The 57,671-nt window shown below is 72.3% G+C and carries 37 protein-coding genes; 7 read left to right on the forward strand and 30 right to left on the reverse strand.

Translation table 11 applies throughout. The features are described 5' to 3' along the window. Positions 1–745 precede the first annotated feature (745 nt). Entirely contained in the window at positions 746–1,354 is a 609-nt protein-coding gene (locus H291_RS0123805; protein WP_020017533.1) for a GNAT family N-acetyltransferase, read from the forward strand. Positions 1,355–1,439: 85 nt separating this feature from the next. Here H291_RS0123805 and H291_RS0123810 read toward each other — a convergent pair whose 3' ends face one another. From H291_RS0123810 to H291_RS0123850, 9 genes are all read right to left on the reverse strand, one after another. Continuing rightward, positions 1,440–2,459 (reverse strand): sugar phosphate isomerase/epimerase family protein, encoded by a 1,020-nt coding sequence (locus H291_RS0123810; protein WP_020017534.1) that lies wholly within the window; start codon positions 2,457–2,459, stop codon positions 1,440–1,442. Continuing rightward, positions 2,459–5,122 carry a PQQ-dependent sugar dehydrogenase gene (locus H291_RS31475; RefSeq protein ID WP_020017535.1) on the reverse strand — a complete coding sequence of 888 codons (2,664 nt, stop codon included), beginning with the start codon at positions 5,120–5,122 and terminating at the stop codon, positions 2,459–2,461. The genes H291_RS0123810 and H291_RS31475 overlap by 1 nt, the downstream gene beginning before the upstream one ends. A gap of 168 nt (positions 5,123–5,290) precedes the next feature. Further along, positions 5,291–6,292 (reverse strand): sugar phosphate isomerase/epimerase family protein, encoded by a 1,002-nt coding sequence (locus tag H291_RS0123820; protein ID WP_020017536.1) that lies wholly within the window; start codon positions 6,290–6,292, stop codon positions 5,291–5,293. A gap of 44 nt (positions 6,293–6,336) precedes the next feature. Beyond that, on the reverse strand, positions 6,337–6,957 hold the full coding sequence (locus tag H291_RS0123825; RefSeq protein ID WP_020017537.1) for a hypothetical protein: 621 nt from the start codon (positions 6,955–6,957) through the stop codon (positions 6,337–6,339). 110 nt (positions 6,958–7,067) lie between these two features. Further along, positions 7,068–12,665, reverse strand: a complete 5,598-nt coding sequence (locus tag H291_RS0123830) for a ThuA domain-containing protein (protein WP_232216161.1) — start codon at positions 12,663–12,665, stop codon at positions 7,068–7,070. A 129-nt stretch (positions 12,666–12,794) separates the two neighbouring features. Continuing rightward, positions 12,795–13,973 carry a Gfo/Idh/MocA family protein gene (locus tag H291_RS0123835; RefSeq protein ID WP_033327884.1) on the reverse strand — a complete coding sequence of 393 codons (1,179 nt, stop codon included), beginning with the start codon at positions 13,971–13,973 and terminating at the stop codon, positions 12,795–12,797. 75 nt (positions 13,974–14,048) lie between these two features. Continuing rightward, entirely contained in the window at positions 14,049–15,101 is a 1,053-nt protein-coding gene (locus H291_RS0123840) for a substrate-binding domain-containing protein (RefSeq protein ID WP_020017540.1), read from the reverse strand. Positions 15,102–15,166: 65 nt separating this feature from the next. Then, positions 15,167–16,144: an ABC transporter permease gene (locus tag H291_RS31480; protein ID WP_051109622.1), complete on the reverse strand. Its 978-nt coding sequence runs from the start codon at positions 16,142–16,144 to the stop codon at positions 15,167–15,169. Then, positions 16,141–17,670, reverse strand: coding sequence for a sugar ABC transporter ATP-binding protein (locus tag H291_RS0123850; protein ID WP_020017542.1), 1,530 nt, complete (start codon positions 17,668–17,670; stop codon positions 16,141–16,143). The genes H291_RS31480 and H291_RS0123850 overlap by 4 nt, the downstream gene beginning before the upstream one ends. Positions 17,671–17,745: 75 nt before the next feature. On the opposite strand from H291_RS0123850, the gene H291_RS0123855 reads away from it, so the two are divergent. Then, positions 17,746–18,927 carry an ROK family protein gene (locus H291_RS0123855; RefSeq protein ID WP_026366065.1) on the forward strand — a complete coding sequence of 394 codons (1,182 nt, stop codon included), beginning with the start codon at positions 17,746–17,748 and terminating at the stop codon, positions 18,925–18,927. 65 nt (positions 18,928–18,992) lie between these two features. Here H291_RS0123855 and H291_RS0123860 read toward each other — a convergent pair whose 3' ends face one another. Both H291_RS0123860 and ligA read right to left on the reverse strand, forming a co-directional pair. After that, positions 18,993–22,028 (reverse strand): family 16 glycoside hydrolase, encoded by a 3,036-nt coding sequence (locus tag H291_RS0123860; RefSeq protein WP_084468398.1) that lies wholly within the window; start codon positions 22,026–22,028, stop codon positions 18,993–18,995. Between the two features lie 202 nt (positions 22,029–22,230). Continuing rightward, positions 22,231–24,639, reverse strand: coding sequence for an NAD-dependent DNA ligase LigA (ligA, locus tag H291_RS0123865; protein WP_051109623.1), 2,409 nt, complete (start codon positions 24,637–24,639; stop codon positions 22,231–22,233). Between the two features lie 157 nt (positions 24,640–24,796). Here ligA and H291_RS31485 point away from each other — a divergent pair, with 157 nt between their 5' ends. Next, positions 24,797–26,329: a flavin-containing monooxygenase gene (locus H291_RS31485; RefSeq protein WP_020017546.1), complete on the forward strand. Its 1,533-nt coding sequence runs from the start codon at positions 24,797–24,799 to the stop codon at positions 26,327–26,329. A 114-nt stretch (positions 26,330–26,443) separates the two neighbouring features. Here H291_RS31485 and H291_RS0123875 read toward each other — a convergent pair whose 3' ends face one another. The 5 genes from H291_RS0123875 to H291_RS31490 all read right to left on the reverse strand — a co-directional run bounded on the left by H291_RS0123875 (position 26,444) and on the right by H291_RS31490 (position 30,830). Further along, the gene (locus tag H291_RS0123875) at positions 26,444–27,691 is read right to left on the reverse strand and encodes a cytochrome P450 (RefSeq protein ID WP_157237302.1); all 1,248 of its coding nucleotides are present in this window, start codon (positions 27,689–27,691) and stop codon (positions 26,444–26,446) included. A 2-nt stretch (positions 27,692–27,693) separates the two neighbouring features. Beyond that, positions 27,694–28,224: a GTP-binding protein gene (locus H291_RS0123880; RefSeq protein ID WP_020017548.1), complete on the reverse strand. Its 531-nt coding sequence runs from the start codon at positions 28,222–28,224 to the stop codon at positions 27,694–27,696. A gap of 61 nt (positions 28,225–28,285) precedes the next feature. Further along, positions 28,286–28,639: a DUF742 domain-containing protein gene (locus H291_RS0123885; protein WP_020017549.1), complete on the reverse strand. Its 354-nt coding sequence runs from the start codon at positions 28,637–28,639 to the stop codon at positions 28,286–28,288. Between the two features lie 113 nt (positions 28,640–28,752). Further along, on the reverse strand, positions 28,753–29,166 hold the full coding sequence (locus H291_RS0123890) for a roadblock/LC7 domain-containing protein (RefSeq protein ID WP_020017550.1): 414 nt from the start codon (positions 29,164–29,166) through the stop codon (positions 28,753–28,755). Continuing rightward, on the reverse strand, positions 29,163–30,830 hold the full coding sequence (locus H291_RS31490) for an ATP-binding protein (protein WP_157237303.1): 1,668 nt from the start codon (positions 30,828–30,830) through the stop codon (positions 29,163–29,165). Before H291_RS31490 ends, H291_RS0123890 begins: the two co-directional genes overlap by 4 nt. Before the next feature lie 322 nt (positions 30,831–31,152). On the opposite strand from H291_RS31490, the gene H291_RS0123900 reads away from it, so the two are divergent. Beyond that, the gene (locus tag H291_RS0123900; RefSeq protein WP_033327913.1) at positions 31,153–33,303 is read left to right on the forward strand and encodes a prolyl oligopeptidase family serine peptidase; all 2,151 of its coding nucleotides are present in this window, start codon (positions 31,153–31,155) and stop codon (positions 33,301–33,303) included. Positions 33,304–33,414: 111 nt separating this feature from the next. Here the strand turns inward: H291_RS0123900 and H291_RS0123905 are convergent, their stop codons facing one another. The 9 genes from H291_RS0123905 to H291_RS0123945 all read right to left on the reverse strand — a co-directional run bounded on the left by H291_RS0123905 (position 33,415) and on the right by H291_RS0123945 (position 45,368). Then, positions 33,415–34,452: a hypothetical protein gene (locus H291_RS0123905; protein WP_020017553.1), complete on the reverse strand. Its 1,038-nt coding sequence runs from the start codon at positions 34,450–34,452 to the stop codon at positions 33,415–33,417. Between the two features lie 113 nt (positions 34,453–34,565). Further along, a complete protein-coding gene (gene mnmA / locus H291_RS0123910; RefSeq protein WP_026366070.1) occupies positions 34,566–35,744 on the reverse strand; it encodes a tRNA 2-thiouridine(34) synthase MnmA in 1,179 nt (392 codons plus the stop codon). Continuing rightward, positions 35,741–37,027: a cysteine desulfurase family protein gene (locus H291_RS0123915; RefSeq protein ID WP_020017555.1), complete on the reverse strand. Its 1,287-nt coding sequence runs from the start codon at positions 37,025–37,027 to the stop codon at positions 35,741–35,743. Before H291_RS0123915 ends, mnmA begins: the two co-directional genes overlap by 4 nt. A gap of 91 nt (positions 37,028–37,118) precedes the next feature. Further along, entirely contained in the window at positions 37,119–38,699 is a 1,581-nt protein-coding gene (locus H291_RS0123920; protein WP_033327887.1) for a coenzyme F390 synthetase, read from the reverse strand. After that, positions 38,696–39,724 (reverse strand): hypothetical protein, encoded by a 1,029-nt coding sequence (locus H291_RS0123925; RefSeq protein WP_020017557.1) that lies wholly within the window; start codon positions 39,722–39,724, stop codon positions 38,696–38,698. The genes H291_RS0123920 and H291_RS0123925 overlap by 4 nt, the downstream gene beginning before the upstream one ends. Positions 39,725–39,885: 161 nt before the next feature. Next, positions 39,886–42,051, reverse strand: a complete 2,166-nt coding sequence (locus tag H291_RS0123930) for a PhoX family protein (RefSeq protein WP_020017558.1) — start codon at positions 42,049–42,051, stop codon at positions 39,886–39,888. 134 nt (positions 42,052–42,185) lie between these two features. After that, the gene (locus tag H291_RS31495; protein ID WP_232216162.1) at positions 42,186–43,316 is read right to left on the reverse strand and encodes a HesA/MoeB/ThiF family protein; all 1,131 of its coding nucleotides are present in this window, start codon (positions 43,314–43,316) and stop codon (positions 42,186–42,188) included. 153 nt (positions 43,317–43,469) lie between these two features. Beyond that, on the reverse strand, positions 43,470–44,447 hold the full coding sequence (locus H291_RS0123940) for an electron transfer flavoprotein subunit alpha/FixB family protein (protein ID WP_020017560.1): 978 nt from the start codon (positions 44,445–44,447) through the stop codon (positions 43,470–43,472). Between the two features lie 108 nt (positions 44,448–44,555). Beyond that, positions 44,556–45,368 carry an electron transfer flavoprotein subunit beta/FixA family protein gene (locus H291_RS0123945; RefSeq protein ID WP_020017561.1) on the reverse strand — a complete coding sequence of 271 codons (813 nt, stop codon included), beginning with the start codon at positions 45,366–45,368 and terminating at the stop codon, positions 44,556–44,558. Positions 45,369–45,439: 71 nt separating this feature from the next. Between H291_RS0123945 and glgX the strand changes: the two genes are divergently transcribed. Further along, complete coding sequence (glgX, locus tag H291_RS0123950; RefSeq protein WP_084468400.1) at positions 45,440–47,755, forward strand: glycogen debranching protein GlgX; 2,316 nt, start codon at positions 45,440–45,442, stop codon at positions 47,753–47,755. Positions 47,756–47,764: 9 nt separating this feature from the next. Beyond that, positions 47,765–49,480: an FAD-binding dehydrogenase gene (locus H291_RS0123955; RefSeq protein ID WP_020017563.1), complete on the forward strand. Its 1,716-nt coding sequence runs from the start codon at positions 47,765–47,767 to the stop codon at positions 49,478–49,480. A gap of 91 nt (positions 49,481–49,571) precedes the next feature. Here the strand turns inward: H291_RS0123955 and H291_RS0123960 are convergent, their stop codons facing one another. From H291_RS0123960 to H291_RS0123980, 5 genes are all read right to left on the reverse strand, one after another. Then, on the reverse strand, positions 49,572–50,582 hold the full coding sequence (locus tag H291_RS0123960; RefSeq protein ID WP_232216163.1) for a prephenate dehydrogenase: 1,011 nt from the start codon (positions 50,580–50,582) through the stop codon (positions 49,572–49,574). Continuing rightward, the gene (locus H291_RS0123965; protein WP_033327916.1) at positions 50,579–51,562 is read right to left on the reverse strand and encodes a prephenate dehydratase; all 984 of its coding nucleotides are present in this window, start codon (positions 51,560–51,562) and stop codon (positions 50,579–50,581) included. Before H291_RS0123965 ends, H291_RS0123960 begins: the two co-directional genes overlap by 4 nt. Further along, entirely contained in the window at positions 51,559–52,398 is an 840-nt protein-coding gene (locus H291_RS0123970; protein ID WP_026366072.1) for a hypothetical protein, read from the reverse strand. Before H291_RS0123970 ends, H291_RS0123965 begins: the two co-directional genes overlap by 4 nt. A 40-nt stretch (positions 52,399–52,438) precedes the next feature. Beyond that, positions 52,439–56,182, reverse strand: a complete 3,744-nt coding sequence (locus H291_RS32950) for a VanW family protein (protein WP_020017567.1) — start codon at positions 56,180–56,182, stop codon at positions 52,439–52,441. 450 nt (positions 56,183–56,632) lie between these two features. Continuing rightward, positions 56,633–57,031 carry a hypothetical protein gene (locus H291_RS0123980; RefSeq protein ID WP_020017568.1) on the reverse strand — a complete coding sequence of 133 codons (399 nt, stop codon included), beginning with the start codon at positions 57,029–57,031 and terminating at the stop codon, positions 56,633–56,635. Between the two features lie 56 nt (positions 57,032–57,087). Here H291_RS0123980 and H291_RS0123985 point away from each other — a divergent pair, with 56 nt between their 5' ends. Beyond that, entirely contained in the window at positions 57,088–57,657 is a 570-nt protein-coding gene (locus H291_RS0123985; protein WP_020017569.1) for a hypothetical protein, read from the forward strand. Positions 57,658–57,671 lie beyond the last annotated feature (14 nt).

A 57,671-nucleotide genomic window follows, 5' to 3' on the forward strand; every position in this document is an offset into this window, starting at 1 on the left:
AGGATCAAACTCTCCGTAAAAGAGAAACATCCACACCCACCAGGTGGGTGCGAACAATGATACTGGCCAGATCAAAACCAAAACTGGTTTATTGTTGATCCGATCCAAAAAAAGACCCTCGTCATCCCTGTCCACGCCACCATGTGGTGGAGCGACCTGAAACGCTGAGAGTCAAATGATTGGCATTGACTATCAAGCACACTGTTGAGTTCTCAAACAACCGACGCACACCGTCAGGACCGCGATCTTTTCGTTCGCTTCCCTGTCCGGGGCAGTTCCTTAACCTTACCAGATTCTTTCGGCCGATCAAATTCGCTTCAGTTTCTGAAAACCGGAAGGAATTGCAACCCGCCTGCCGAAAATGGCGACCCTATCGACGGATTCTGGGGAACACAAAGTTCCTCGATTCTGCGATGTGGGTTTCAACCCCGGCGCGGCCACCCGGTCCCTTTCGGGCCCCGTGTCCGTCTGCCCGTCGGGCTGACCTGGAGAACATTACACACGATCCCGCGAACGCGCCAACTCAGCGGGAGTGGCCTGGGGCACACGGTGTTTTCGCAGGTCAGAGGCCATTTGAACGGGCTCTTGCGCAACCTCGGACGGCACTTGTGACCGGGGCCACGCCATTTGACGCACAGGTTCCCCGCATGTGCACCTCGACGAAGGTTTGTTACCCGAGTCCGCACCGGCTTTTCCGCTTCCCTGCCCCAGGGGCGCTCGTGGGAGCGCGTACTACGTTCGTGTCGTGACTCCTGAGTACTCACCGGCGTCGGACGCCGGCAGCGGCACCGCCCTGCGCACCTCCACCGGCGTCGTGCGCCGGGCGACCGTCGACGACGCGGCCGAGACCGCCTGGCTCGCGGCCCTCACCTTTCCGCTGGCCTGCCCGCCCGGCACCCCGGTGTCCGACATGGCCGTCCACATCGCGCACAAGCTGACCCCCGGGCACTTCCGCGAGTGGGCCACCAGCACGGAGCACGCGCTGCTCGTGCACGACGACGGCACGCGCCTGCTCGGCTACGTGCTCCTCGTGCTGGGTGCGCCCGGCAGCGCGGCGGAGACCGACGCCGTCCGCGCCGCGAGCGGGCACGAGGCGCCGTACGTCGAGCTGTCCAAGATCTACGTGCATCCCGACGTCCTGGGCGGCGGGGTGGCCGGCGCCCTCATGCGGGGCGCGGTCGAGGCCGCGGCCGAGCTCGGCCCGGGCCTCCCCCTCTGGCTCGGCACCAACGCGCGCAACGAGCGCGCCCAGGCCTTCTACCGCAAGAACGGCTTCGAGGTGGTCGGTAGGCGCACCATGCGGGTGGGCGACCTGGACCACGACGACGTCGTGCTGCTGCGCACCCAGGCGTAGTCCACCGGCAGCCCGAGAGCAGAAAGGTGGGGCCGACGCCCTCCGGCGTCGGCCCCACCTCACCTACCTGGCTGCGCGGGACCGGTCAGCAGCGCTTGGCGCGCAGCGACCGGATCTCGACGTACGACCGCTCGGCGTTGCCGAACGAGTCGACCGGGAAGCCCGGCGCGGCCACCGAGGCGGCGTTGTCCTGCTCCCAGATGCCGTGCCGCCGGCCCGAGCCCGCGAGCGCCGACAGGAACTCGGTGTACGGCAGGTCGCCGGCCCCGAACTCCACGATGTCGTAGCCCCCGGTGTTCGCCGGGTTCGCGTCGCCGTCCTTGAGGTGCAGGAGCGGGTAGCGGTGCGGGTTGCGCTTGACGTAGTCCACCGGCTCGAAGCCCGGGTAGCGGTGCTTGCCCACGAACGCCCAGTAGACGTCCATCTCGAGGAAGACCTTCCTCGGGTCGGTGTTGTCGTAGAAGACGTCGTAGAGCCGGACGTCCGGGTCGTCGGTCGCGAAGCTGAACTCGCCGTCGTGGTTGTGCTGGTAGAACTTCAGGCCGCGGGCGCGGGCCGCCGCGCCGAAGCCGTTGAACTGCTCGGCGGCGGCGAGGTAGCCGGCGACCGTGCGGTCGTTGGTCGGAGCCTGCGCGGTGCCGACGTGCTCCATGCCGAGGGTCTCGGCGATGTCGAGCTCCTGCTCCATGTTGTTGGCGAAGTCGGAGATCCCGCGGTGGGAGCCCACGGCGCGCAGGCCGTTGTCGTCCAGCAGCTGCCGGATCTCCTGCGGGGTGATCGCCCCGACCTGGCCCTGCGTGTAGCCGGCGAACTCGACCTCGGCGTAGCCCATGTCGGCGAGCCGCTCGAACACGGTGCGGAAGCCGAGCGAGGAGACCTTGTCCCTGATCGAGTACAGCTGGATGCCGATGTGGCCTGCGGGCACGAGCACGCGGCCCCCGCCCTTGCCGGCGGCCGCTGCCCCGGTCGCCGCCGCCGGGGCGAGCGTCGCCGCGGCGGCGCTGCCCGCGAGACCGGCACCGGCCAGCGTTGCCGCACCCACGGCCACGGTGCCGCCGGCCAGCCTCAGAAAGTTCCTGCGGTTGACGTCAGTGCGTGATTCCATCACTGCTCTCCTTCGGTCCGAGCGGCCCCGGTCGGGCCGGTCGAGTTCTGTGCGGCGGCCGGGGGCGTGCCCACGCCCTCGCCAACCATGGTGAGCGCGTCGAGGTCGAGGCCCCCGGTCGCGGTGATGTAGAGCGTCCCGGTGTCCGACCGGTCGCGGAAGGACAGGGCGACGTCCTTCCACGTGCGGGCGTTCACCTTCGCCGTGGCGAACGGCTTGGCCTTGGGCGAGCCCCAGCGGAGCTCGATCTTGCCCTTGCCGCGCACGGTCGCCGTCGCACTGTCGATCCCGGCGAGGCTGACGCGTTCGAGGGCGACCGAGTCCTTCTTGGCCAGTCCGGTCACGTACGCGCCGGCCGAGGCCGCCTCGTCCTCGACCACCTCGACGCCGGTGAGCTCGCCGTGCTCGGCCTGCTGCAGCTTGGGGTTCAGGCGCAGGGTGGCCTCGCCGGCGGCCGGCGGCAGGCCGTTGGCCCCGTTGTCGGTGTAGGTGATGACGACGGCGCCGTACAGGTGCGCGCCCGCTCCGTGCTCCGGGGAGTTGGGGTCGGTCGGGAACACGCCGGTGCAGCCCGTGCCCGAGACCTCGGGGTGCGCGTGCTCGTCGTGGCCCAGGCCGTAGGACCAGGCGACCCGCTCGCAGACGGTCTCGGTGCCGTCCTCGGCGTCGTTCGTGGTCACCTCGAAGGCGACCTCGTCGCCCCAGTCGAAGAACCCGCCGTCGGCCGGGAAGTCGACGGTGATCTCGGGCGCCTCGTTGCCGACGCTGATCGACGTCGAGGTGAGCGCGCGCTTGCCGCTGCCGTCGGTGACCCGCAGGCGAGCGGTGTAGACGCCGAGCTCGGTGTAGGTGTGGGTGACCTGCGGCCCGGTGAGGTCGAAGGTGCCGTCGCCGTCGATGTCCCACTCGTAGGTGAGCGCGTCGCCGTCCGGGTCGCTGGAGGCCGACGCGTCGAGCTCGACCTCGACCGGCGCGGACGTGGACGACTCCGGCGTCGCCGTGAACTGCGCCTGCGGCGCCTTGTTCCCCTCGGCGTGGTCGATGCGGTAGAGCCCGGAGTCCGGGTTCTGCCGGAAGAACCCGTCGCCGTACTCCAGGACGTACAGCGAGCCGTCCGGGCCGAACTCCAGGTCGATCGGGTTGTCGTTGATCGGCATGCCCGCGGCGGTGAGCGCCGAGTTGGGGAAGAAGTCCTCGATCTCCCCCACGTCGAACGTGGACCAGTCCACGCTGAACGCGGCGAGGTAGTCCTGCGAGAACTCGCCGAAGAACGCCTTGCCGTCCCAGTACTCCGGGAGCTTGCCGGGCGCCGTGCTGTCGGCGTCGTAGTGGTAGACCGGGCCGCCCATCGGGGCCTGGCCGCTGCCGGAGCCGAAGTTGACGAGCTCGTCGCGCGGCTGCTGGCCCGGCTGGTCGCCGTAGTACAGGGTGGCCGCCCGCGACGGGGGCAGGTCGGTCAGGCCCGTGTTCCAGCGCGAGTTGTTGACGGGTGCGGCGCAGTCGAAGAACTCGCGCGGCGTGGCGGTCTCGAAGTTCCACTCGTTGTAGGCGGCGTTCGGCCCGTGGCAGTACGGCCAGCCCGCGTTGTGCGGGTCGTCGAGGCCCACGGCGTTCCACTCCACGTAGCCCATGGGGCCGCGGTCCGCGTTCGCCGCACCGGCGTCGGGCCCGTAGTCACCCCAGGTCAGGGAGTTGGTCTCGGGGTCGACCTCGATGCGGAACGGGTTGCGCACGCCCATCACGAAGATCTCGGGCCGCGTGTTCTCGGTGCCCGGGGCGAACAGGTTGCCCGCGGGGACGTCGTAGGTGCTGCCCTCCCCCGGTGGTGTGCCGGCGGGGATCTCGTCCTTGACGTCGATCCGCAGGATCTTGCCCCGCAGGTCGTTCGTGCTGCCCGCCCCGCGTCGCGAGTCGAAGCCCGGGTTCATGTTCGGGGCGTCGTTGTTCGGGGCGTAGCCGTTGGCGCCCGGCGTGCCGGCCGGGGTGTTGTCGCCGGTGGACAGGTAGAGGTTGCCCTCGCCGTCGAAGTCGATGTCGGCACCGACGTGGCAGCACTGGCCGCGCTGCACCTCGATGTCGAGGATCGGCTGCTCCGAGTCGAGGTCGAGCGCGTCGCCGGTCCAGGTGTACTTGGCCAGGCGGTTCACGCCCACCCACTGGTCCCAGTAGCTCTCGTCCTCGCCCGCGGGCAGCGTGTTGGGCGCGTTGCCCGCCGGGGTGTCCGCCGCGCCGTCGCCGTCGGCGTCCCGGGGCGCGTACACGAGGTAGACCTCGTTGCTCTCCTCGAAGTCCGGCGCCAGGGCGATGCCCTGCAGGCCGTCCTCGGAGTTGGCGTAGACGTCCAGGGTGTTGGTCACCTTGGTGACGCCGGTCGCGGGGTCGGTCACGCGCACCTCACCGTTGCGCGCCGTGTGCAGCACCCGGAGGTCGGGCAGCACCGCCATGTCGATCGGCTCGCCGACGTCCTTGGTGAGCAGGATCTTCTCGTAGTTGGCCCAGTCGGTGTCGGCCGCCGCGGCGGCCTCGCCGTCGTGCTCGTCGTGCCCGGGGTGGGCGGACGCCGCCGGCATGGCGACGAGCGCCGTGCCCATCAGGGCGGCCGCCGCGAGCGCCGCGAGCGTTCTCTTTCGGCGCGCGTGCGCGCGCGTCTCGATAGTCTTCATTCGTGATGCAGCTCCTCGTCGAGTTGGTCACGCCGACCGGGCCTCGTTCGCATCCCATTCGTCCGGGGCCCGGTCTTCATGCGGTCCGGTGCCGTACGGCGACACCGGGGTGGTGCGGGTAGCTCTGTTCCTTGCCTCCCAGTCAGCGCGCTCGCCGGCGCGCGGGGTTCAGCGGGTCGAGAAGGCGGCGTCGAACGCGGAGTCCGGCGCGTCGTACGCGTGGGAGCGTACGAACTGGAGGGCTTCCGGAGCGCCCACGAGGCGGTCCATGCCGGCGTCCTCCCACTCCACGGAGATGGGGCCGTCGTAGCCGATGGTGTTGAGCATGCGGAAGGCGTCCTCCCACGGGACGTCGCCGTGCCCGGTGGAGACGAAGTCCCAGCCGCGGCGGGGGTCCGCCCACGGCAGGTGGGACGACAGGCGGCCGTTGCGGCCGTTGGTCATCCGCTTCTTCGTGTCCTTGCAGTCCACGTGGTAGATCCGGTCCTTGAAGTCCCAGAGGAAGCTGACCGGGTCGAGGTCCTGCCAGACCATGTGGCTGGGGTCCCAGTTCAGCCCGAAGGCCTCACGGTGGCCGATCGCCTCGAGTGTCCGGACGGTGGTCCAGTAGTCGTAGGCGATCTCGCTGGGGTGCACCTCGTGGGCGAACTTGACCCCCACCTCGTCGAAGACGTCGAGGATGGGGTTCCAGCGGTCGGCGAAGTCCTGGTATCCGGCCTCGATCGCGGCGTCGGAGACCGGCGGGAACATCGCCACGTACTTCCAGATCGCGGAGCCGGTGAACCCGATGACGGTCTTGACGCCGAGCTTGGCGGCGAGACGCGCGGTGTTCTTCATCTCCTCCGCGGCGCGCTGTCGCACGCCCTCGGGGTCGCCGTCGCCCCAGACGCGGTCGGAGACGATGTCGCGGTGGCGCTGGTCGATCGGGTCGTCGCAGACGGCCTGGCCCTTGAGGTGGTTGGAGATCGCCCACACCTTGAGGCCGTGCCGCTCCAGCAGCTCGAGGCGCCCGGCGACGTACTCGTCGTCGTCCCAGCGCCACGGGTCCAGGTGGTCGCCCCAGCAGGCGAGCTCGAGCCCGTCGTAACCCCATTCGGACGCGAGGCGTGCCACCTCCTCGAGCGGTAGGTCGGCCCACTGGCCGGTGAACAGGGTGATGGGTCGTGCCATGGTGCTTCCTCCTGTAGGTGACGATCCGGCGTCTCCGGTCGTGCTCATCGGGGTTCGGTCCGCGGCGTGCGCCTGCGCAGGACGACGGCGGTCACCGCTCCTGCGGCCACGAGCGCGCCGAGCACCCAGCCGGCCCAGACCGGCAGACCGCTCGACGCCGGCGAGACGTCGTCGGCCTGCGCTGCCGTGCCGGCGCCGTCCGCTCCGGCGGCCCCGGTGGTGGTATCGGCCGACGGCGAGTCGGCCGACCCGGCCTCGGACCGCTCGGGCTCTGCTTCCTCGGCGACCGGCGGTGCCACCACGTCGACCTCGGTCTCGGCCTTCGCCTTCTTCGGCTCCTTCACCTGCGCGGTCACAGTCCAGTGCCCCTCGTCGAGCACCGCGGGTTCCGAGCGGTACCAGCCGACGCCCTCGGACGCCGAGACAAGGGTGATCGGTCCGACCTCGTCACCGGCGTCGGAGACCGCCCGCACCTCCACCACGGCCGACTCCTCGACGGGGTGCTTGTCGCCCGCCCAGACCAGTGCGGCGGAGATGCCGCCGGCGCCGTCCGTGCCGAGCTCGATGTCGACCTTGCCGCCGTGCGCGGCGGCCGGAGCCATGGCAGGCACGGCAAGCCCGAGCGCCAGCAGGAACGCCGCGCCGAGGCGGGTGAACTGTTTCAAGATCGTTCCTCTCCGATTCACAGGGGCCCGGGGGTCACCGGCTCTGCCACTGACCCCCGGCCAGGGTGTGACGGGGCGTGCACCGGTAGCCGGTGCACGCCCCAGGTCCGTCAGTCGCACCTCTCTTCGACGGTCACGATGACGTAGGCCTTCCCGGACGGGCTGAGCACCCAGTCCCCGACCGGCGTCAGCTTCGTGTCCTTGTTCGGCGTCGCGATCACCCGGTAGTCACCCGGGGCGAGGTCGCCCAGGTCACGCGGCTTGCCGTCCGCCTCGCCGTCGACCCAGTTGTGCACGACGTAGCTCTTGACCCCGGGGAGCTCGACCGGGTCGATCGATCCCCCGGCGTCGCACGACGCCGGCGTCACCACGACGGCGGGCGTGCTCGGGTCGGGGCACTCGGGCTCCTCGAGCGTCACGAAGAGCACGGCGAGGCCGTTGGCGTTGACCTTCCAGCCGTCCTCGGCGACGAGGACGTACCCGTCGGCCGGCCGGGCCGCGACCCGGTACCTCCCGGGAGCCAGGTCGTCGAGGTCGGTCACGGCGTCACCGGCGGCGCCGTCGACCCATTCCCGCACCACGTAGGACCGCACCCCCTCCACGTCGACCGTGGAGAGCGCACCGCCGGTCACGACCTCGTTTCCGGACCGGTCGTAGGAGCACGTCGGCTGGACGACCTCGACCTTCGGCGTCGCCTCGCTGACCGCCGGCTCCGCGATGGTGAACTCGAGGGTCTCGCCGACCACCGTCTCGCCGTCGGCCGACGCCCGCACCTGGACGGTGTGGGCGCCCGGTGTCGAGACCTCGACCGGCGCCGTGTACTCGGTCCAGCCGCCGTCGTCGACGTTGACCTCCCGGTACACCGTCGCGCCGTCCGGACCGCCCGTGGTCTCCACCGTGACCGTGACCGGTCCGAGCCACTGCCCGTCCGGGCCGTCCGGCTCACCCGGGGACAGCGCACCGGTCACCTGGAGCGGGTCGGCCGCGCCCACCACCCGGAAGTGGTCGAACGACGCCGTGGCCGCCGACTGCTGGGAGGCGCCCAGCGCGTACAGCCCCACCCGGGCGTCCTGCAGCCCGTCGTGGGTCACCGGATCGGCGAGCGCCGTCCAGTCCTCACCGTCCGCACTGTACGCACCGGTGAACGTCGACCCCTCCTTCGACAGCCGCAGGTGCCACACGGCCGACGTCAGCTCGTTCGCGTTCGGCTGCGGGTCCTGCACCACGGAGTCGACCTCGCTGCGCAGCTCGATGCGCTGTGCGACGGCCGCTCCCGCCGCGTTGTCGGTGACGAGGTCGAGCTTGACGTAGTTGTCGTCGTCCCCGTACACGATGAGACCGCCCTGCTGGTACTGCTGGTCGAAGTCCGACCCGTCCACCAGGGTCTCGACGGTCCAGTCGTCCTCCGGCAGGTCCTGCACGACGATGTTCGGCGTGCCGGTGTTGCTGCCGGTGTAGATGTCCGTGGCCGTCGTGTCGATCTCGAGCGCGCCGCCGGTCACGCGGTGACCCGCCGGGTCCTCGCGCACGATGTCCCACCGGCAGCCGTCGAGCCCGTCACCGTCGAACTCGTCGTCCGGGGCGGGAGCCTCGGCCGTGTCGTCCGGGGTGATGTGGAACCAGTCGAACTCGGCGTCCACGACGTCCGCGGCCGAGCCGGCGCCCGCGAGGGCGAAGAGCCCGATCCGTGGGTCGTCGATGCCGGCGAGCGACTTGGTCTGCGGCATGGCCGTGAAGGTCGACCCGTCCGGCGAGTACGACGCCGTCAGGTCCTCGCCGTCGCTGCTGGACAGGCGGACGTACACGGTGTCCGGGTACGCCTGCCCCAGGGCAGCGGTGTTGGAGTCCCCGACCTCGTTCGGTGTGCCGTCCTCCTCACGGATGTACTGGAAGATGCGGGTCGCCGGGTCGGCTGGCGCCGAGCGTCCCTGGATCACCATCTTCGCGTAGTTGTCGGCGTCGCCGTAGACCACCAGGCCGGCCTGCTGGTACTGGGCGTAGGCCGGGATCGTGACCTTCGCCGTCGCGGTGAACGGGCCGTCCGGCAGGTCCTGCAGGACGATGTTCGGGACGGTGGAGTTACCCGTCCCGTAGAAGTCCGCGGCGGCCGCCGGGATCGTGAGCGTCCCGTCGGCGACCCGCAGGTCCTGGTTGCGGTCGAGCACGGTCCAGCGGTCCGGGTCGACGTCGTCCCCGAGGAAGTCGTCCGAGCGACCCGACAGGCACAGGTCCGGCTCCGCGACGACCCCGGTGACCTCGACCATGACGTACTCGACCGCGTAGGCGCCGCCCTCGTCGGTGACGCGCACCTGGAGGCGGTAGGTCCCCGGCTCCTCGTAGGTGTGCTCGAACGACTGGGTGCCGTCGACGAACCCGTCACCGAGCCCGGCGTCCCAGGCGTAGGTCAGGTCGCCCGAACCGTCCGGGTCGGTGGCCTCTGCCGTCGCGGTGACGGTCAGGGGCGCGTCGCCCGCGACCGGGTCGACCGTCAGCGTGACCTCGGGCCGCTCGTTGTCGGTCACCCCGCGGCCCTCGATCTCCATCCAGTTGGCATTGACCCCGCCGGAGAGCAGGACGAAGTGGAGCGAGCCCGAACCGGACGGGACGTCCGTCAGCGCGGTGGCGACGTCGGTGTACTGCTGCCAGCCGCCCGTGTCGGGCACCGTGATCCGGCCGATCTCCGGGCCGTCAGGTGCGTCCCAGCGCAGCGACACCTCACCGCCACCGGCCCCGGAGGCCGCACGCAGCGAGATCTCGTCGACGTTCGCCAGGCTCACCGGTTCGTGCGCCCAGTAGTCACCGGGCTCGATGTACCCGATGTTCTGGCCGCCGCCGGCGGTGTCGCCCGTCTCCTCGATCTGGACTCCCGGGTCACCCGCCCCCTCACCGATGCCGTCCACGCGGCCGGTACCGGTGAAGAACTCCGACTGGACCAGCTTGGGCTGCAGCACCTGCAGGTCGGTCGCCGTCAGCGGTGCGCCGGCGGCGCCGCCGTCGTCCGTGTAGAAGCCCTCGATCACCCAGAAGATGTTCGACTCGATGCCGTGACCCTCGTCCCGGGCGGTCTGGATGACGCCCTCGCAGCCGGTCAGCTCGTCGAACGGGTGCGCGTGGGAGTCGTGCCCGAGCGAGGTGAACAGCGTGACGTCCGCGCAGTCGACCTCGCCGTCCGGGTCGTCGACCTCGATCTCGTACCGCACCTGGTCGCCCCACTCGAAGAAGCCGCCGTTCTCCGGGAAGGTGATCGACACCTCCGGGGCGACGTTGCCGACCACGATCGTCACGTTCGCGACGCCGGTCTTGCCGGCCGCGTCGGTGGCGACGAGCTGGGCGGTGTACCTGCCGTTCTCGGTGTAGGTGTGGGTCGGGTTCGCCTCGGTGCTGGGCTCCGAGCCGTCGCCGAAGGTCCACTGCAGGGTGAGCGGCTCACCGGCCGGGTGCCGGGTGCCCTCCGAGGAGAACTGCACGGTCAGCGGCGCCAAGCCGTTCGTCACGTCGGCGGACGCCTGCGCGATGGGTGTCGGGTCGCCCTCGACGTAGTCGACCCGGTACACGCCCGAGGTGTCGTTGTTCCCGCCGAAGCCCGAGCCCCAGTCCACGACGTACAGGGCGCCGTCGGGGCCGAAGTCGAAGTCCATCGGCCGGTCGAACCCGACGCTCGGGTCGAAGACCCCCGGCAGGACCCGGTTGATGTCCACGAGGTCGTCCCGCTGCTCGCCCGCGAGCTGGAACGAGTACATCCGGCCCTGGTTCCACTCGCCGAACAGCGCCTTGCCGTCCCAGTAGGCGGGCCACTTCGTGTCGGACTCCAGCTCCGGGTCGTAGGTGTAGACCGGGCCGCCCATGGGCGCCCCGCCACCGCCGATCTCCGGGAACAGCGGGTTGGTCCCGTACCCGTACCAGACCTCGGCCTCCACGGCCGGCGGCAGCTGGTCGATCCCGGTGTTGTTCGGCGAGTCGTTCACCGCTCCGCCCGCGCAGTCGTACGCCGCGCCCGACTGGCCCGTGGCGAAGTCGTAGGCCCGGTAGGCGTTGTTGGCACCCGTGCAGTACGGCCAGCCGTAGAACCCGGGCTCGCTCACGACGTTCCACTCGACCGTCCCGGCAGGACCGCGGTCCGCGCTCGCCGAGCCGGCGTCCGGGCCGTAGTCGGCGACGAGCACGTTGTCGTTCGCCGGGTCGACGCCGATCCGGAACGGGTTGCGGAAGCCCATCGCGTAGATCTCGGGCAGCGTGTCCGCCGTGCCCGGGGCGAACATGTTGCCCTCGGGGATCGTGTAGGAGCCGTCGTCCTGCGGCGTGATCCGCAGGACCTTGCCGCGCAGGTCGTTGCTGTTGGCCGACGTGCGCTGGGAGTCGTAGTTCGCGCGGCCGGAACGCTCGTCCAGCGGGGCGTACCCCTGGGACTCGAACGGGTTCGTGTTGTCGCCGGTGGCCACGTAGAGGTTTCCGGCGCCGTCGAAGACCATGTCGCCGCCCGCGTGGCAGCAGGTCTGCCGCTGCGTCGGGATGATCAGCACCGTCTCCTCGGAGGCCTGGTCGATCGTGCCCGAGTCGGCGTCGTAGTCGAACCGGGAGACGCGGTTGTGCGGTCCGTCGTCGCCCACGTCCTGCGGGGACCAGAACAGGTACACCCATCTGTTGGTCGAGAAGTCGGGGTCGAGCACGACGCCGGTCAGGCCGTCCTCGTTGGACTGCGTCACCGGCAGCGTCATCGCGGTGCTGGTCGTGTTCGACTCCGGGTCGATCGTCTGGACCCGCCCGTCCCGCTCGACGTAGAAGACGGTGCCGTCGTCAGCCACGTCCAGCATCATCGGGTTGGCGGTGTCCTCGTCCAGGGGCACCATCTCGTAGCTGTCGCTCTGCGTGGCGTTGCAGTCCGAGTCGACGACACCTGCCGCCGTCTGCAGACCGCCCAGCAGGTGCTCGACGAACTCGGGCTCGCTGTACGACGCGTCCGTGTGACCGCCGCCCGTGTACCAGGACCGGCCTCCGTCGTAGGCCTGGCACCAGGCGATCGGGTGGTCGGCGCCCATCGCGCCCGTCCCCGCGTCGTAGCTCGTCTCGTCCAGGGAGGCGAGGACGTGCACCTCGTCGCGCGGGTTGGTCCGGAAGTTGTACCACTCGTCGTGCCGGTCCCAGCGGTCCGGCAGGTGTGCTGTGGAGTCGTGCGCGTGGTCCTCGACCTTGACGGTGGCGTCCTGGTTCTGCGGGTGCGAGCTGAAGTACGCACCGACGAGCTCGCCGTACCACGGCCAGTCGTACTCCGTGTCGGACGCCGCATGGATGCCGGCGTAGCCGCCACCGCCCTGGATGTAGCGCTCGAACGCGGCCTGCTGCTGCTCGTCCAGGACGTCGCCCGTGGTGGACAGGAAGACGACCACCTCGTAGTCGGCGAGCCCTTCGTCGCTGAAGACGCTCGCGTCCTCGGTGGCGGTGACCGTGAAGTCGTTCTCCGCGCCGAGCTGGGTGATCGCCTCGATGCCCGCGGGGATGGAGCCGTGCCGGAACCCGGCCGTCCGGGAGAACACGAGGGCGTCGAAGGGTTCGGCCGCCGCCTCGGCGGCTGCCGGGGGCGCACCGGCCTCGACCGCGACGCCGGGGGAAGCGAAGGACGGTTCGGCGGCCGCCACCAGGGCCGGGACACCGAGCGCGGTCACGGCCGTCGCCGCGACCACCGACCGCAGCACGCGGCGGGTTCGTAGCACTTTTCTCACCTGGAGCTCCTCATTGAGTCGGGTCAGTACCAGTGCATTGCGGTAGTGCTCTCCCCCGGCCCGCGGTGGACCGGCCCGAGCGCATCGCTCAGGCCGGTCCTTGTGCTGGTCCGGGTCCGATCAGGCGAGGGGCACCCACCCTCCACCGCCGGCGGCGCTGCGCTCGACGGCGTCCAGCACCCGCTGGACGCGGAGTCCGTCGGCGAACGACGGCGTCGGCTGGCGACCCGCGGCCAGGTCCCCCATCAGGTCCACGACCTGGTGCGTGAACGCGTGCTCGTAGCCCAGCCCGTGCCCGGGCGGCCACCAGGCCGCGACGTACGGGTGCTCCGGCTCGGTCACCACGATCCGGCGGAAGCCCGCGATCGCCGACTCGTCCGTCGCGTCGTAGTAGTGCAGCAGGTTCATGTCCTCGAAGTCGAAGGCCAGCGAGCCCTTCGACCCGTTGACCTCCAGCCGGATCGCGTTCTTGCGGCCCCAGGCGAAGCGCGTCGCCTCGAAGGTCGCCAGCCCGCCGCCCGACAGCCGCCCGAGGAACACCGCGGCGTCGTCCACCGTGACCTGGCCGGTGCGGCCGGCGTCGGCCACCCCCGACAGGCCCGACGACGACACGGCCTCCGGACGCTCGTGCACGAACGTCTCGAGCAGGCCGCTCACCCCGGTGAGCGACTCGCCCGTGACGAACTGCGCCAGGTCCACCACGTGGGCGCCGATGTCGCCCAGGGCGCCCGAGCCCGCCTTCTGCTTGTCGAGGCGCCACGACATCGGCGCCTGCGGGTCCGCCAGCCAGTCCTGGAGGTACTGCGCGCGCACGTGCCGCACCTGGCCGATGCGCCCCTCCTGGACGAGCTGCCGGGCCAGCGCCACGGCGGGCACGCGACGGTAGGTGAACCCCACCATCGCGCGCACGCCGTGCTCGGCCGCGGCCTCGGCGGCGGCGGTCATCGCCTCCGCCTCGGCCACGGTGTTCGCCAGCGGCTTCTCGCACAGGACGTGCTTGCCCGCCTCCAGGGCGGCGACCGCGATCTCCACGTGCGTGTCGCCCGGCGTGCAGACATCGACCAGCCCGACGTCGTCCCGGGTCAGCAGGTCCTGCCACCCGACGACGGCGTCGTCCCAGCCCAGCCGGTCGGCCGCCGCACGGACCGCGGCCCCGTCCCGCCCCGCGACCGCGCGCATGCGCGGCACGATGGGCAGGTCGAAGAACCGCGGCGCCGTGCGCCAGGCCTGCGAGTGCGCCGCACCCATGAACGCGTAGCCGACCATGCCGACGCCGAGCTCGCTCGTTCCCGTACTCATACCGCGCCTCCCCCCACTGTGGTCTCACCGCCGTGTTGCACGCCCGAGCGGGCGTCGTCCCGATGTGTCACAGCGTCAGGAGTCGAAGCCGATGGGCAGGTACTCCTCGACGTTCTCCTCCGTGACGACGGGCGCGTAGAGCTGCACGGTGCGGGGGACGCCGATGGAGGCGAGATCGCTCACGGTCTTGTTCTGCGCGATCAGGCGGGCGAACTTGACGCCGTCCGCGGCCTGCGTGGACGGGTAGATGACCGTCGCCTTGACGACGCTCTCCGGGTCCTGGATCTCCTCCATCATGTTGTTGGAGCCCGCACCGCCGACCAGGAAGAACTCGTCGCGGCCCGCGTTCTCGATGGCGGCCAGGACGCCGATGCCCTGGTCGTCGTCGTGGTTCCAGATGGCGTCGATCTTGGGCTCGGCGGACAGCAGGTTCGCCGTCTGCTCCTCGCCGGACTCGACGGTGAACTCGGCCGCGACGCGGGCGTCGACGTCGAGCCCGCAGTCGTCGAGGGCGTCCGCGAAGCCCTTGCTGCGGTCCTGCGTGAGCGGGAGCGAGTCGATGCCGGCGATCTCGGCGACCACGGCGTCCGGGTTGTCGCCGAGCTGCTCGCAGATGTAGGTGCCGGCGCTGACGCCCATGCCGTAGTTGTCGCCGAGCACGGTGGCCCGGGCGGCGAACGGGCTGCTGAACTCGCGGTCCACGTTGATCACGGGGATGCCGGCCTCCATGGCCTCCAGGGCCACGTCGGTCAGGGCGGCGCCGTCGAACGGCAGGAGCACGATCGCGTCGACGCCCTGGTCGATGAAGCCCTCGATCTGGCTGATCTGCACGTTGACGTCGTTGGTGCCCTCGGCGACCTGGAGGTCGACGTCCTCGTACTTGTCCGCCTCGGCGCGGGCGGCGCTGGTGATGGCGCCCATCCAGCCGTGGTCGGCGGCGGGGGCGGAGAACCCGATGACGACCTCGTCACCGGGCTCGTCGTTCTCGGTCGTCGTGACGGGGCCGGTGGCGGCTGTCTCCTCGTCACGGGGCTCGTTGCTGGTGCAACCGGCGACGACGAGCGCCGCGCAGGCCGCGGCGATGAAGGCGCCGGAGACCCGGCGCGTGCGAACGATGGACGAGGTCATGGTGATCTCCCTTGATCCTGGGTGGGAATGCTGGGCTGGCTTGTGGGGTGTCTGGGTGGTCGGCGCTAGGTGGTCGAGACGCGCTCGCGCGAGGCGAACCACTGCTGGAGCAGCACGGCGCCGACGATGATCGCGCCCTTGGCGATCGCCTGGACCGAGCTGTCGATGTTGTTGAGGACGAACACGTTGGTGAGCGTCGAGAAGATGAGGACACCGAGGACGGTGCCCGTGACAGTGCCTCGGCCACCCGCCAGCAGCGTGCCGCCGACGACGACCGCGGCGATGGCGTCGAGCTCGTAGAGCGAGCCGTTCGTGGAGGACCCGGCGGTGGTGCGGGCCAGGATCATCACGCCGCCGATACCCGCCGCCAGGCCGGAGAGGCCGTACAGGTACAGGGTGTGGCGCTTGATCTTGATGCCCGCCAGACGGGAGGCCTCGGCGTTGCCGCCCACCGCGACGGTGCGGCGGCCGAACGTGGTGCGGTTCAGCAGGAACCAGCCGGCCGCGGCGACCACCACGAAGATCCAGACGATCACCGGGAGGCCCAGCGGCTTGGCCTGGAAGACGTCGAAGAACGCGTCCACCTCGACCACCTGGGTCTGCCGGCCGGCGATGATCTCGGCGAGGCCGCGGGCCGCGGCCAGCATGGCCAGCGTCGCGATGAACGCCGGGACCTTGCCGTACGCGATGAGCAAGCCGTTGATGAGGCCGGCACCGAGTCCGACGGCCATGGCGGTGACAGCGATGACCCACCAGCCGTAGTCCTCGGCCGCGTACTGGGTCGCCAGGGTGGAGGCCCAGATCGACGCCAGGCCGAGCACGGAGCCGACCGAGAGGTCGATGCCACCGGAGGTGATGACGAATGTCATGCCGATGGCCACCACACCCCACACCGCCGCAAGGCTGAGGATGGTGGTGAGGTTGCCGAAGCTCCAGAACCGCTCACCGCCGGTCGCCACACCCACGACGATCAGCAGGACGAGGGCGAGCACGAGGCCGCCCATCCGCAGGGCTGGGCCGGTGAGGCCCGATCGTGCGCTCACGCCACACTTCCTTCCATGACCAGGTCGAGCACGGCGTGCTCGTCGATTTCGCGGGCGGAACCCTCGTGGACCGCCTTGCCGTCGGAGATGACCAGCACGCGGTCCGCGAGGCCGAGCACCTCAGGGATCTCGCTGGACACGACGATCACGGCGGCGCCGTCGTCGGCCAGGCGGCGGATCAGGTTGTAGATCTCGGCGCGGGCGCCGACGTCGACGCCCCGGGTGGGCTCGTCGAGCAGCAGGACGCGGCAGCCGTGCACGAGCCAGCGTGCGAGCAGCGCCTTCTGCTGGTTCCCGCCGGACAGCGTGCGGGCGTTCCGGTTGACGCCGGCGGGCCGCAGGTCGAGAGCCTCGACCTGCTCGCGGGCCGCGGCCCGCTCGGCGCCCTCGTCGAGCAGCCCGCCACGCGCGATGCGCGAGAAGGTGGACAGGGTGATGTTGCGGTAGACGGGCTCGTCCAGGAGCAGGCCCTGGCTCTTGCGCTCCTCGGGACACAGGCCGATGCCGGCGGTCACCGCGGCGTCCACCGCACCGGAGCGCAGGCGCTTGCCGCCCACGCGGACGGTGCCCGACGTCGCGCGCCGGGCGCCGTAGATCGTCTCCAGGATCTCGGAGCGGCCCGAGCCGACCAGGCCCGCCAGGCCGACGATCTCGCCGGCGCGGACCGTGAGGGAGACGTCGGAGAAGACGTTGCCGAGCCCGAGGCCGTCGACCTCCAGCACCGGGTCCGCGTCCTCGGCCACGCCGGGGCGGTCCGGGAACGCGTACTCGACGGTCCGGCCCGTCATGAGCTGGATCAGCTCCTTGGTCGGGGTGTCCGCCACGACCAGGCTCTCGGCGACCGTGCGGCCGTCCTTGAGCACCGTGATGCGGTCGCCGAGCTGCCGGATCTCCTCCAGGCGGTGCGAGATGTAGACGACGGCGACGCCGTCGGCCGTCAGCTCGCGCACGATGCGGTGGAGGTTGCCGACCTCCTCGGAGTCCAGCACGGCGGACGGCTCGTCCATGATGACGACCCGCGCGTCACGTGAGAGCGCCCGGGCGAGCTGCACGATCTGCTTGCCCGCGGCGGGCAGCGAGCCGACCTCGCGGTGCGGGGAGATCTCCTTGTGACCGAGCCGGTCGAGGATCTTGCGGGTGTTCCGGGCCGCCTCGGACCGGCGGGTGACTCCGCCCGACGCGAGCTCGTGGCCCAGGTAGATGTTCTCGGCGACCGTGAGGCCGTCCACGACGTCGAGCTCCTGGTAGATCGTCGCGATACCGAGCCGCAGGGCGGCCACGGGGTCCGCGATGACCACCGGCTCCTCGTCGATCAGGATCTCGCCCGCCGTGGGCTGGTGGGCGCCGGCCAGGGTCTTGATCAGGGTGGACTTTCCCGCCCCGTTCTGTCCTAGCAGGCAGTGCACCTCGCCGGGACGGACCTCGAGGTCCACGCCGTCGAGCGCTCGCGCGCCAGGGAATTCCTTCACGATGCCACGCATGCGCAGCAGGGGCTGCTCTACCCCGGAGGGGTCCACGTCGACCATGTATCGAACGTAGTTGGACTTCTGCCGACGGTCAAGCAAAAGTCGCGACTTCGCCCGCCATGATTCACTAGAGGCATGGTGGAAGTGGCACGGGAAGTATTTCAGCAGGTACCCAAGGTGTCCGGCGCGGGCGATATGTTCCAGCTCCTGCGTGATGGAAGACCCCGCACGCGCGCGGACCTCGCGGCCGTCACGGGGCAGGCACGCTCCACGGTGGCGGCGCGGATCGACCTGCTCATGGCGGCGGGACTCATCGCGCCCGCGGGCGAGGCGACGTCGACCGGTGGCCGACCGCCCGCGACCTTCGCGTTCGCCCCCTCGGCCCGGGTGGTGCTGGGGGTGGACCTCGGCGCGACGCACGCGCGGCTCGCCCTGACCGACCTCGCCTCGACCGTGCTGGCGCAGCGCGACCTGCCGCTGGTCATCACGGACGGCCCGGACCTCGTGCTCGACCGCGTGGCCGAGAGCGGGGCCGAGCTGCTGCGCGAGGCCGGACGGTCGGCGACGGACCTCGCCGGCGTCGGCGTCGGCCTGCCAGGGCCCGTGGAGCACGCGACCGGCAAGCCGAACAACCCGCCGATCATGCCGGGCTGGGACAACGCGGACGTGCCCGCGATCCTCGGCGCGCGGTTCCACGCGCCCGTCCTCGTGGACAACGACGTGAACATCATGGCGCTGGGCGAGCACCGCGCCGCCTGGCCCGACGTGGCCGACCTGCTGTTCGTCAAGGTCGCCACCGGCATCGGCGCGGGGATCATCGCCGACGGCGCGCTGCGGCGCGGCGCGCAGGGCTCGGCGGGCGACATCGGGCACGTGGCCGTGCCGGGAGTCACCGACGTCGTGTGCCGCTGCGGCAACGTCGGCTGCCTGGAGGCCATAGCCAGCGGGCAGGCCGTCGCGAGCAGGCTGAACGGCGCGGCCTCGGCCGCCGACGTCGTCGCCCTGGTGCGGGCGGGCGACGTCAACGCGAGCCAGGCCGTGCGCCAGGCGGGCCGCGACATCGGCGCGGTGCTGGCCACGAGCGTGAGCCTGCTCAACCCGTCGATGATCGTGATCGGCGGCATCCTGGCCGACGCCGGGGAGCACATCGTGGCGGGCATCCGCGAGGTGGTCTACCAGCGGTCCCTGCCCCTGGCGACCCAGCACCTGCGGATCGTCACGGCCCGCACCGGCACCCAGGCGGGCGTGCTCGGCGCGAGCGCCATGGCCGTGGACCAGGCCCTCTCCTCCGACGCGGTGGACCGCCTGGTCGCCTGACCCGGTCCACCACGTGTCAGACGCTCAGATCCCTCGGGGGATCTGAGCGTCTGACTTCTGTGGGTCTAGCTCAGGTCCTTGACCCGGACGTCGCGGTAGCTCACCGCCTCACCCTGACCGTGGTTCTGGAGCCCGATGAACCCCTGGGCGAGGTCACGCGCAGGGTCGGTGCTGACGAAGTCGTTCACCAGCTCACCGTTGAGGATGACCTTGATGGTCTGCCCCTCCACCCGGATCTCGTAGGAGTTCCAGGAGCCGACCGGCTTCAGGGCCCGCTCCACGGCCTCCGGGTCGGCGCCCTGGAAGGTGTAGATCGCGCCCGTGGTGCGGTCGGGCTCGTCGGTGGCGTCGATCTGGATCTCGTATCCCTGGTTGACGGCGATCCACGGGTCGTTGCCCGGGTCGGGGAACCCGACGAAGACACCGCCGTTGTCGTCCTTCTTGAGCTTCCAGTCGAGCTTCAGGCTGTACTCGTTCAGCTCCGTCGAGTGCCAGAGCAGGCCCATGCCCCCGCTGCCGCGCAGGGTGCAGTCGCTCTGTCGGCCGAACGAGCCCGGGCCGGCCATGTTCCAGCCGTCCAGCGAGGCCAGCGTGCCGTCGAACAGCGCGGTGTAGCCACGCTCGTACCGCTTCGGCGCGCAGATGTCGGCGGCCCCGCCACCGACCTTGAGGAGGTCAAGGTTGACGTTGCCGTCGTCGTCCTCGTCGTACCGCAGGGTGATGGTGTTGACGCCCTTCTGCAGTCGCAGGTCGCGCGTCGCCGTCGCCCAGGTCTTCCAGTCACCCGTCGACTCGAGCGCCCACGGCTCGACCTCCTGGCCGTTGACCAGCACCGAGACCGTCTTGGTCCCTTCGAACGGGTTGGGCCCGTTCGAGTAGCGCAGGCTCACGGGCTGGGTGCCCGCGCGCTTGACGGTGGTGGTGAAGGTCGCGGACGCGCCCACGTCGGTGAAGCCGGCCGCGAACCCGGAGCCGGAGTAGCCGTTGTGCTCGTTGGCCACGTTCGCGCTGCCGCGGAGCGTCGCCTCCTCGGCCTCCTGGAAACCGGTCGGGGCCTTGTACCCCGGGATCGCATTGAGGGTGTACCAGGCCTCGGTGTTCCACAGCTCGCGGCCCTCTGCGTCCGCGAACGGACGCGGGCTGCGCAGGTGCACCACGTAGCCGGGCTGGCGCCCGTCCACCGTGAGCGTCACCTTCGTGCGGTCGCGGGAGACCTTGGCGTCCGACACGAACAGCTGCTGCTCGTCGACCTTCGGTCCGCCGTAGGCGCGCGTGGGCACGTAGCGCCAGTGGTCCATGCGGAACGCCGCGTTCGGGTCCTCGGCGATCTTGTCCACCGTCTCCTGCGAGAGCGGCTGCGTGTACTCGACCTCGAAGCCCTTCTTGGTGACCCGCATCTCGGTCATGTCGAAGGCGTCCTCGCCGTTGGGGCTGAGCTTCTGCAGGCCGTAGCGCAGCTTGCCGGGCTCGCTCCAGTTGCCGCCCTCGCCGATGCCGCCCACGTACAGGGCGCCGTCGGGCCCGACGACGGTGCGGTTCACGCCCGCCTCCAGGCCGGCCGAGTGCCGGAAGACGGCGCCCTGGTACTCGCCGTCGACCTTCTCCAGGAAGCCGCGCTGCAGCCCGCCGTAGGTGACGTCACCGAACACGAGCTGGCCCTCGTACGGGCCGTCCTCGATCTGCACCGGGGCGCTCGGCGAGTTGCCGATCTCGTTCTGCGGTACCCACAGCGCCGGGGCGGAGACGGGCTTGTCGTCGTACGGGCCGGCCGGGTTGGTGAAGTGGTTGAAGAACTTGCCCTGCTCGATGTGCACGAGCTTGGAGCTGGGCAGCCAGGCGCCCTGGTTGTCCATCACGAACAGCTCGCCGTCCGGGCCCTTGACCATGCCGTTCGGCGTGCGCAGGCCGCCGGCCACGAACTCGACCTCGCCGGTCCTGCGGTCGACCCGGATGGCCGTGCCGCGGTTCTCCGCGGGCTGCGGGTCCGTGGTGGCTCCGCCGTTGTTGATGGCGACCGACAGGTTGACGTAGAAGTACTTGCGGTCGTGCAGCAGGCCGAAGGCGAACTCGTGGAAGTTGCCGCCGAACGGCCACTCGGCCACCGTGTGGTGGTCGTCGTAGAAGCCGTCACCGTCGGGGTCCGTGAGCTCGGTGAGCTTGTCGCGCTCCGAGACGTAGATCGAGTCCCCGATCACGGCGATGCCCATCGGGTTGAACAGGTCGGTGGCGACCTTCTCGTACGTGACCTGGTCCTTCGAGGTCTCGCCGGTCACGTTGTCCAGGAGGAAGACCTCGCCGGGCTCCGGGTCCTCGACCCAGCCGCCGGGGCTCACCGAGCCGGACGTGACCACGGCGAGGCGGTCGTCGTCGGTCCAGTCGAGGCCCGCGACCATGGGCTCGAAGCCGTCGGGCCGCAGGTCCGTGAGGGTGTAGCCCGGGTAGACGGAGTCCAGGCGCATGCCGTCGCCGGCCGAGTCGTCCTGGCCCTCGCAGTACTTGGTGCCCGGGGCGGTCACGCGCACGACGCCGGCCTCGGTGCTCAGCACGGTGGACGGCACGACGACGAAGTCGCTGGTGCCCGGCGTGCGCCACTCGAGCTTGAGGATGTTGTCGTTCGTGTTGTCGAAGTACTCGACGCGCAGGTCGTGGTACCCGGCGGTGAGCGCGACGGTGCCCTCCTTCGACTCCGCGCCGTGCAGACCGTCGTTGTCGATCACCTCGGCGTCGTCGATCACCAGGCGCGAGCCGTCGTCGCTGGTCAGGCGGAACTCGTAGTTGCCGTCCGCCGGCACCTCCAGGTTGGCCAGCGCGTGCGCGATGAAGCGCTCGCCCATGCCGAAGTCAGCCTCGGTCGAGTAGTCGATCGTGGGCTTGAGCTGGTCGACGTTCGGCGTCTGGCCCGAACGGAGCGTGCACAGCTCGCTGAGGTCGCGAGCCAGGTCGTAGGTGCGGAGGGTGACGCCCGGTTCCTGCGGCGGGAGGTCGTCGACCGCCGCCGTCGCGGCGGGGACCGTCCCCGCGAGCGTGACCGCTGTCAGTGCCACGGCGGTCGCGGCTGCGGCTGCCTGTCTCGTGCGGGTCTTGGTACCACGTTGACGCATGAGCTCTCCTCGGTCGGCGTTGACCTTGCGGAGAGAACCTACGGGGGACTTCTGTCGGACGTCAAGCAAAAGTTGTCAGGTGGTCAGCGTTATAGGGAGGCCGAGGTCGTGGCGCGAGCAGGCCAGGCCGGTCCGTGTTCGGCAGTTGGCATCGAGCTCGGCACAGGCCTGTGCCGAGCTCGATACCAACTGCCGACTTCGACTACAGCGCCTCGGGGCCGCCCTCCAGCAGCGCCTTGAACCCGTCCTCGTCCAGGGTCGGGATCTCCAGCGCCTCGGCCTTGGCCGCCTTGGTGCCGGCGTTCTCCCCCAGCACCACGTAGTCGGTCTTCTTCGAGACCGAACCGGAGGCCTTGCCGCCCGCGGCGATGATGGCCTCCTTGGCGCCGTCGCGCGTGAAGTCCACCAGGGAGCCGGTGACCACGACGGTCAGGCCCGCCAGCGGCCCGGTGGGCTCGGTGTCGGCCTCGGCCATCGCGGCCGGACCCGGGTGCCCCGGAGTGGCGAGCTGGACGCCGGCCTCGCGCCAGGCGGTGAGGATGCCCTGGTGCCAGTCGACCGCGAGCCAGGCCTTGATCTCGGCGGCGATCACGGGGCCCACGCCCTCGACGGCCGCGAGCTCCTCCTCGGAGGCCGCCTCGATCGCGTCCACGGACCCGAACCAGCCCGCGAGCGCCCGGGCCGCGACGGGCCCGACGTGCCGGATGTTCAGCGAGACGAGCATGCGCCACAGGTCCTTGGTCTTGGCACGCTCGAGCTCCTCGAGGAGCTTGGTCGCGTTCGCCGACGGCGCCCAGTCCAGCAGGGTCTCCCCTGCCTCCTCGGCGGCGGCGCGCTGCGCCTTGCCGTGCGTGAGCTTGCGGCGGAACGGGGCGCGGCGGCGCACCACGCCGTCGTCGTCCATCTTGGGGAGGCCGGTCTCGGAGTCGCGGACCACCGCCTCGATGGGCAGGAGCTGGTCGAGCGTGAGGGAGAACAGGCCGGCCTCGGTGACCAGCGGCGGGGTCTCGGGCACGTCGGGGTGGGTGAGCGCGGCGGCGGTCACCTCGCCCAGCGCCTCGATGTCGAGACCGCCGCGCGAGCCGATGTGCTCGACGCGCCCGCGCACCTGCGCGGGGCAGGACTCCGCGTTGGGGCAGCGCAGGTCGACGTCAGCCTCCTTCATGGGGCGCAGGGGCGTGCCGCACTCGGGGCAGTTCGCGGGCATCACGAAGTCCTCGCGGGGGTAGCCGTCGTCCGCGAGGGCGGACACCGGGCCGATGATCTCGGGGATCACGTCGCCTGCCTTGCGCAGGACCACCACGTCGCCGATACGCACGCCCTTGGCCTTGACCACGTCCTGGTTGTGCAGCGTGGCCTGGCGCACGGTGGAGCCGGCCACCAGGACAGGTTCCATCACCGCGTACGGGGTGGCACGACCGGTGCGGCCCACGCCGATCTGGATCGCCAGGAGGCGGGTGTTGACCTCCTCCGGCGGGTACTTGAAGGCGATCGCCCAGCGCGGCGCGCGGCTGGTCGAGCCGAGCTTGCGCTGCTGCTCCAGGGCGTCGACCTTGAGGACGATCCCGTCGAGCTCGTGCTCGATGTCGTGCCGGTGCTCGCGGAAGTACTCGATCATCTCGAGCGCGCCGTCCAGGCCGTCGACCACCCGGTTGTGCGGCGAGACGGGGATGCCCCACTGCTCGAACAGGGTGTACGCGTCGGACTGCCGCGCCAGCTCCTCGTGCTCGCCCGCCTGCCACTGCAGGGCACCCACGCCATGCGCATACATGCGCAGACCCTCGACGCGGGCGATCCCGGCCTCCAGCTCGGGGCCGTCCTTGTTCTCCAGGAGCTGCCGCAGGCCGCCCGCCGCCGCGTTGCGCGGGTTGGCGAACTGCGGGAATCGGCGGAGCGCGGCGAGGCGTGCCTTCTCCACGTCGAACTCCTTGCCCCCCGGCTGCCGTTCGGCGCGCTCCTGCGCCGCGTCCACGAGGCGGTCGCGGAGCGTCGACTGGAGCTCGTTGAGCCGCACGAAGGTCGCCACCGGGATGAACACCTCGCCGCGCACCTCGACCAGGTCGGGGTGTCCCGTGCCGGAGAGCTGCTGGGGGATCCCCGCGATGCGCAGCACGTTCCGCGTGACGTCCTCGCCCACGCGCCCGTCGCCGCGCGTGACACCCCGGACGAGGCGGCCCTTCTCGTACACGAGCGAGATCGCGAGCCCGTCGATCTTGACCTCGCACAGCAGCCCGGGGGTGTCCGTGCCGAGGTCGCGGTGGACCTTGTCGGCCCACACGCCGAGCTCCTCGGTGCTGAAGGCGTTGTCGAGCGACAGCATCTGCTCGATGTGCTCCACCGTGACGAAGCCGGCCGTCGCCGCGCCGCCGACGCTCTGCGTGGGCGACTCCGGGGTCATCAGACCCGGGTGCGCGGCCTCCAGCTCCTCCAGCTCACGCATCCGCACGTCGTAGTCGGCGTCGGAGGACACCGGGGAGTCGTTCTCGTAGTACGCCCGTCGATCCTCCTCGATCCGGGCGACCAGCTCTGCCCATCGGCGCTGCGCCGCTGCCTCGTCGCCCGTGTCGGCCGGTCCCGGGATGCCTGTCGTCTCGCTCACGGACACAATCATGGCGTGAACCACTGACATTCGAGCGGTCACCATTGCGCGCCCGCGGCGAAGATGCTGCCGACCAGGCCATTCGCCGCGATCCGCCCACTATCGCGCAGGAGCACGTCCCGATACCATTCGAGCAAAATGCCGCAAATCTACTGAGAGCAGGGGTCCCTTGAAGATCGCCGTCGTCGGTGCCGGGTTCGCAGGTCTGGCCACCGCGAAAACCCTCCGCGAGTTCGACCACGAGGTCACCGTCTTCGAAAAGGCACCGGATGTCGGCGGTGTGTGGAGCGCGACCCGTCGATACTCCGGCCTCCGGACGCAGAACAACAAGGATTCGTACGCGTTCTCGGACCTCCCGATGCCACGGGAGTACCCGGAGTGGCCCACGGGCGAGCAGGTCCAGGCCTACCTGGAGCGGTACGTCGCGAAGTTCGGGCTGCGCCCCTACCTCCGGCTCGCGACCGAGGTCGTGCGCGCCGAGCTGACCGACGCGGAGGACGGCTGGATGGTGACGGCGCGCCGCATCGGCGCCCCCGTCTCGTCGCCCGAGCGGTTCGACCACCTGGTCGTGGCCAACGGCATCTTCTCCGACCCGGTCTTCCCGCAGTACGAGGGCTACGCCGACCTGGTCCGCGCCGGCGGCAAGCTCGTCGCGTCCAGCCAGCTCAACAACCTGGAGGACGCCCGCGGCAAGAACGTCGTGGTCGTCGGCTACGGCAAGTCCGCGTGCGACGTCGCCGCCGAGATCGGCGTCGTCGCAGAGTCCACCACCGTCGTCGCCCGCCGTCTGCTGTGGAAGATGCCGAAGCGCATCGCCAACTCGCTGAACATGAAGTACCTGCTGCTATCCCGTCTCGGCGAGGCCCTGTTCAAGTACCAGGAGCTCGACAACGGCATGGAGCGGTTCCTGCACGGCCCGGGCGACAAGGTGCGCGCCGGCATGCTCGGCAGCATCGGGTCGGTCGCGACCTGGCAGTTCAAGCTCAAGAAGCTCGGGCTCGTGCCCACGGGCGAGTTCGCCGACATCGCCAACAGCACGGTGTCGCTGTCGACCGACGGGTTCTACGAGCAGGTCGCGAGCGGTGCGATCAAGGTGCACCGCGACACCGAGATCCAGCGCTTCGAGGCCGAGGGCGACCGCCCCGTCGCGGTGCTCAGCGACGGCAACCGCATCCCGGCCGACCTCGTGGTCTGCGGCACCGGCTTCCACCAGCGCGTGCCGTTCCTGGACGACGCCGTGTCCGCCCGCCTCCTGGACGACGACGGCAACTACAAGCTCTACCGCCAGATCCTGCCCGACGGCGTGCCGAACCTGACCTTCGCGGGCTACAACTCGTCGCTGTTCTCACCGCTGTCCGCCGAGGCAGGCGCGGTCTGGATCGCCGCGTACCTGGGCGGCGTCGTGGACCTGCCCCCGGTCGAGGAGCGTCGCAAGCACGTGGCCGAGCGCGTGGCGTGGATGGAGAAGCGCACGGGCGGCAAGCACGCCCGCGGCACCAACGTCATCCCCTTCTCGATGCACCAGATCGACGAGACGCTCGACGAGGCCGGCGTCAACATCAGCCAGCGCGCCCAGGTCGTCCAGTGGCTCCTGCCGATCGACCCGTCCGTCTACAAGGGCGTGGTGCCGCGCCTCAAGGAGCGCATCCAGGCGCAGTCGGCCAAGGAGCGGGTCGGCTCCGACGCCTCGTCCGCGGGCTGACCGCCCACCGACCCCTGAGCCGTCCTTCTGCGACACGGCGAGGACGCACCGCGGGCCCGGCCGAGAGAATCGGCCGGGCCCGCGGTGTGTGGCTGCGTGTCTGACGGCGAGGCGTCAGGACTGGCTGCCGTCCGCCAGCGGTGACGTGAAGCGCACCGGCAGGCTGCGCGGGTACCGCGACCACGGCGAGACCGACATCTTGATCGAGTCGTAGGCCACGGTCAGCTCCATGTCGAGGATCCTGCGCAGCAGGGTGTCCACGGCGATGCGGCCGATGAGCGGACCGATGCGGTGCGCGGGGCACGAGTGGGCCCCGGCGCCCCACGTGAGGTGGAACCGGCTGCCCAGCTCCTCCCACGGGTCGTCGGTGCGGATGGCGCGGTCGGCGTTGGCCGCCGCGACGGCGGGCACCAGGGCGTCACCGAGCGCGATGCGGCGTCCGCCCAGCTCGCAGTCCTGCCGGGCGAACCGCGGCAGCACGTGCGGCGCCGGCGGGTGCCGCCGGGAGACCTCGTCCAGCGCGTCGTCGAGGTCGAGCCGGCCCCGGCGCACGCGGGCCGCGAACGCCGGGTCCGTCAGGATCATGTGCAGGGTGCTCGCGATCCAGGCGATCTCGGCGTCGTGCCCCAGGCTGAACATCACGCCGATCGAGGCCATGACCTCGACGTCGTTCGCGTGGTTCGGGTGGTTCACCAGGGCCGTGGTCAGGTCCTCGCCGGGCTCGGCCCGGTGCGTCGCCACGAGCACCGCGAGCAGCGACTCCTGCTCCATGGCCGCCGCACGAGCCTTCTCCTTGCCCGCGTACAGGGCCTCGGTGAGCTCGTGCATCTTGTTCCCGTCGGACAGGCTCATGCCGAACATCTCGGTCATGACCATCACGGGGACCGCCACGGCGTAGTCGCGCACCAGGTCCGCCTCGCCGCGGGGCATGAGACGGTCGATGATCGCCTCGCACGTCACCGCCACGGTGCGGGCGAGCCGCTTCTCGTCGACGGAGCCGAGGGCGTCGTCGAGGGGGGCGCGCAGCCGGCGCTGCTGCATCCCGTCGAGGAAGTAGGCGTTCTCCCGCGGCGCCAGGGCGGCGAACACCCCGGAGTCCGCGGGCAGGGACCGTTCCTGGACGTAGCGCCAGTTGCGCGAGTTGCGCGAGAACAGCAGCTCGTTGCGCATGACGCTGCTGGCCTCGTCGTAGCCCAGCACCAGCCAGGCCGGCACGCCGGGCTCCAGGTCCATGGGAGCCACCGGACCCCACTCGTCCCGCAGCCGCTCGTACAGCTTGTGCGGGTCACGCGCGGTCGTGATGTCCGACAGCTGCATCCGGTCCGGGATCTCCTCCAGCCGCCGATGCAGTCTGTTGGCCAACGTCACGCGTTGACCTTCTGGAAGACCGGGAAGGTCATGGCGTGCTCGACCAGCGTGATGAGGGTCAGGACGGCGGACTGCCGGTCCCGGGCGTCGCACTCGACGATGGGCGTCTCCGGCAGCAGGTCCAGGGCCGCGCGGACCCGCTCGAGCGGGTAGTCCGGCGAGTCCGGGAACTGGTTGACGACCACCGCGAACGGGATCTTGGTGCGCAGCTCGAGCTGGTCCAGGACCTCGAAGCTGTCCTCGAGGTGCCGGGTGTCGATCATGACCAGCGCGCCCACGGCGCCGTCCGCCAGCCCGGACCACAGGTCCCAGAACCGGCGCTGGCCCGGGGTGCCGAACAGGTACAGCGCGATGTCCTCGGTCACGGTGATGCGACCGAAGTCCATCGCGACCGTCGTCGTGTCCTTGTTCGGCTGCCCCGGGTCGATGCCCACGCTCGCCGTCGTGATGCGCTCCTCGGTGCGCAGCGGGTCGATCTCGCTGACCGCGCCGATCAGCGTCGTCTTGCCCACGCCGAAGGCGCCCACGACGAGGATCTTGACCGACCGTGCGACGGTCGGTGCCAGATGCTGTCCGGGAACCGGTCGGTCAGAGCTTGCGGAGTCCATCGAGAATCTTCTCCAGGATGTCCTTGCCGGGCAGGACGTGCGCTTGGTGGTTGGAACGGATCGTCAGGTTTCCCGCGTCGACCAGGTCGGAGACCATGACCGCCACGAGACTCACGGGTAGCGCCAGGTAGGCCGCCACCTCTGCCAGCGCGAGCGTGCCCTGGCACAGCTGCACGAGCTCACGCTCCAGCCGCCCCGCCGTCGAGAGCACCGGACGGCTCTCGACGGCGCGCACGAGCGTCTCCGGTCGCAACGTGTTCCGCGACGGGTGCGCACGCCCCGAGGTGAGCACGTACGAGCGCACCGGGTGATCGCGGTACTCCTCGGTGTCCATCCCCTCGCCCCCTGTTGGTCGATCAGGTATCGGTCGAGCTGGTGGTGCCTGATACGGCCGAGCCACGGTGGGCTCGGGTACTGCTTTCCATGAAGCCGAAGCTGGTACCGGGATCAGCTGTTGATCCGGTCCGTGCCCAGCGTGCGCTCACCGATCATGAGCACCTGGGCCTGCATCTGCTGCGCAATCAGTGCCGGGTCGATCACCGTGTCCGTGATGACCGCCAGGCGGGAGCCGTCGCCGGCCCCCCGGACGAACAGGAAGCCGCCGTCGAACTCCACCATCACCTGGCGGATCGTGTCGCTGTTCCCGAACTCCCGGCTCATTCCGATCCCCAGCGCCGCTAGTCCGGCGCAAGCCGCCGCGACCTTGTCGGCCACGTCGAGCGGGGTCTGGTCGGTCCGAACCTTCATCAGCCCGTCGGAGGTGAGCACCACTACATGCCTGACCCCCCGTACACCACTGATGAGCTCGAGCATCCAGCTGTTGCCGTCGGTGCTCGTCATGCCGTCGGCCTGCGTAGTCATCGGTCCTCCGAAGTTCCGTCGGCACCAGCCGACGGTTCGCTGCTGTCGTGTGAGTCCCCGAACCGCGCCTCGCTCGAGCTGAAGAAGGCGCCCATCCACTCGCCGGCCTCCTCGGCCGTCTGAGCGGGACCGGTGTCCTCGGTACGAGGCTCCGGCCTGGACTCGGCCCGGTCACCGGGCACGTCCACCTCTCCACGGCGGGACCGCCGCTGCGGAAGCGCAGCCGGCTCGGGGAACTCGTCATCCTCAGGGCGGGCTCGCCCAGGGCGTAGGGGCAGCTCGCCAGGGGCCTTCACGTGAGCACCGGCCACGGGCGTCTCCTCCTCGTCGTCGACCACGTCGCCGCGCACGCTGAGCGGCTCGACGGGTAGCACGGTCGCGGCGTCGGGCGCCGCGGGGGCTGGCCACTCGTCGTCCTCGGCGGGCTTCGCCGTGGGCAGCTCGGGCGCCTCCACGACGGCGGTGGCGGCGCGGCTGGAGGCCAGCGCGGCAACCCCGGTGGACGGCACGTGGGCGCTCGGCAGCGTGGCTGCCGGCGTGAGCATGCCGGACGGCACCACTGCCTCGGTGAGCTCGGCCGGGATCATGACGATCGCGCGCAGGCCGCCGTACACCGACTCGGTGACGTCCACGCGGAAGCCGTGCCGGCGGGCGTAGGTGCCGACCACGGCGAGGCCCGTCTGCGGGATCTCGCCCAGCTCGGTGATGCTGATCTCGCGCTTGCCGGAGGCGATGTCGCGCGCCTGCTCGAGCTGCTTGAGGTCGAGACCCACGCCGCAGTCGTCGATCTCGACGACGGCACCACGTTGCACCTGGCGGAGGGCCACGAGCACCTGCGTGGTGGGCGGGGAGGACTGCGTGGCGTTGGACAGCAGCTCGGCCACGAGGTGGATGAGCGGCTCGACGATCCGGGCGGAGACGGCGACGCCGGGGTCACCCGACACCTCGACCCGGTGGAACGCCGTGATGCGGCTGGCGGCGCCCTTGACGACGTCGGGCAGCGGGAGCGGCTCGCTCCACTGCTGGCCCGGCCACTCGCCGCACAGGGCCGCGAGGCTCTGCGCCTGGCGGGCCTGCTGGGCCGCCGCGTGGTCGACGCGCATGGAGGTCTGCAGGATGTCCGCGTCGGTGGGGTGGCGCTGCACCATGCGCGCCGCCTCCTCCTGGATGCGGTGCGCGGCGGCCTGGACCTTGCGGCTCAGGGCGACCACGGCCACCTGGACCGCGTCGCGCCGGGCGACCCGCTCCTCCTGCACCCGGGCGAGCATGCCGGCGGCCTCGTCGAGCCGGGCCTGCGCACGGGCGTCGCCCGGCAGGTGCGGCAGCGGCGGGGCGGGCTCGCTCTCCAGGAACGCGGGCAGCTGCTCCTTGGCCAGCGCGTCGAGCGCCGCGGAAGCCGCGTCGGCGCGCTCCTCGGCCCGGCGGTAGGCGAGGACCAGGTCCTCGTGCGAGGCGAGGTCGTCCCGCGAGGACCGGGCGGCGATCAGCGCGGCCACCACTGCGAGACCGACGGCGGCGGTGCCGACCAGCCAGGCGGGCCACGTGGTGCTGGCGCCGGTGGCGGTGAACAGGACGGGTGCCACGAAGACGTAGGCGATCACGCCGGCGACGCACACCCAGGGCGCGACCTGGCGCAGCCTGCTGGGCGGAGGAGCAGAAGACATCGAGCTCACCGAGCCGATCCCCCTAGTAGTTGTGTCGTCAGAGTCCGGGTGGTCCGGACGGCGGATGCCGCCACCTGGACCCCGAACTCGGCTGAAGAGGGCGAACAACCCCCTGGAGTGCAGTTTCTACCACAGGCCGTCCCACACGTGGAAGGGCACGACCGTGGTGCGAAGTGCGAAAATATGTGCCAGTGAGGAATGGGGACAGACCGTGGCCGAGTAACCCCCCAAATCAGCAAAAAACGGGCACACACGGTTCAGGCGAGCGGCAAGCCGGCCCACCGACGGCGGACGCCGGGACCGGCCGCGTAGGGTGCTCATCATGAGCGCCGAGCCCACCCAGACCGACACCCGAACCGCTCTCCCCACGACCCCGCTCGACCCCGCGACGGACCCGTTCGCCTGGCTCGAGGACGTCGAGGGCGCGGACGCCCTGGACTGGGTCCGCGAGCGCAACGCGCACAGCGCGGCCGCCCTGGGCGGCGACCGGTTCACGACGATCGAGGGCGAGGTCCGCGAGGTCCTCGACTCGGACGACAAGATCCCGCACGTCTCGAAGGTCGGCGAGCACTACTACAACTTCTGGCAGGACGCCGGGCACCAGCGCGGCCTGTGGCGCCGCACCACGCTCGACTCCTACCGGACGGACGCGCCGGAGTGGGAGATCGTCCTGGACCTCGACGCGCTCGCCGAGCAGGAGGGCGAGAGCTGGGTCTGGCACGGCGCGAGCGTGCTGCGCCCGACGCCGGAGCAGCTCGCGGCGGGCGAGCCCCGGCGGCACGCGCTCGTCGACCTGTCGCCCGGCGGCTCGGACGCGGACGTCACGCGCGAGTTCGACCTGGTCACCAAGCAGTTCGTGGCGCCGGAGGACGGCGGGTTCGTCCGGGCGGAGGCCAAGGGCGGGCTGTCCTGGGTCGACGAGGACACCGTGTACGTGGCGACGGACTTCGGCGAGGGCACCATGACGCCGTCGGGGTACGCCCGGCAGGTCAAGCTGTGGCGACGGGGCACGCCGCTGGAGGAGGCCACGCTCGTCTACGAGGGCGCGGCGCAGGACATGGCCATCGGCGCCTACCGGTCGCACACGCCCGGGTTCGAGCGCGACTTCGTGTACCGCGCGCTCCGGTTCTACGCCGAGGAGACGTTCCTGGCCACGGGTGTGGGCACACCCGACCAGGAGCTGGTGAAGATCGACGTGCCCGACTCGGCGAACGCGAGCGTGCACCGCGAGTGGATGCTGGTGCGGCTGCGTGACGACTGGACGGTCGGCGGGACCACGTACCGCGCCGGGTCCCTGCTCGCCGCGCTGTTCGACGACTTCATGGCCGGCTCGCGGGACCTGGCCGTCCTGTTCGAGCCGACGGCGACGACGTCGCTCGCCGGGGTGACCTGGACGCGCCACCACCTGGTGGTCAACGTGCTCGACGACGTGAAGAACCTGCTGCACGTGCTGACGCCGCCGGCCGCTCCGGTGGTCGACGCCGAGTGGGTGCGCTCCGAGCTGCCCCTGGGCGGCGAGCTGCTCACGGTCGGGGTGGGCGCCGTGGACGTCGTCGACTCCGACGACGTCTGGGTGGTCACCACCGGCTACCTGACGCCGTCGACCCTGGGCCGGGCGACCGTGGGCGCGCAGGAGGCGCCGGAGGTGCTCAAGTCCGCGCCGTCGTACTTCGAGGCGGCGGGCCTGGAGGTACGCCAGGAGTTCACGACGTCGGACGACGGCACGCGCGTGCCGTACTTCGTCGTCGGGCGGGCCGACCTGGTCTCGGGCGAGGCCGGTCCCGCGCCGACGCTGCTGTGGGGCTACGGCGGGTTCGAGCACGCGATCCTGCCCGGCTACTCCGGCACGATCGGGCGCGCGTGGCTGGACCGCGGCGGCGTGTACGCCGTGGCGAACATCCGCGGCGGCGGCGAGTACGGGCCGGCCTGGCACCAGGCGGCGCTGAAGGAGAACCGGCACCGCGCGTACGAGGACTTCGCCGCCGTGGCGCGCGACCTCGTGGCCCGGGGCATCACCGTCCCCGCGAAGCTGGGCATGGAGGGCCGGTCCAACGGCGGGCTCTTGGCCGGCAACATGCTCACGCAGTACCCGGAGCTGTTCGGCGCCATCATCGTGGGCGTGCCGCTGCTCGACATGAAGCGCTACTCGCACCTGCTGGCGGGCGCGTCGTGGATGGCGGAGTACGGCGACCCGGACACGGCCGACTGGGAGTTCGTGCGGACGTTCTCGCCGTACCACCTGTTCGACGCCGCCCGGGAGTACCCGCCGGTGCTGTTCACGACGTCGACCAAGGACGACCGCGTGCACCCCGGGCACGCCCGCAAGATGGCCGCGCTCATGCTGGCCGCGGGCAAGGACGTGACGTACTACGAGAACATCGAGGGTGGCCACGGCGGCGCGGCCAACAACGCGCAGGCGGCGTACATGGCGGCGACGCACTGGACGTTCCTCTGGAACCGCCTGGCGGGCTGACCGGGCTACCGGCCGGCCGACCAGGCCGGCTGACCCCTTCACCTTCGAGGCCCCACTCTTCTTCGCTTTGGGTTACGCCAAAGCGAAGAAAAGTGGGGCCTCGAAGTGGAGTCAGGCCTCGGCCTTCTCCGCGAGGGTCTCGGCCACGCGGCCCAGGTTGGCCAGCTCCGCGCGGTGCGTGTCCACCGGGCCCAGGACCCGGCGGGGTGCGGCCAGGAGCGTGACGGCCGAAAGGCCCGCCGCAGGCAGTCCGATGCGCCGCCAGGGCTCCGCGACGAGCTGGGCCAGCTCGCCGAGCGCCGGTCCGGCGCACTGCGAGACCTGGGCCGGCGGCAGCCCCGCCCACAGCCCCGTGCCCCGCTCGACGGCCCGCGCGATCAGCTCCCACGCCTTCTCGTTCCAGCCGCCCGGGCCGACGTCGGCCAGGTCGAGGCCCAGCGCGTCCGCACCGGCGAGCACCACGGGCGGCACGCCCACCCAGGTGCTGCCGAGGTGCACCACGGAACGGGCGCCGGCGGCGCGGACGGCGGCGAGCACCGGCTCCAGCCCGCCGACGATCCCCGGGCCGTCCACCGCCCGCAGCCGCGAGTACCCGGAGAACGTGGGCAGCACGCCCGCGTGCACCTGACCGAGCAGCGGCTCCGCGAGCTGCACCGTGACCTCGGCGCCGGGCACCTGACCCGCGATGTCGGCCACCAGCGTGCGCAGGCCGTCCGCGAGGGCGAGCGCCAGGTCGGCGCGGGCCCCGGAGTCCGCCAGGACGCGGTCGCCGCGGGCCGACCAGAGCTGGGCCGCGAGCGTCCACGGTCCCAGCACCTCGACCGCGAGCGGTCCGGCGTGACCGTGCGCCGCGATCGCGAGCGCGCCCAGGTCCTCGCGCCAGAACGTGTCGGCCCGCCGCGCGTCGGCGCCGGGACGGTCGGTGAGCTTCCAGCCGTGCGGGCCCAGCTCGACGGGCATCTCGGTCAGCCGCGCTGCCGTCCGGCCCAGGGCGTCCGCGCCCGGGCCGCGCTGCGGCAGCTGGGTCACGAACGGCACCGCGTCGACGCCGGTCGGGAGCTCGGCGAGCTCGCCCAGGGCGATCTGCTGGGCCTCCAGCACGTCGCGCTCGCCGCCGGGCCACGGCCCGTGCCCGCTCACAGCGGTCATCAGCTCTCCTCGTTCAGGGGTGCGGGCCGGTGCCGGTGGTCCGGCACCACGGCCCGCGCCGAAGGTACAGCCCCGAGGGTACGGCTCGGGTGGGCCGGGTCCGGACGACGGTCTCAGGCCGCCGGCGCGCGCCAGGACCGCGCGACCGTGGCCTGGCCGAGCACCCGGGTGCCGCGGTAGACCACGAGCGACTGCCCCGGGGCCACGCCCCGCAGCGGCGTGCCGGTCAGCGCCACCTCGAGCGAGGCGCCGTCGGCCCGCACGCGTGCAGGGACCGGCGCCCCGTGCGCCCGGACCTGCACCTCGGCGTCGAACCAGCCGTCGGCGTCGGGCACGACGGCGCCGCCCGGCACCGCGCCGTCCGCCGCCGCACCGCTGTCGGGCAGCACCCCGTCGAACCACAGGGACTTCTCCCCCGCGATCCGGTCCACGCTCAGCAGCTCGGCCGGGCCCACGACCACGGTGTTCGTCGACGGCTGCACGTCCACCACGTAGCGCGCCCTGCCGTCGGCGGCGGGGCGGCCCAGGGCGAGCCCGCGGCGCTGCCCCACGGTGAACGCGTAGGCGCCGTCGTGCTCGCCGACCACCTCGCCGTCGACGTCCACGACCTCGCCCGGGCGGGAGCCCAGGCGGTCGCGCAGGAAGCCGCGGGTGTCGCCGTCGGCGACGAAGCAGATGTCGTAGGAGTCGGGCTTGGCCGAGACCGACAGGCCGCGGCGCTCGGCCTCGGCCCGCACCTCGTCCTTGGAGGCGAAGCCGCCCAGCGGGAACATCGCCCGCGCCAGGCGCTCCGGCCCGGCCACGGCCAGCACGTACGACTGGTCCTTGGCGTCGTTCGGCGAACGGTGCAGCTCGCGCACGGTGCGCGCGCCGCCGTCCGCCCCCGGGATCTCCCGGGTGACGATCTGCGCGTAGTGGCCGGTCGCGACGGCGTCGAACCCGAGGGCCGTCGCCTTGTCGAGCAGGGCCTCGAACTTGATGTGCTCGTTGCAGCGCACGCACGGGTTGGGGGTGCGGCCGGCCTCGTACTCGGAGAGGAAGTCGGCGACGACGGTGTCCTCGAAGCGCTCGGACAGGTCCCAGACGTAGTACGGGATGCCCAGCATGTCGGCGGCCCGGCGGGCGTCGCCGGCGTCCTCGATGGAGCAGCAGCCGCGCGAGCCCGACCGGAACTGGTCCCGGTTGCGCGAGAGCGCCATGTGCACGCCCACGACGTCGTGCCCGGCCTCGACCGCGAGCGCGGCCGCGACCGCGGAGTCCACGCCGCCCGACATGGCGGCCAGCACCCTCACGAGGCACCGCCCATGGCGCGACCGGACACCAGGCCCGCGGCCTGCGCCCGCGCCACGACCTGCGGCAGGGCGGCCACGAGGCGGTCGACGTCGGACTCGGTGGACGTCGCCCCGAGCGTGAAGCGCAGGGCGCCGCGGGCCTCGGCCTCGGGGACGCCCATGGCGAGCAGCACGTGCGACGGCTGCGGCACACCGGCCTGGCAGGCCGAGCCGGTGGAGGCCTGCACGCCCGCGGAGTCCAGCAGGTAGAGCAGGGAGTCGCCCTCCGCGCCGGGGAAGGTGAAGTGCGCGTTGCCGGGCAGCCGGTCGCCCGCGGCGGGCTCGGGCCCACGCAGCACCGCGGACGGCGCGGCGTCCCGCACCCGGGCGACCAGGTCGTCGCGCAGGGCGCGCAGACGTGCGGCGCGCTGGGGCAGGCAGTCGACGGCGTGCCGGGTGGCGACGCCGAAGGCCGCGATCGAGGCGGCGTCGAGCGTGCCGGACCGCACGCCACGCTCCTGGCCGCCGCCGTGCAGCACGGCGTCGAGCGCGAGGTCGCGCCGGGCGAGCAGCGCGCCGACGCCGACGGGGCCGCCGAGCTTGTGGGCCGAGACGGTCATGGCGTCCACGCCGGACTCCGCGAAGTCGACCTCGGTCTGGCCGACCGCCTGGACGGCGTCGGTGTGCACGGGGATGCCGTAGGGCCGGGCCGCGCGCACGACGTCGCGGACCGGCTGGACCGTGCCGACCTCGTTGTTGGCCCACATGACGCTGATCAGCGCGGTCTCGGCGGCGTGGGCGGCGAGCTCGGCGCGCAGGGCGTCGAGGTCGAGCCGGCCCTCGACGTCGACGGGCAGCAGCACGATCTCCGCGCCCGCGTGGCCCGCGAGCCAGAACGCGGGGTCGAGCACGGCGTGGTGCTCGACGGCGGAGACGAGCACGCGGGTGCGGCGCGTGTCCTGCGCGCGGCGTCCCCAGAAGATGCCCTTGATCGCGAGGTTGTCCGCCTCGGTGCCGCCCGAGGTGAAGATGACCTCGCTCGGCCGGGCGCCCAGCGATCCCGCCACCGTCTCGCGCGCCTCCTCGACGGCGCGGCGCGACGTGCGGCCCGCGGAGTGCAGCGACGACGCGTTGCCGGTGCGCTGCGCCTCGGCGACGTACGCCGCGAGCGCCGCCGCCGACATGGGCGTGGTGGCGGCGTGGTCGAGGTACGCCCCTTCGGGCTCGCGGGGCTGCTCACCGTGGGCGCCGCTCGCCGTCAGGGGCGTGCGCGCCGGGTCAGGGGGCGGAGTGGTCACGATCATCAAGCATACGAACGCTTCGGGGGCGGGAACGCTTCCCGCGGTGTGAGCCGCGCTATGCCCACGCCGGGCCGGCGCCCGCCCCCTGCGCTGCTCACTCCCTGGGGAACACGTGCCCCAGGTCGGTCTCCCACTGCTCCAGGGCGCCGGCGGGCAGCTGCCAGACGTACTCGTTCTTGAGCTTGCCGCTGTCCGTGGCGAACGGTCCGGTGCGGTGGGCGTAGAACGCGATGGTGGGCAGCGTGCCGTCGGGGGCGGTGCGCACGCCGTTGTTGAAGTCGCCGTTGCGGCGGCGCAGCTCGGTGATCACGAAGGCGCGGTACCGGTCCTGGTCCAGCGTGCCGTCCTGCGTCGCGGCGGCGCTGAGCTGGAGCGCGATGTGGAGCTGCCGGTCGCCGTTGTCGTCCTCGTAGCTGATCAGGCGGTGGTTCTCGACGGCCTCGAGGAGCTCGGGGTCGCTGTGGACCACGTCGCGCAGGGCGTCGGGGCCGATGACGGCGCCGTTGTAGTCGACGGACAGGTCGGACCGGCCGTAGTGGAACAGCAGGGGCAGGTCGAGGAACTTCTCGGTGACGACGTCGTGGTGGCCGAGCTCCTTGAGCACGGGCAGCACGTCGCGCACGCGCAGCACGTGGCCGCGGTCGTGGATGTTGTACCGGACGCGGGGGTTGATGTTCCGGTCGCGGGCGATCGTGACGACGAGCTCGCCGGCGTCGTTGGTCTCCACGAGGTAGTCGAAGGGGTTGAACTGGAAGATCATCGGGAGCACGCCGTACTCGCCGGTGCGGGTCAGCCGCTCGGACAGCCGCGGGTCGGCGGCGATGGCGCGGCGCAGCGCGACGGTGAAGTCGGTCTCGATGCTGAGGTTGATCTCCAGGTCGCTGGCCCCGTACGAGCCGAACACGCTGTGGGCGTACTTCAGGATGTGCGAGCGCATGTTCTCGCTGATGCCCTCGCCGCCGAACGCCGCGACGATGTCGTAGGCGGCCCAGTCCAGCCGGTCGTCCTCGAACAGGGACTTCAGGAACGGCGGGTAGCTCGTGATGATGTAGGTGTAGTCGGTCCCGAACTCCTGCATCGTGGCGATGATCTTGTCCTTGTCGGGCCCGCAGGACTTGATCATCGTGACCTCGGTGAGCGAGGACGTGACGTTCATGCCGGTGGCCCAGGCCCCGAGCGAGAACGCGTTCAGCACGAACGGCTTCTTGCGCAGGGACGACGCCGTCCGCGCGAAGCCCACCTGGAGCAGCTGGCGGGTGGCGGCGCGCTCCTCGCGGCCGCGCACCCAGCTGGTGGGCGTGCCGGAGCTCCCGGAGGACTCGTCGACGACGACGCCGCGCCGCGGCAGGGTGCCGCCGATGCACCGCTCGGGGATGCTCCACCGCTTGACGTAGGACTCCTTGTCCATCTCCGGGATGCCCCGGAACGTCTCGGCCAGGGAGCCCGTGCGGCGCAGCCGCGCGTCGCGGCCGTGCTCGGCGAGGAACGCGCGGTAGGCGGGCACCTCGCGCGCCGCGAGGTCGAACGTGCGCCAGGCCCGCAGGCGGCCGAGCCACCAGCGCAGCGGCTCGATGCCCGGGCCGAGCAGCACCTTGTGCGTGTGCACGCTGTGGGTCAGGGGGCGCACGACGGCGTCCACCAGGGCCACGAGGGTGAAGGCGAGTACTCGTCTCATCGGTCGGCTCCCAGCAGCATCGAGGCGGCCGGACGGCGGTGCGCCACCGGCGGGGTCTTGCTGTACCCGAAGCGGAACAGCATCCAGGCCATGCGGTCGCCGCTCTCGTCGGCGGAGATCTCCCGCGCGAACGCCTCGTGCGAGCCGGGGTTGGTGATCACGGTGCCGAACGGGTGCAGCCGGACGCCGTGGGCGGTGAGCTCGAGCCACAGGCGCATGAAGGTGCGGCCGGCCTCGATGTGGTCGGCCGGCCGCGCGAACGGGCCCTCCAGCCAGCCGAGCTGCCGCACCCCGCGCATCGTGTTCAGGTACATCGCGCGGATGGCCCCGCCGATCACCGGCGCGTCCCACAGGCCGCGGTGGCTCATGGCGAACCGGAGCAGGCCGCCGGGCATCAGCATGGCCTCGGCGCTCAGTCCGTCGCCCCGGGTGCGGGCGTCGTCCTTGCTGAACCGCAGCCAGGTCATGATCTCCTCGTACACCGCGTCGTTGCGCAGGTCGGAGAAGAGCGTCGCCTGGTTGATGTGCACCAGCCGGCGCACCGTGCCCGGCTCGGCGGTGGTACGGAACGTGTGCCCGGCCTCGCCGGCGACGGCGGTCGCGGCGGCCACGACGTCGTCGGGCACCAGGCGGGCGTCGTAGGGGCGGCGCGAGGTCTGGCGGGACCGGAAGAGCTCCAGCCGCGCGCGGGCGTCGTCGGACACCGCGCGCGGGACGAGCCGGACCGTACCCAGGTGGTGCAGGCGGTCGGTGCCGGCGAAGTCCATCTCGCCGTCGTCGATGCTCTCCTCGACCCCGTACCCGAGCCCTTCGGCGACGGTGCGGAGCGACTCCAGGAAGACGCCGGCGCAGACGTGCCCGAACGGGATGCCGAACGACTCCGCGGGCAGCCCCAGATCGAGGTCGTAGTAGAGCTCGGCGGTGGACTCGTCCACCGGCCGCAGCTTGATGGGCTGGGAGTTGTGCGGGGACGGGTAGTGCCGGGCGTCCTCGACGATGCTCGGCCACGGCTCGGTGTGCGACACGAGCGCAACCTAGCGCGAGCCACCGACATGCCGACCCCAAAGACGTCAAAGCGTTATGCATGCAAAGTGCGGGATCGCCGGTCGAGCTTGTAATCGCTGGTCGAGCTTGTCGAGACCTCACCAGGTCTCGACAAGCTCGACCAGCGACCCCGTGCTCCGGGTCAGTGGCGGTCGCGGTAGACCTGGACCACCGTCGGGCGCGGGCCGCGGAAGTCGCCCGCCTCCGGGCGGACGCCGGCGGCCACGTAGTCCGGGAAGAACGAGTCGGGCGCCTCGAAGGAGCCGTTCTCGCCCGGGTGCTGCACGTTCACGTAGACCATGCCGTCGCGCGAGTCGACCAGCGGCCCGCAGGTCTCGGCGCCCGCGGGCACCGAGAGGAACTGCTGGACGTGACCGCGCTCGCGGCCCGCGACCGGGACCTTGAACAGGCCGTCGCACTTAGCGATCGCCGACGAGCTGGGCTGGCCGTCCGTCGAGATCCAGAGGTTGCCCTCGGCGTCGAACGCGAGGTTGTCGGGGCACGAGATGGGCGAGACTTTGTCCTTCGGGTAGCCCGAGAAGTACGTGCCCTCGACGGCGGGGTCGCCCGCGACCAGCAGCAGGTTCCACGTGAAGCGCGTGGAGGTCTGGTCGCCGGACGGGATGATCTCGACCACGTGGCCGTCCCGGTTGCCGTTGGTGGTCACGCCGCCGACGACCTTGTGGGTGCGCGGGTTCGCCTCGGTGGCACCCTCGGTCGCGTTGCCCGGGGTGCGGCCCGAGTTGTTGGTGCAGGCGACGTAGATGCGGCCCGTGACCGGGCTGATCTCGACGTCCTCGGGGCGGTCCATCTTGGTGGCGCCGACCTTGTCCGCGGCCAGGCGCGTGTAGACCAGCACCTCCTCGACCGACATGCCCGGCACCTTGCTCCGGCCGTCCTTGACCAGCGGGAGCCATTCGCCCGTGCCGTCGAAGGCGCCGTCGGCCGGGACCGCGCCCGAGCCGTCGATCTGCGCGGCCGGCGAGTCGCCCGTGAACTTGGCGACGAAGAGGTCACCCTCGGACAGCAGGGTCTTGTTGTGGGTGCGCGCCCAGCGGGACTCGCCCTTGGCGACCCGCTCCTTGGACACGAACTTGTAGACGTAGTCGAACGCCTGGTCGTCGCCCATGTACGCCACGGCGTGGCCCTTGGCGGACAGCGTGACGTTGGCGCCCTCGTGCTTGAACCGGCCCATCGCGGTGTGCTTGACGGGCTTGGCCTGCGGGTCGTACGGGTCCAGCTCGACGATCCAGCCGAAGCGGTTGGCCTCGTTCTCGTAGCCCTCGGACTGCGCGAAGCGCGGCTCGTCGGCCTCCCAGCCGTAGCTGGTGGAGCTGCCGATGCCGTACCGGGCGTCGGCGGTCGGGTTCGCTCCGGCGGCCACGAAGTAGCCGTTGAAGTTCTCCTCGCCCGACAGCACGGTGCCCCACGGCGTGGTGCCGCCGGCGCAGTTGTTCATCGTGCCCAGCACGCGGCGGCCGGTGCGGTCCGCCGCCGTCTTGAGCAGGTCGGAGCCGGCGGCCGGCCCGTCGAGCACGAACTCGGTGTCCAGGTGGATGCGGCGGTTCAGCACGCTGATGCGCTGGTAGTCCCACGGCTTGCCCGTGCCGCGACGGCGGACCTCGACCACGGCCATGCCGTGCGCGGCGCGCTCGATCGCGCGCGAGTACGCGTTCTTGGTGCGGCTGCCGTCGGCAGCGATGTCCCAGTACTTCTCGGTGGGCGGGAACATGATCTCGGGGTTGGTGTACTCGAGGTTCGAGACCAGGATGCCGCGCGTCCCGCGGTGCTTCTCACCGGGGCGGATCGGCAGGATGTCGAGGTAGTCGCAGTTGTAGCCGAACTGCTTGGCCTGCTGCTCCGGCGACTGGTTGTTCGGGTCGAAGGTGCGGCCGCCCGGGAGGATCGGGTCGCCCCAGCGGATGATCGGGTCCCAGGTGTAGCCCTCGGGGACCACCAGGGCGTCGACGTCGACCGGCTGCGGGTCGATGGCGCCGAAGGACAGGCCCTTGCCGTGGCCACCGCCCGGGAACCGGCCCTCGGGCAGCGTCGCGGCCTCGGCCGACGGCGCCGTGGCGCCCTGGGCGCCGATCACGACGGCACCGGCGGCGACCGCCAGGGTGCCGAGCATCGCGCGGCGCGACAGCACCGAGCTCACGACGTCCTTGAAGTACTCGTTGGCGCTCTCGTTGGGAGCGGGGTGCAGGCACGCGTCGTTGCACTTGAGGCGACAGGTGACGGGGCTGCGCTTGCCACGCGCATGCGTGTGCACCGTCAGCAGCGGGCGGTTCTCAGGGGCGATCGTCATCGGAGGCTCTCCGGTCCGAAAAGGGGGGTAGGACGTCGTCAACCTAGGAGCAGGCGATGTCTGCCCCACGAAAGGTCAGGTACGACCGGGTGAACGGGAGGTGGCCAGGAGGTGGGCCTCGGCGAGAGCCGGCGCTAGCCGACGAGCGCGCGGCTCGTGACGTCCAGCCAGCCCTCCGCGCGCAGGAGCTGCTCGGCTCCGCGGGAGCGCAGGCCGCGCTCGCACACCACGACCACCGGGGCGTCGGCCGGGTGGTCCAGGAGCTCGGCCGGGAAGTGGCCGGCGGCGAGGTCCTCCAGGCGTGCGAAGACGGCACCGGGCACCGCGCCCGGGACCAGGCCGACGTCGAGGAGCAGGACGCCGGCGGGCGGCAGGGCGTCGGCAGGCGGCAGGGCGTCGGCGGGCGGCGTCGGATCGGGGACCGTTGCGGCACCCGGAGCGGCGGCCGAGGATTCCGGGGCAGGGGCCACGGCGGAGGGCGCGGCGGCAGCCGCCTCCGAACCGGCCACCTCAGCGGACGACGCCGGCGCCGCCAGCTCGATCGTGTCCCATCCCGAGGTGCGCGCGTCGTAGGCCAGCAGCCGGCCCAGAGCCGGGTCCCCCGTGCCGGTCAGGAGCTTGACGGCCTCGACCGCCATGGTCGAGCCGACGACGCCGCACGCGGGGCTCAGCACGCCCACCGTCTCGCAGGACTCCCCCTCGGGCGGCTGCGGGCCGAACACGTCGGGGTAGGTGATCGCGCGCCCGTCCGGCGCGGCCGACCAGAACACGCTGACCTGCCCGTCCCAGCCCAGCACCGTGCCCCAGACGACGGGCAGGCCGAGCCCCGTGGCGGCGTCGGACACGGCGTAGCGCGTCTCAAACGTGTCGGAGCCGTCGACCACCAGGTGGTAGCCGGCCAGGATCGCGCCGGCGTTGTCCCTGGTGAGCCGCTCGCGGTGGGCGATCACCTCGACGTCGGGGGCCAGCCCGCGCAGCGCGTCGGCGGCCGACTCGGTCTTGCCGCGTCCGACGTCGGCGGCGGTGTGCAGCACCTGGCGCTGCAGGTTGGAGACGTCGACGGCGTCGTCGTCGATGATGCCGAGCGTGCCGACGCCCGCAGCCGCGAGGTACTGGAGCACCGGCGAGCCGAGGCCGCCCGCGCCGACGACGACCACCCGCGACGCGGCGAGGCGCTCCTGGGCGGCGAGGCCGAAGCCGTCGAGCAGGAGGTGCCGCGCGACCCGGCGTCGCTCGGCGGGCCCGAGCCCGCTTGCGGGGATCACGAAGGGCTCCATCACGTCATTCCACCACCTCGGAGGGGGTCCTGACACCTTCCTGGCGCCCTCCCCTTCGAGGCCTAGGTTTCTTCGCTTTGCGGCAGCCGAAAGCGAAGAAACCTAGGCCTCGAAGGAGAGCGGGCCGGGCTGCCCCGGGCCTCAGCCCTTGCGCTTGCGGATCTCCGCCGCGGCCTGCGGGAGCACGTCGGCGAGCTGCCCCACGACGGCGAAGTCGCAGATCTCGAAGATCGGCGCCTCCGGGTCGCTGTTCACGGCGACGATCACCTGGGACGCCTGCATGCCGCCCCGGTGGTGCGGCGCGCCCGAGATGCCGGCGCCGATGTACACGCGCGGGGCGACCGTGACGCCGGTCTGCCCCACGTACGAGTCCCACCAGCCCTCGAACGCCGCGTCGCGGGACGCGCCGACGGCGGCACCGAGCGCGTCCGCGAGGTCCTCGACGGGACCGAAGTCGCCGTCCGTGCCGCGCCCGCCCGCCACCACGACGGCGGCCTGGTCCAGCGGTGGCCGGCCGCTCGTGTCGGCCTTGACCGTCCGGGACAGCAGCGTGACCGGGGAGGCGGCGACCTCGACGGCGTAGCCCTCGGTCACCGGCTCGACGGCGGCCGGCGCGGGCTGCGCGACCGCGGAGTTGGCGCGGACCGTCACCACGGCGACGTCGGACGTCACCGCGCACTCGGTGTCCCACGAGCCGGCGAAGACCCGCTTGCCGGCCACGACCCGGCCGTCCACGTCGCGCACGGCGGAGGCGTCGATGACGAGGCCCGCGCCCAGGTCGTGGGCGGCCAGGGCGGCGGCCTCCTTGGCGGCGAACGACGTGGGCAGCAGCACCACGTCGGCGTCGGTCAGGCGCACGGCGGCGGCCAGCGCGGCCGCGACGACGGCGGGCAGGTGCAGCTCGTCGCCGCTCACGCACGAGCCGGCGCGGGCGGGCTCCGCCTGGTGCACGGTCTCGACGCCGTACGCGCCGAGCTGCGCCAGCACCTCGACGGTCGGCGCCTCCAGGGCGACTGCCTCGACCCGGCCCAGGGCGCGGGCGATGGTGAGCAGCTCCAGCGTGCTGGTGCGGACCTCGGTCGCGGGGTCGAGCAGGACCAGGACGGTGCGGTTCGTCATCATGTCTCCTCGGAGCGCTCAAGCTCTGTCTTTGCTGGTCTGAGCCTGCGGTTCGGCTGCGGGCGCGTGCCTCGTTCCTCGGCCCCCACCCTTCGCCTCACCTCCGGCTCAGACCAGGTCGTTGCGGATCAGGAAGTCGGCCAGCGCCACGCCACCCTCGCCCTTGTCGGTGACGAGCTCCACCTCGGGGCGCGCCGGGCGGGGCGCCGCCGACAGCGTCTCGGTACGGGCACCGGCCGCGCCCGCGACGGCGGGGTCGAACCCGAGGTCGGCCGGCGACCAGACCTCGATCTCCTTGCTGCGCGCCGCCATGATGAGCTTGAACCCGGGGAACCGCGGCTGGTTGGCCCCGTCCGTCACGGACAGGACGGCCGGCAGCGGCGCGGTCAGGGACTCGGTGACGTCGTCGATCTCGCGCGTGATCGTCAGCACGCCGTCGGCCAGCTCGACCTTCTTGGCGAGGTTCAGCGTGGGCAGGCCCAGCTCGGCGCCCAGCAGCGTCGGGACCACGGAGCCCAGGCCGTCCAGGGCGGCCATGCCCGTCACCACGAGGTCGACGGGCGCCTGCTCGCCGAGCTTGCGGACGGCGGCGGCGAGCACCGCGGCGGTGCCGAAGTAGTCGGAGCCGGCCAGGGCGTCGTCGGACACGCGGATGCCGCGGTCCACGCCGAGCTGGAACGCCTTGCGCAGCGCGACGTCGCCGTCGGGGCCGGCCATCGTGACCACGACCACCTCGCCCTCGCCGGCCCCGAGGCGGCCGGCCTCGCGCTCGGCCTCGACGAGCCGCAGGGCGGCCTCGATGGCGTTCTCGTCCAGCTCGTTGAGGGTGCCCTCCCCGGCGGTGCGCACCACGCGGCCCTCGGAGAAACCACGCTCCGTGTTGATGTCCGGGACGTACTTGGCGGTGACCACGATGCGCATGGGGTAACCGTACGTCGTCCGGCGGCGTGGGACGGATCCGGTCCACAGGCGGGCCTGAGACCATGGTGCATATGTCGCAGTCACGACGTGCAGAACCGCAGCGGGCCCCGGGCGACCCGGTGCCCCGCCCGGTCGTCCGGCCGCTGATCCGGCCCACGGCCCGCCGCAGCCACGTGCCGCCGCTCGGCGTGTACGTCACGCCCGACGGCGGAATCGACGCGGCGGTCCTCGCGTCGCACGCGACCGCCGTGGACCTGTGCCTGATCGACGTCACCGACCCGGCCCTGGACGAGCACGACCCGGCCCGCTACCGCGAGCGCCGGTTCGAGATGGTGGGCCCGGTGTACGGCGTCTGGCACACGCACGTACCGGACGTCGCTCCTGGTCAGCGCTACGGCTTCCGAGTGTACGGGCCGTGGGAGCCGCGCGCGGGGATGCGGCACAACCCGGCCAAGCTGCTGGTGGACCCGTACGCCCGCGGGTTCGCGGGGCGGCTGCGGTACGGGCCCGAGGTCGTCGGGTCGGTGAGCACGGAGCGCGAGGACGGCTGGTGGCTCGGCGACCCGTACGGCGCGCCGGACGAGACCGACTCGCTGCCGTACGTGCCGCACTCCGTCGTCGTCGGGCAGCTGCCGCCGCCCCCTCCCCTGACCCGGCCGCGCGTGCCGTGGGCCGAGACGGTGGTCTACGAGGCGCACGTGCGCGGGCTGACGATGCTGCGCGAGGACATCCCGGAGGAGCTGCGGGGCACGTACGCGGGCATGGCGCACCCGGCCGTCGTCGAGCACCTGAAGAGCCTCGGGGTGACGACGCTGGAGCTGCTGCCGATCCACAAGAGCGTGGCCGAGCCGCGGCTCGCGGCGCACGGGCTGACGAACTACTGGGGCTACAGCACGCTCGGCTTCTTCGCGCCCAACGCGGCGTACGCGACCCGGGCCGCGCAGGAGCAGGGCGCCGAGGCGGTGCTGGACGAGGTGCGCGGCATGGTGCACCTGCTGCACGAGGCGGGCATCGAGGTGCTGCTCGACGTTGTCTACAACCACACCTGCGAGGGCGGCGACGACGGCCTGCACCTGGCCTGGCGCGGCCTGGACAACCCGGTGTACTACCTGCACGACGGCGCCTCGCCGGCCGCGCTCGCGGACGTCACGGGCACGGGCAACTCGCTGGACTTCCGGCGTCCGCGGGTGATCCAGCTCGCCCTGGACTCGCTGCGGTACTGGGCGCAGACCGTGGGCGTGGACGGCTACCGGTTCGACCTGGCGGTGACGCTGGGCCGGGGCAACGTGGGGTTCGACCCGGACCACCCGTTCCTGGTGGCCCTGCAGACGGACCCGGTGCTGTCCGGCCTCAAGCTGGTCATGGAGCCGTGGGACGTGGGGCCGGGCGGCTGGCAGACGGGCTCGTTCCCGCCGCCGATGGCGGAGTGGAACGACCGGTTCCGCGACGCCGCGCGCGGGTTCTGGCTGGACGCGCCCAAGCAGGGCGTGCGCGGGCAGGAGATGCGCGGGCTGCGCGACCTGGCCACGCGCCTGGCCGGGAGCGCCGACCTGTTCGGGCCGGGCGACCCGCCGCTGGTGCGCGGCCCGGTCGCGTCGGTGAACTACGTGACGGCGCACGACGGCTTCACGCTGGCCGACCTGGTCGCCTACGACCACAAGCACAACGAGGCGAACGGCGAGGACAACCGCGACGGCTCGGACAACAACCTGTCGTGGAACCACGGCATCGAGGGCCACACGTCGTCGGGCGACGACGCGACCACCGAACCGTGGCAGGCGATCGTGCCGCCCCGGCGCAAGTCGCAACGCAACCTGCTGGCCACGCTGCTCCTGGCGGCGGGCACGCCCATGCTCACGGCGGGCGACGAGCTGGGCCGCAGCCAGGGCGGCAACAACAACGCCTACGTGCAGGACAACGAGACGTCCTGGATCCGGTGGGCTGTGGACGACGCCGCCACGGACCTCCTGGAGACCACGCGCTACCTGCTGGCGCTGCGGCGCGAGCACCCGGCGCTGCGCGCGGACTCGTTCTACCTGGGCTCGCCCCGCCCGCACGAGACGGACCCGGACCTGCTCTGGTACTCCGAGACGGGCGCGCCCATGGAGGTGGACACCTGGAACCAGCCCGGGCGGCGTGTGCTGCAGATGCTGCGGCCGGGCCCGGCGGCGGGCGACGCCGACGTGCTGCTCGTCATCAACGGCGGCCTGGACGACGTCGAGATGACGCTGCCGCCGCGCGACGGCGCGGCGCCCTGGGAGCTGGTCTGGGACTCCGCGTGGGACGCCCCCGGGGTGCCCGACGACGAGCGGGGCCCGCGGACGTCGGTGACGCTGGACGCACTGAACATCAACGTGCTGCTGTCGCAGGGGGACCGTCCTGGCTAGAGTGCCCACATGACTGACTCCGTCCACAACAAAGACGTTGCCACCACGGGGAACACCGACGTCATCGTCATCGGCGCGGGCCTGTCGGGCCTGGTGACGGCGACCGAGCTGACCGCTGCGGGCAAGCGCGTGGTCCTGCTCGACCAGGAGCCGGCCGCCTCGCTGGGCGGGCAGGCCTGGTGGTCGTTCGGCGGGCTGTTCCTGGTCGACTCGCCGGAGCAGCGCCGGCTCAAGGTGCGCGACTCGGCCGAGCTCGCGTTCTCCGACTGGCTGGGTTCGGCGCAGTTCGATCTCGGCGCGGAGCGCGGCGAGGGCCCGGACCGCTTCGGGTACCGGTGGGCCAAGGGGTTCGTCGAGTTCGCCGCGGGCGACCTGCGGCCCTGGCTGCACGCCAAGGGCGTGCGCTGGTTCCCGCTGGTGCAGTGGGCGGAGCGCGGCGGCTACCCCGCCGGCGGGCACGGCAACTCGGTGCCGCGCTTCCACGTCACGTGGGGAACCGGCCCGGCGGTCGTCGAGCCGTTCGTCGCCGCGGCGCACGAGGGCAACCGGGCCGGGCTGCTCGACCTGCGCTTCCGGCACCGGGTCACCTCCCTGGTGGTCACCGACGGCCGGGTCACGGGCGTGCGCGCCGAGGTCCTGGCCGACGACGACGCGGGGCGCGGCGAGCCGTCCAGCCGCACCGTGACGGGCGAGGTGGAGCTGTCCGCGCAGGCGGTCGTGATCGCCAGCGGCGGCATCGGCGCCAACCACGAGCTGGCCCGGGCCCGCTGGTCCGCGGAGGCCGGGCACCTGCCCGGGCGCATGCTGTCGGGCGTGCCGGACTCCACGGACGGGCTCATGCTGGGCGTCGCCGCCGCGTCCGGGGCAGCGCTGGTGCACGAGGACCGGATGTGGCACTACCCGGAGGGCATCGCGAACCACTCCCCGGTCTGGACGCAGCACGGCATCCGCATCCTGCCCGGGCCGTCCTCGCTGTGGCTCGACGCCGACGGCAACCGGCTGCCGGGCCCGCTGTTCCCCGGGTTCGACGCCCTGGGCGCGCTCCAGCACGTGACCACCCGCGGCGACGACCACTCCTGGTTCGTGCTGAACAAGACGATCATGGAGAAGGAGTTCGCGCTGTCGGGCTCCGAGCAGAACCCGGACCTGACCGGCAAGTCGGTGCCGCTGCTCCTGGAGCGGGTGCGCGGCCGTTCGGTGCCGGTGCGCACCTTCGCCGAGCAGTCGGAGGAGTTCCTCTGGGCCGACACCCCGGCCGAGCTCGCCGGGAAGATGAACGCGCTGACGGAGGCCACGGAAGGGTCTCGCGGGCACGTCGACGGGGAGTCCCTGGCCGCCCTGATCGCGGCCCGCGACGCCCAGGTCGCGACCGGTCTGGGCAAGGACCCGCAGGTCGTCGCGACGGCGGCCGCGCGGCACTTCGTCGTGGACAAGACCATCCGCGTCTCGCCGCCGCGGGCGCTGACCGCCCCGCAGGACGGGCCGCTGCTGGCCGTGCGCCTGTCGGTGCTGACCCGCAAGACGCTGGGCGGCCTGTGGTGCGACGAGACCGGCCGCGCCCTGACGCCCGACGGCGAGGTCCTGGAGGGCCTCTGGGCCGTCGGCGAGGCTGCGGGCTTCGGCGGTGGCGGCTCGCACGGGCACCGCGCGCTGGAGGGCACCTTCCTGGGGGGCTGCCTCTTCACGGGCCGGACGACGGGCCGCGCCTTGGCTGCTTCTCTGTAAGGGAGCCGGCACTCAGCAGGCCGGAGGCGACCGTTACCCGGCGGTCTACGGTCGCCTCCGGCCTGATGAGCCGCCGCTCACCCCGACGGAGTCAGCGGAGGAGCGCCTGGCCCTGGTCCAGGGCCACCAGCACCGCGCCCCGAGAGCACGCCGCCACGAGCGCGGCGGGCCAGTCGCCCGTCAGCGGGACCGACTCGACGTCCGGGGCGCCCGCGACGTCGGCGCCGTCGCCCGGTCGCAGGCCCGTGACACGCGCCGTCCCGCCGGGGCGGATCCGCTCCCGCACGGGCTCCGGCCGGTCGAAGAACCAGTGCGTGGGCGCGTTGGAGTCCAGGGCGTCCGCGAGCCGCTCCAGGTCGCGGGCCGCGAGCCGCAGCACGGGGGCCACCCACGCGGAGTTCTCGGTGACCATGGCCTCGGTGCGGCGCGGGTCCGTCAGGCCCACCCGCGTGCCGTCGCGGAACGAGCCCGCGGCCAGCCGCAGCGCCACGTCGCGCACCGGGGCGCTCGCCACCGAGCCCAGGAGCTGGGTGGCCAGCACGTGCGGCACGTGGGACACGAGCGCGACCGACTCGTCGTGCAGCTCGTCGGTCAGCACCGCCGCCGTGCCGCCCAGCGGGCCCGTGACCAGGCTCAGCACCTGGAGCAGCCGCTCCGGGTCGGTCTCGCCGGTCACCGTCACCGCCCACGGCACGCCCTGCATCAGGGCCGCCGACGACGCCGCGAAACCGCTGTGCTCGGTACCCGACATCGGGTGCGCGCCGACGTACCGCCGGCCCAGCCCGGCCTCCGTGACCGCGTCCCGCACGGGACCCTTGACCGAGCCGACGTCGGTCACGGTCGGGTCCCAGCCCGGCTCGTCCGCCAGGGCCTCGGCGAGCTCGCCGGCCACCGACCGCATGGCGCGCAGCGGCGCGGCGAGCACCACGACGTCGGGCCGGTTGGCGGCCAGGCGGGCGACGTCGTCGGCGACCGTGAGGCCCGCCGCGCGGGCCTCGCCGCCGGACGCCGGGTCGGTCGCGACCACGGGCACGCCCGCCGCCTGGAAGGCGCGCGCGAGCGAGCCGCCGATCAGCCCCAGCCCGACGACGCCGACGCTCACCACAGCAGGCCCTGGTCGCGCGCCGGCGCCTCGTCCTGGGCCGACACCGAGCCGACCGGGACGTGGTCCGGGTCGAGCACGCCGTCGAGCGCCCGGAAGCCGGCGCCGGCGGGGAACAGGCCGAGCGTCTTGAGGGCGTCGCCCGCGGCGAGCAGGTCACCCAGGACGTCTCGCGCGCCGGGGGCCCAGGGCGCCTCGTCGAAGGTCACCACGAACACGTACTTGCTCTCCTGCGCCTTCAGCGGGCGCGTGATCAGGCTCGACATGTTGACGCCCCGGTCGCCGAACGCGGTGGTGATCCGCGCCAGCACGCCAGGCCCGGTCACCGACGGGGTGATGGCCAGCATCGTCTTCCAGTCCGTCTCGCCGGCCGCGCGCGACCGCGCCAGGTGCGCGGCGGCGGCGCTGCGCCGGGTCAGCACCAGGAACCGGGTGCGGCCGCCACGGAAGTCCTCCACCGCCGTCGCGTAGGTGTCGAGGCCGTAGAGCTCCCCGCAGATCGTGGGGCCCAGGGCGATCGTCCCCGGCCCGGCGTCGCGGCACGCCGCCGCGTTGGACGACGCCGGAGCGGTCCCGAGCCCCGTGCCCGTGACGAAAGCGGAGCACTGCGCCAGCCCGTGGGGGTGCGCGGAGACCTCGGTCAGCTCGCCGTGGTCCGGCCGCACGAACGCGTCGAACGACACGTCGAGCGCCACCTCGTCGACGGCCACGACGTCCGCGCTGGACAGCAGCGTGTCCAGGGACGGCACCACGTAGCCCTCGACGGAGGACTCGATGGCGACCACGCCGACGTCGGCCCTGCCCGTGGCGACGGCGTCGTGCACGTCGCGGACGGTGTCCAGGGGCTCGGCGGTCACGGCGGCGTCGTCGTCCCCCGTGCCGGACGCCGCATGCCCGCGCGCCCACTGCAGCGCGGCCTGGTGGGTGAACGTGCCCTCGGGACCCAGGTACGCGACCCGGGTGCCGCCCGGCGCCGTCATGCCCACCGCGGGGTCAGGGTGTCGGGCCCGGGCACGAACGACTCGCCCGGCAGCACGGCCAGCGTGCGGTGCGCGACGCCGCGGTCGGTCAGGGCGTCGACCAGCACGGACAGCTTGTCGGAGGTCGGGCAGGAGAAGGACGCGAAGAACACGTGCGGCCCCTCCGACGACGGCTGGCTGCGCAGGTGGTCCAGGTCCAGCCCGGCGTCCGCGATGATCGCGAGGGTGGGCTGCAGGGAGCCGAGGTGGTCGTCGGCCGGGCCGAACGCGAGCCACACCTGCGCCGGCGTCGTGAACGGGGGCCAGTCGTCCCGGGACTCCAGCAGCCCGTACCAGATGGGACCGCCCTCGGCGAGGGCCGCGCTGTCCGGCAGCTCCGCGAAGCCCGCCGGGACCCGCGGCCGCTCGATCACCAGGGACCCGCCCTCGCCGGCGAGCGCGATGCGCTCCTCGACGCTGGTGCGGGTGGGCACCAGGCGCGGGCTCACGCCGAGACCACGCAGCACGCTCGCGCAGTCCCGCATGCCCGCCTCGTCGATGACGACCTGACCCACCGTCGCACCGGCGCCGACCCAGACCCACTGGCCCGGCACCGCCACGGCCGCCGTCATGATGAGCGACGGCGCGCCCTCCAGGAGGGCGCGCTCGAGGCCCGGCGCCGGGTGCTCCGGGTGTCCCAGGTGCACCACGGCCGCCAGGGCCTCGATGCTCGCGACCGTGGCGAGCGTGTCCGCCGTGGTCCCGAGGTCGAGCAGCTCGACCGGGTCGTTCCATCCCGCCATCCGCGCGGCAAGCACCGCGTGCGCGGGAGACTCCCGCTCGCTACGTCCAAGCATGTGCCGAACCTACCGCCGCTCGGGCCTCAGAGCCGCACCGTCAGTCGCACACGACGGGGTTGTCGGGGTTGTACGTGTGGTTGAACGAGTTCTCCTTGACGACCTTGCCGTCGTGCAGCACCTTGCGGGAGATGGTCACGGAGAAGCCGTCCTCGCCGCCGGGGTACGGCTGGCAGTCGGCCGACGAGTCGTGGATCGTCGTGGTGGGCACGACGTTCTGCTTGTCGCTCGTGCTGTCCTGCACCGTGTAGTACTTCGTGCTCCAGATCCGGACTGTCAGCTGGTTGCCCGACACGAACGCCTGCATGACCGCGCCGTACGGGCTGTCGTTCTTGAACTTCATGTCCTTGGCGCCCACGTAGATCGTGGCCTCCCGGCCCGCGGGGTAACGCGGGAACCAGAAGGAGTGCGCGTGGTGCTCGACGTCGTCGAACCCGGCGAAGAAGCCCGCGTTGAACGACGTCGTGGCCATCTGCGAGAGGCCACCGCCCACGGCCTCGACGTGCCGGCCGTTCTCGATCACGCCCGCGTCGAAGTACCCGTTCTCCAGGGTGATCGGGGCCAGCGCCTCCAGCAGGGAGAAGGTCTCGCCCGGCTTGATGAGGTTGCCCGTGACCATCTCGGCGCCGCGCACCAGGTTCTGGGTGCGGATCTGCTCGTCGGTCAGGGGGGTGCTGAACTCGGAGACGATCTCCTTGACGCCCAGGGCCTCGAGCGACTCGACGGTGTCCTTCGGGTCCTGCTCGACGAGCTCGACCGAGGTCTCGCGGTCGTCACCGGTCGCGGCGATCCGCACGGCCTTGGCGGCCCCGCCCGGGTTGATCGTGGTTCCGGCCTTGCCGCCGACCACCGTCGGCTTGCCGCCCGCGAACTCGAAGTGCGCGTCGGACGGGTCGTCCAGCAGGTTCGTGGTGCCGGCGACGATCGCCTCGACCGTGGCCTTGCGGTCCACGAAGGCGACGAGCTGGTCGTCCTTCGGCTCGAACCGGATGATCCCGGCGAGCACCTCGGGCGTCAGCACGGGCTGCTGGCCGCCCACGGACACCGTGACCGGCCCCGAGACGATCTTCTGCGCGACCGCGAACTGCTTCTCGGTCTGCGCCTGCGTGATCACCGGCTCCACGGGCTCGACCGGCAGGTCGAACGGGCCCTCGGCCTGCAGCCAGCGCTCCTGGATGACGCGCGAGGTCTCGCTCGCGACGATCCGCGTGCCCTCCTTCGCGTCGGTCTTGACGGCCTGGCCGTCCACGAACCCGACGGTGCCGTCCACGGGCTCCACGGCCAGCGACTCCTCGAGCCCCGCGACGGCGGCGTCGAACTTCTTGTCGTCGATGTCCAGGAGGAGCGGCTGCTCGGAACCGCCGAACATGTGCGCCCACATGCGTGTGGGGCTGAGCGAGAAGCCGGTGAGGCCGGCCGCCGTACCCTCGGCGTCGATCGCGAGGCCGCTCTTCTCCGGGGAGAGCTGGGCCTTGCCCTCGCCGGCCGTGAGGTCGATCGGCTCCGCGATGCGCGGGCCGAGCTGCTCCGTCAGCGCGGACGCCGCCTCGGACGGGGTCATGCCGCCCACGTTCACGCCGGCGACCGTGGTCTCGCGCGGCACCGTGTCGCTCACGCTCCACGCCGAGAAGGCGTAGATCGCGAACAGCACGACGACGCCCAGGACCGTGAACAGCGCGATCTTGGGGCCGCGGCTCGGGGCGCCGTCACCGGCGAGCCCGAAGAAGCCGTCCGGGCCGGCGGCACCCGGGCCGACGGGTCCGTTCGGTCCGGCAGGACCGTTCGGGCCGGCAGGACCGTTCGGGCCGGCGGGGATGCCGGGGCCGCCCGGGCCCTCGGCGGCGTTCGCCGACGGCGTCGCCTCCGGGCGCACGGGCGCCCAGCTCGTCAGGGGTCGCGCCACGCGCTGGATCGCTCCGGTCAGAGGCTTGAGGAACGGGATCTGGCCGCCGTCCGCGTTCGGCACGGCGTTCGGGTCCGACGGCGCGGCCGGGGCGCCCGGGGCGCCCGGCTGCCCGGCGAGCGGGACCGCCGGGGGCGGGACAGCCGCGCCGGCGTCGGCCGGGGTGCCGGGGGCTGCGGGGGCGCCGGGGGCGGCCGGCGTGCCGGAGGCTGCCGGGGTACCTGAGGCTCCCGGCGTGCCGGAGCCTCCCGGGGTGCCGGGCTTGGCCGGCGAGACGGAGGGCGGGGTCGAGCCGGTAGCTGCGGCGGCTGCTCCGGCGCCGGCCGCAGCGGCGCCGGCGGCCGGGATGCTGCCCGGCCGGGTCTGGCTCGTCGCCGCGCCGGTCTTGGGCGGCCGGTCGAACGCGAAGACGCGCGGGGTGTAGCCGCTGCGCGGCTTGGACGCCTTGGTCGGTGGGGTGGCCAGCTCCTGGACGACGGTCTCCAGCACGGTCACCTGGTCCGGGCTGTCCGCGTCGGGCTCGGCGGGCTTGTCCTGCGCGGCCTGCTTGGTGCCCGGGTCGGACTCGGTCGCGGCGGGCTCGGCGGCGGGCTTGGCCGCGGCCGGCTTGGTGGCGTCCGGCTTCGTCGCGTCCGGCTTGGCGTCGGCGGCGGGCGCCGGCGTCGCAGGGGCGGGCGGCGCGGCGGCGGGCGTCGCGGCGGCGGGCGTCGCGGCGGAATCAGCGGCACGCGGCGCGGACGCCGGAGCGTCGGCGGGCGTCCCGGCGGCCGACGCGGACGCGGCAGCAGCGGACGTCGCGGCAGCAGCGGCCGCAGCAGTAGCGGGCTTCGCGGCAACGGGCGCGGGCGTCGCAGCGGCGGGTGCGGCCGGCGGAACCGCAGGCGGGGCAGCCGTCGTCGCGGCCGACGCGGACTGGTCGGCCGACTCAGGCGTCGTCGTCGCGGTGGACTCGGCCGAAGCGGGCACGGTCGAAGCGGGCTGGGCTGCAGCAGCGGGCCGGGCCGCAGCGGACGCGGCGCCTGCCGACGAGACCGCCGGCGGGGTCGCGGCAGGCGTAGCCGAGGCAGCGGACTCGGCCTCGACGGGCGCGGTCTCGGCGGGCGCCGGGGTCGCACCGGACGCGGGCGTGGCTGCCGCAGGCGAGGCGGCTGCTTCAGACCTGGTCGCGGTGTCCGGCTCGGTCTCCGCAGCGGGGGTGTTCGGAGCGGAGGGGTTCCCCGCGACGGGCGCGGCCGGGGCCACCGGGGCCGCCGGAGCAGCCTGGGTCGCAGGAGCGGCGGGCTCGTCCGCGTCCGAGGAGTTCGCGGCACCCGGCGCCCCGGCGTCAGGCCGGTTCGCGGCCTCTGCCTGGTTCACCGTGCCGGCGGAGGACTCGCCGGCACCGGCAGGAGCTCCGGCGTCGGACGTGCTCGGCGCCTCGTTCGCGGAGTCGCCGGAACGTTCGGCCGCGGACGCCGCCGCACCGACGGACGCCGCGGCGGCCGCGGGCGCGACAGGAGACGCGGGGGCGTCAGCGCCAGGCCCAGAGTTATCAGCGGCAGGCACGACGACCGGCACGGCGGGCGCCTCAGCGGCACCGCGAGCGGCTCCGACGGCAGGCGCGTCGGCGTCCGACACGTCGTCGGCGGGCGCGCCCTCGCGGGCGCCGCTCTCGCCGGCGCTGTTCGCGGGCACGCTGTTCACGGCCGCACTGCCGGCGGCCGCACCGCTCGAGGGCGCGACACTGGCGGGCGCGCCGCTCTCGCCGACGTCGCTCGCAGGCGCACTGTTCTCGGGCGCACCGTTCTCAGGCGCGTTCTCGGGCGCGGCGGGGACCCCCGCGGGCGGTGCGGCGGGGACGGGCTGGGCCTTCGTAGGCTCGGACTGCTCCGGAGCGGTCACGGGTTCGACCTTGTCTGCGGATCGGGGAACCGGCTGTGCGGTCGGTCGACCGGCCGGTACTGCGGGCTGCGCGGCCTGGGTGGCCGACGGACGTGCTGGGGGTTGCGACTCCTGTCGCGGCACGCTGCCAGGGCGTTTCTGGTACAAGCGAGGCGGAATGGCCGGGGCGTGATTCGTCCCGGCGTTCTCGTCTGATGTCGGCTCGAGCGGTTCGTCACGCTCGGTCGGCTGACCCATCGGCACGCTCCGTGCAACTACCCGAGACGCGGGCTTTCCGCGTCCCCCGAAGGGCGCACCTGACCTGCGGCGAATCCGCTGGACGGAATCGCCCTGGCGGGCATCCTATCCAGCGAGAATCCTGCCCAAGGCCTCGTACCGGACGCCCCGAGGTGGAGGTTTCGTATCAATCCTGCCCACCATCCTGAACCACCCTGCGAAGAACCGCAGAGGTCAGGCAGCAGGCCGATCCCGCCGTGCCGGAACCTCGGAGAACCAGGACGACGGCAGGAACGCGACGATCGCCAGGATCGCCACCCCCGAGTACGACCAGACCATGCCGAGAACGCCCGCCGGGACCACGACGTCGCCCCCGGAACCCGGCAGCGACAGGGCCTGCACGGCGGCGACCCAGCCCACGCCGAAACCGAGCAGCGTGCCGTAGCCCGCCCAGGCGCGGGCGAGCACGCCGGCCGCGGCCGTGAGCGCGAACGCGAGCACCAGGCCGAGGTACAGCGAGTCGTCCCCGTACCGGTGCACGACCGTCCCGAGGGCGCCCATCACCACGCCGAGCGCGACGGCCAGCAGGGTGCGGACGATCGTTCGTCCGAGAGGACGCCGGGGTGAGTTCACCCGAGCATTGTCCAGCATGCGGCTGGGAGCACACTGCATGTGGAACACTCCCGCGGGTGAACACCCTCCAGGCACAGACGCAGCTCATCGTCCGACAGCGGATCCGCATGCTGGTCAACCAGTACGAGGTCCGGGGCGCGCTGCCCGACGGCTCCGAGGGCGACCTCTACGCCTTCGCCCAGCAGAAGCGCGTCGCGTTCCGCGAGCAGGTCACGCTCTACACCGACGACACCAAGCGGGAGGCGGTGCTCGGCTTCAAGGCCCGCCAGGTCGTCGACCTCGGCGCCACCTACGACGTCGTCGACGCGGGCGGCACCCCGATCGGCACGTTCCGCAAGGACTTCGCCAAGTCGCTGCTGCGCAGCACCTGGCACGTCGAGCAGCCGGGCCTCGGCGTCGCGACGGGAACCGAGCGCAGCCTGCCGATCGCCATCATCCGGCGGCTCATCGAGCTCGAGTGGCTGCCGTACCACTTCGACTTCGTGATCGACGGACGCCCCGCGTTCAGCGTCGAGAAGAAGTGGGGCCTGCGCGACCGGTACGTCGTGAACGTCCAGGACCCGCGGCTCGACCGCCGGCTCGTGACCGCCATGGCGATCGGCCTGGACGCCCTCCAGGAGCGCTGACCCCGCCGTCGTCC

The organism is Promicromonospora sukumoe 327MFSha3.1 (assembly GCF_000385135.1).
Taxonomy (GTDB): domain Bacteria; phylum Actinomycetota; class Actinomycetes; order Actinomycetales; family Cellulomonadaceae; genus Promicromonospora; species Promicromonospora sukumoe_B.

Coding starts and splice junctions, on each gene's coding strand:
- H291_RS0123970 (WP_026366072.1), bottom strand. CDS start 52,398: ATGCTTGGACGTAGCGAGCGGGAGTCTCCCGCGCACGCGGTGCTTGCC.
- H291_RS0123900 (WP_033327913.1), top strand. CDS start 31,153: ATGAGCGCCGAGCCCACCCAGACCGACACCCGAACCGCTCTCCCCACG.
- ligA (WP_051109623.1), bottom strand. CDS start 24,639: ATGATTGTGTCCGTGAGCGAGACGACAGGCATCCCGGGACCGGCCGAC.
- H291_RS0123810 (WP_020017534.1), bottom strand. CDS start 2,459: ATGGAATCACGCACTGACGTCAACCGCAGGAACTTTCTGAGGCTGGCC.
- H291_RS0123905 (WP_020017553.1), bottom strand. CDS start 34,452: ATGACCGCTGTGAGCGGGCACGGGCCGTGGCCCGGCGGCGAGCGCGAC.
- H291_RS0123915 (WP_020017555.1), bottom strand. CDS start 37,027: ATGATCGTGACCACTCCGCCCCCTGACCCGGCGCGCACGCCCCTGACG.
- H291_RS0123940 (WP_020017560.1), bottom strand. CDS start 44,447: ATGACGAACCGCACCGTCCTGGTCCTGCTCGACCCCGCGACCGAGGTC.
- H291_RS0123860 (WP_084468398.1), bottom strand. CDS start 22,028: ATGCGTCAACGTGGTACCAAGACCCGCACGAGACAGGCAGCCGCAGCC.
- H291_RS0123920 (WP_033327887.1), bottom strand. CDS start 38,699: ATGAGACGAGTACTCGCCTTCACCCTCGTGGCCCTGGTGGACGCCGTC.
- glgX (WP_084468400.1), top strand. CDS start 45,440: ATGTCGCAGTCACGACGTGCAGAACCGCAGCGGGCCCCGGGCGACCCG.
- H291_RS0123945 (WP_020017561.1), bottom strand. CDS start 45,368: ATGCGCATCGTGGTCACCGCCAAGTACGTCCCGGACATCAACACGGAG.
- H291_RS0123840 (WP_020017540.1), bottom strand. CDS start 15,101: ATGACCTCGTCCATCGTTCGCACGCGCCGGGTCTCCGGCGCCTTCATC.
- H291_RS0123930 (WP_020017558.1), bottom strand. CDS start 42,051: ATGACGATCGCCCCTGAGAACCGCCCGCTGCTGACGGTGCACACGCAT.
- H291_RS0123890 (WP_020017550.1), bottom strand. CDS start 29,166: ATGACTACGCAGGCCGACGGCATGACGAGCACCGACGGCAACAGCTGG.
- H291_RS0123955 (WP_020017563.1), top strand. CDS start 47,765: ATGACTGACTCCGTCCACAACAAAGACGTTGCCACCACGGGGAACACC.
- H291_RS0123835 (WP_033327884.1), bottom strand. CDS start 13,973: ATGAGTACGGGAACGAGCGAGCTCGGCGTCGGCATGGTCGGCTACGCG.
- H291_RS0123850 (WP_020017542.1), bottom strand. CDS start 17,670: ATGGTCGACGTGGACCCCTCCGGGGTAGAGCAGCCCCTGCTGCGCATG.
- H291_RS31490 (WP_157237303.1), bottom strand. CDS start 30,830: ATGTCTTCTGCTCCTCCGCCCAGCAGGCTGCGCCAGGTCGCGCCCTGG.
- H291_RS31475 (WP_020017535.1), bottom strand. CDS start 5,122: ATGAAGACTATCGAGACGCGCGCGCACGCGCGCCGAAAGAGAACGCTC.
- H291_RS0123965 (WP_033327916.1), bottom strand. CDS start 51,562: ATGACGGCGCCGGGCGGCACCCGGGTCGCGTACCTGGGTCCCGAGGGC.
- H291_RS0123855 (WP_026366065.1), top strand. CDS start 17,746: ATGGTGGAAGTGGCACGGGAAGTATTTCAGCAGGTACCCAAGGTGTCC.
- H291_RS0123885 (WP_020017549.1), bottom strand. CDS start 28,639: ATGGACACCGAGGAGTACCGCGATCACCCGGTGCGCTCGTACGTGCTC.
- H291_RS0123820 (WP_020017536.1), bottom strand. CDS start 6,292: ATGGCACGACCCATCACCCTGTTCACCGGCCAGTGGGCCGACCTACCG.